The organism is Desulfovibrio inopinatus DSM 10711, from assembly GCF_000429305.1.
Lineage (GTDB): Bacteria > Desulfobacterota > Desulfovibrionia > Desulfovibrionales > Desulfovibrionaceae > Alteridesulfovibrio > Alteridesulfovibrio inopinatus.
On sequence record NZ_AUBP01000038.1, the window covers coordinates 1 to 42,042 of the forward strand.

The 42,042-nt window shown below is 50.1% G+C and carries 31 protein-coding genes, 1 rRNA gene and 2 pseudogenes; 14 read left to right on the plus strand and 20 right to left on the minus strand.

The annotated features are described in order from the left end of the window. Together G451_RS0118940 and G451_RS34255 are read right to left on the minus strand one after the other, a co-directional pair. On the minus strand, window positions 1-285 hold a 285-nt coding region (locus G451_RS0118940; RefSeq protein ID WP_027185489.1), incomplete at its 3' end, for an IS5 family transposase. A 115-nt stretch (window positions 286-400) separates the two neighbouring features. After that, window positions 401-589: a hypothetical protein gene (locus G451_RS34255; RefSeq protein WP_156921721.1), complete on the minus strand. Its 189-nt coding sequence runs from the start codon at window positions 587-589 to the stop codon at window positions 401-403. 54 nt (window positions 590-643) lie between these two features. Between G451_RS34255 and G451_RS30400 the strand changes: the two genes are divergently transcribed. Continuing rightward, window positions 644-931, plus strand: coding sequence for a hypothetical protein (locus G451_RS30400; protein ID WP_156921722.1), 288 nt, complete (start codon window positions 644-646; stop codon window positions 929-931). 59 nt (window positions 932-990) lie between these two features. Here G451_RS30400 and G451_RS0118950 read toward each other — a convergent pair whose 3' ends face one another. The 3 genes from G451_RS0118950 to G451_RS0118960 are packed head-to-tail and all read right to left on the minus strand — an operon-like array spanning window position 991 to window position 3,642. Continuing rightward, complete coding sequence (locus G451_RS0118950) at window positions 991-1,776, minus strand: DUF1090 family protein (protein ID WP_027185490.1); 786 nt, start codon at window positions 1,774-1,776, stop codon at window positions 991-993. Next, complete coding sequence (locus tag G451_RS30405) at window positions 1,769-3,184, minus strand: MFS transporter (protein ID WP_051261688.1); 1,416 nt, start codon at window positions 3,182-3,184, stop codon at window positions 1,769-1,771. The genes G451_RS0118950 and G451_RS30405 overlap by 8 nt, the downstream gene beginning before the upstream one ends. After that, window positions 3,181-3,642 (minus strand): MarR family winged helix-turn-helix transcriptional regulator, encoded by a 462-nt coding sequence (locus tag G451_RS0118960; RefSeq protein WP_027185491.1) that lies wholly within the window; start codon window positions 3,640-3,642, stop codon window positions 3,181-3,183. Before G451_RS0118960 ends, G451_RS30405 begins: the two co-directional genes overlap by 4 nt. A gap of 382 nt (window positions 3,643-4,024) precedes the next feature. On the opposite strand from G451_RS0118960, the gene G451_RS0118970 reads away from it, so the two are divergent. Continuing rightward, the gene (locus G451_RS0118970; protein WP_027185493.1) at window positions 4,025-4,603 is read left to right on the plus strand and encodes a hypothetical protein; all 579 of its coding nucleotides are present in this window, start codon (window positions 4,025-4,027) and stop codon (window positions 4,601-4,603) included. Between the two features lie 389 nt (window positions 4,604-4,992). On the opposite strand, the gene G451_RS0118975 is transcribed toward G451_RS0118970, so the two are convergent. From G451_RS0118975 to G451_RS0118980, 3 genes are read right to left on the minus strand one after another with little or no spacing between them, the layout of a single operon-like run. Further along, entirely contained in the window at window positions 4,993-6,789 is a 1,797-nt protein-coding gene (locus G451_RS0118975; RefSeq protein WP_027185494.1) for an SLC13 family permease, read from the minus strand. A 13-nt stretch (window positions 6,790-6,802) separates the two neighbouring features. Next, window positions 6,803-7,030, minus strand: coding sequence for a hypothetical protein (locus G451_RS34260; protein WP_156921723.1), 228 nt, complete (start codon window positions 7,028-7,030; stop codon window positions 6,803-6,805). A 7-nt stretch (window positions 7,031-7,037) separates the two neighbouring features. Then, the gene (locus tag G451_RS0118980; RefSeq protein ID WP_156921724.1) at window positions 7,038-7,520 is read right to left on the minus strand and encodes a hypothetical protein; all 483 of its coding nucleotides are present in this window, start codon (window positions 7,518-7,520) and stop codon (window positions 7,038-7,040) included. A 327-nt stretch (window positions 7,521-7,847) separates the two neighbouring features. Between G451_RS0118980 and G451_RS30410 the strand changes: the two genes are divergently transcribed. Continuing rightward, window positions 7,848-9,944 carry a S16 family serine protease gene (locus G451_RS30410; protein WP_051261689.1) on the plus strand — a complete coding sequence of 699 codons (2,097 nt, stop codon included), beginning with the start codon at window positions 7,848-7,850 and terminating at the stop codon, window positions 9,942-9,944. Here the strand turns inward: G451_RS30410 and G451_RS0118990 are convergent. The 9 genes from G451_RS0118990 to G451_RS0119035 form a co-directional block, all read right to left on the minus strand. Then, window positions 9,926-11,284: a sigma-54-dependent transcriptional regulator gene (locus G451_RS0118990; protein ID WP_027185496.1), complete on the minus strand. Its 1,359-nt coding sequence runs from the start codon at window positions 11,282-11,284 to the stop codon at window positions 9,926-9,928. The two genes, G451_RS30410 and G451_RS0118990, sit on opposite strands and share 19 nt — an antisense overlap. Continuing rightward, window positions 11,281-12,708: a sensor histidine kinase gene (locus G451_RS0118995; RefSeq protein ID WP_027185497.1), complete on the minus strand. Its 1,428-nt coding sequence runs from the start codon at window positions 12,706-12,708 to the stop codon at window positions 11,281-11,283. The genes G451_RS0118990 and G451_RS0118995 overlap by 4 nt, the downstream gene beginning before the upstream one ends. 403 nt (window positions 12,709-13,111) lie before the next feature. Continuing rightward, a complete protein-coding gene (locus G451_RS0119000) occupies window positions 13,112-13,558 on the minus strand; it encodes a hypothetical protein (RefSeq protein ID WP_027185498.1) in 447 nt (148 codons plus the stop codon). Window positions 13,559-13,991: 433 nt separating this feature from the next. After that, window positions 13,992-15,368, minus strand: coding sequence for a sigma-54-dependent transcriptional regulator (locus G451_RS0119005; protein WP_027185499.1), 1,377 nt, complete (start codon window positions 15,366-15,368; stop codon window positions 13,992-13,994). Window positions 15,369-15,825: 457 nt separating this feature from the next. Beyond that, window positions 15,826-18,069 carry a vitamin B12-dependent ribonucleotide reductase gene (locus G451_RS0119010; RefSeq protein ID WP_027185500.1) on the minus strand — a complete coding sequence of 748 codons (2,244 nt, stop codon included), beginning with the start codon at window positions 18,067-18,069 and terminating at the stop codon, window positions 15,826-15,828. A gap of 418 nt (window positions 18,070-18,487) precedes the next feature. Continuing rightward, on the minus strand, window positions 18,488-20,464 hold the full coding sequence (locus G451_RS0119015) for a chitinase N-terminal domain-containing protein (protein WP_027185501.1): 1,977 nt from the start codon (window positions 20,462-20,464) through the stop codon (window positions 18,488-18,490). Between the two features lie 182 nt (window positions 20,465-20,646). Next, a complete protein-coding gene (locus G451_RS0119025; protein ID WP_027185503.1) occupies window positions 20,647-22,878 on the minus strand; it encodes a hypothetical protein in 2,232 nt (743 codons plus the stop codon). A gap of 437 nt (window positions 22,879-23,315) precedes the next feature. Then, window positions 23,316-23,822, minus strand: coding sequence for a hypothetical protein (locus tag G451_RS0119030; RefSeq protein ID WP_027185504.1), 507 nt, complete (start codon window positions 23,820-23,822; stop codon window positions 23,316-23,318). Window positions 23,823-23,882: 60 nt separating this feature from the next. Beyond that, window positions 23,883-25,088, minus strand: coding sequence for a glycosyltransferase family 2 protein (locus tag G451_RS0119035; RefSeq protein WP_027185505.1), 1,206 nt, complete (start codon window positions 25,086-25,088; stop codon window positions 23,883-23,885). 269 nt (window positions 25,089-25,357) lie between these two features. On the opposite strand from G451_RS0119035, the gene G451_RS0119040 reads away from it, so the two are divergent. Next, window positions 25,358-26,734: a sigma-54-dependent transcriptional regulator gene (locus G451_RS0119040; protein WP_027185506.1), complete on the plus strand. Its 1,377-nt coding sequence runs from the start codon at window positions 25,358-25,360 to the stop codon at window positions 26,732-26,734. A gap of 91 nt (window positions 26,735-26,825) precedes the next feature. On the opposite strand, the gene G451_RS30415 is transcribed toward G451_RS0119040, so the two are convergent. Then, on the minus strand, window positions 26,826-27,014 hold the full coding sequence (locus tag G451_RS30415) for a DUF4236 domain-containing protein (RefSeq protein WP_034642916.1): 189 nt from the start codon (window positions 27,012-27,014) through the stop codon (window positions 26,826-26,828). A gap of 240 nt (window positions 27,015-27,254) precedes the next feature. On the opposite strand from G451_RS30415, the gene G451_RS30420 reads away from it, so the two are divergent. Further along, a complete protein-coding gene (locus tag G451_RS30420; RefSeq protein WP_051261690.1) occupies window positions 27,255-27,683 on the plus strand; it encodes a NifB/NifX family molybdenum-iron cluster-binding protein in 429 nt (142 codons plus the stop codon). 294 nt (window positions 27,684-27,977) lie between these two features. Here the strand turns inward: G451_RS30420 and hemL are convergent, their stop codons facing one another. Further along, entirely contained in the window at window positions 27,978-29,246 is a 1,269-nt protein-coding gene (gene hemL / locus G451_RS0119055; protein WP_027185507.1) for a glutamate-1-semialdehyde 2,1-aminomutase, read from the minus strand. Window positions 29,247-29,263: 17 nt separating this feature from the next. Further along, window positions 29,264-29,752 (minus strand): siroheme decarboxylase subunit beta, encoded by a 489-nt coding sequence (ahbB, locus tag G451_RS0119060; protein WP_027185508.1) that lies wholly within the window; start codon window positions 29,750-29,752, stop codon window positions 29,264-29,266. A 113-nt stretch (window positions 29,753-29,865) separates the two neighbouring features. On the opposite strand from ahbB, the gene G451_RS0119065 reads away from it, so the two are divergent. The 9 genes and pseudogenes from G451_RS0119065 to G451_RS0119110 all read left to right on the plus strand — a co-directional run. Further along, complete coding sequence (locus tag G451_RS0119065; protein WP_027185509.1) at window positions 29,866-30,858, plus strand: NAD(P)H-dependent glycerol-3-phosphate dehydrogenase; 993 nt, start codon at window positions 29,866-29,868, stop codon at window positions 30,856-30,858. A gap of 348 nt (window positions 30,859-31,206) precedes the next feature. After that, window positions 31,207-31,887: a VPLPA-CTERM sorting domain-containing protein gene (locus G451_RS0119070; protein WP_027185510.1), complete on the plus strand. Its 681-nt coding sequence runs from the start codon at window positions 31,207-31,209 to the stop codon at window positions 31,885-31,887. A 450-nt stretch (window positions 31,888-32,337) separates the two neighbouring features. Further along, window positions 32,338-32,976, plus strand: a complete 639-nt coding sequence (locus tag G451_RS0119080) for a hypothetical protein (RefSeq protein ID WP_156921725.1) — start codon at window positions 32,338-32,340, stop codon at window positions 32,974-32,976. A gap of 215 nt (window positions 32,977-33,191) precedes the next feature. Continuing rightward, entirely contained in the window at window positions 33,192-33,764 is a 573-nt protein-coding gene (locus tag G451_RS33105; protein WP_027185512.1) for a rhodanese-like domain-containing protein, read from the plus strand. Beyond that, window positions 33,748-34,599, plus strand: a complete 852-nt coding sequence (locus G451_RS34830; RefSeq protein ID WP_211236367.1) for a YeeE/YedE thiosulfate transporter family protein — start codon at window positions 33,748-33,750, stop codon at window positions 34,597-34,599. The genes G451_RS33105 and G451_RS34830 overlap by 17 nt, the downstream gene beginning before the upstream one ends. Beyond that, a complete protein-coding gene (locus G451_RS0119095) occupies window positions 34,592-36,664 on the plus strand; it encodes a rhodanese-like domain-containing protein (protein ID WP_051261691.1) in 2,073 nt (690 codons plus the stop codon). The genes G451_RS34830 and G451_RS0119095 overlap by 8 nt, the downstream gene beginning before the upstream one ends. Window positions 36,665-39,100: 2,436 nt before the next feature. Continuing rightward, window positions 39,101-39,256, plus strand: a pseudogene (locus G451_RS35245) (HAMP domain-containing protein); the annotation flags it as partial. A gap of 822 nt (window positions 39,257-40,078) precedes the next feature. Continuing rightward, window positions 40,079-41,092 (plus strand): annotated as a pseudogene (locus tag G451_RS35060) (methyl-accepting chemotaxis protein); the annotation flags it as partial. 656 nt (window positions 41,093-41,748) lie between these two features. Then, a 16S ribosomal RNA gene (locus G451_RS0119110) occupies window positions 41,749-42,042 on the plus strand; the annotation flags it as partial.

Here is a 42,042-nt window from a genome sequence, read left to right on the forward strand (position 1 = left end):
CCACTCAAAATCAGCGTCATCTATTAACTTCTCAAGTAGAGATTCCCAGATTCCCTTGTCACGCCAACGACAAAATCGACGATGTGTATTTTTCCAATCGCCGTAATCGGGTGGAAGATCTCTCCATGGAGCCCCAGTTCGGAGTATCCAGAAAACGGCATTAATGAAAAGCCGATTGTCATGGGCGACACCTCCCCACGTTCCTTTTCTTCCTGGTAAATGAGGTTCGAGCAACTCCCATACCCGGTCAGAAATATCATGTCGTCTATGTGCTGCACTCTTCATTCTGTCTTCTTTTTCCTTTTAGTATCCGATGCCAGGAAAAGAAGAATAAAGCAATCTTGTGACGACACTACCTAGGATTAGGTCAGCAAAGGCGGCAAGAATGGTCTTGAATTTTTCAGTATCCATGGCAGCCTCTTCGTAAAGAGGTAATGCCTTTTTTACCAATTTCAACACTGAGTGAGAACAGAGCCTTTGAAAAATACGAAATAGAAGGGGAACGTTGGAGGCAATAAGGATTTTTCTTTATGGAAAGAGCTAATATTTCAAACTGATATTTATGCTCTGCAAGTTCAGCCCAAGCCACAAGATAGTTCTCCGCAAATATTTCCAGATGCCAAAAGGGGGGGCCATCGCTATTATGGGGGCGTCGCTAACATGGTTGGTGCGAGATTCCGTCAATGTGCAGGGGGCATTATCGGGAGCATCGGATGTAGCTTTACAACGCGCGGCGCAACGCCTCGCAACCGGGGATTTGGTCGGTGCACATCGTCTTCTCCCCAAACTTTCTCTTTTGGATCTGACGAGTATTTATGCCAATGCCTTCCAATCGTTGGTTTTTATTCTTTTCATTATGACCTTGATCTCTTCCGCGGCGATATTTTTGCTTTTCAGCCAGGCGAAACGAATGGAGGATGAGAAGGGCTGAAGGTGATTTTCTCTTGAGCTGAGGCGTATGAATGCTTCGAAAATGAACTTTCGGAGCATTCATGACGTATTCAGAGGTGGAGCTTCGCGTGTGAGTTCTTGACTGAGAGCTTGTATTGCTTTCAACGTTGCAGCTTGGACATACAATTCAAGCTTAATGTCTTCCATGCCTATCTGGAATACTTCCACGTAGTGAGAGAGCCCGTGTACTTTGCAGGCTAACTTGATAACCTTTGTTATAGCGCGCAGAAATATTCTTTGCGTGGATTGTAATGCATCTTGAGTTTGAATGATCTGTTGCTCTAGTTTTTTCGCAGCGGAGATCGTATTTTCAGCCGGTGTCACGACGAGAATGATCGCGTCGTTGAGTTTGCCTATTTCTCCTTCAAGGTCCTGTTGCTCCCCATGTAAGTCGTCGAGTGTGTTGTGGAGAGCCTCGTCAATATCATCCATGGCCTCTTCATATGCAGCCAATGATTCCAGATTTCGTGATTCTTTGGCAATTTTCTTTTCGAATTCTCGTGCAATATGATGGATGTCGTCAGAAAACTTCTCAACTTTTTCTTTTGTATCAAGAAGCTCGTGAGCGACGGATTGAGGCCCCTGACTTTTTTCACAGGTTGCCAGAACATAGCGTAATGCTTCCTCCTGCTTCGTCACTTTGGGCTGGTTGTCATGGGCTTTGGCCGATGCAATCTCATGTCCAATTTCACATATTTTTCTTGCACAGCCGGTCATGAGCAAGCAATCTAGACTAGCGTATGCCATGTTTATTGTTGCCTGAAGTCCCATCATACAGAGTAAGCAAATATGAATGAAGAAAGGAAAATGAATGAGATTATGCATTGTGTTCTCCTGCTATCAATTCATGCCGAGTGCGATGCTTATTCCACGCAGGCACGATGAGAGAGATAGCCATGCCGAGTGCACCAAGAGCGCAACTGCCTTGTAAAACCAGTTGCATGGCTTGGTTGAAGTCGGGAAACGTATCGGGGCTCAAAACTTTATCACCAACAACAATGGATATGACCATGGAAATGGCCACCATGCTGACGGTCATGCCGACAATGCGCGTTTGTCCCGTTACGGCCGTGGCGACTCCGTAGTCTTTGTGATCGACAGAGCGCATGATCATTTTCATGTTCGGTGAGACGAAAAATGCAATGCCCAGGCCCACGAGACCGAGCATGCAATATATGGAAGACAAGGCGGTTGTGTCGTCGAACGTGGAGGCCCATCCCAGGCCGCATATGCACATGAGCATGCCGACAGTGACCATGATTCCTGGAGCATACCTATCCGCAAGGCGTCCGCAGACAGGGGAAAGAATGCTTTGGGTGAGAGGCTGTATGACCAAAATGGTTCCGGCCTGCATGGGAGACATCCCGTGCCCCAGTTGTAAATAGAGGCTCATAAGGAATGTAAGGCCAAACGTTGCTGCATAGTTGAGGAACTGCAGCAGATTGCCGGAACTGAAGTCGATACTGCCGGTGAACAAACGCAGGTTCAGTAACGGATTGGGAGAGCGCGATTCCAAGTGAAGGAAGATCAGAAAGGACACCAGGAATCCGCCCAAAGCGAGCAACCCCCAATATGTGTCTACATTCGCTCCACCATACAAGAACAGACCGATGCACGTCATGCTGGCCAGAGCCCCAGGAATGTCAAAGGGGGTTTGGGAGGGGCGAAAATCCCACGGCAAGGTTTTGAGTATAAAGAGCAGTGCCACGAGACAGGGAATAATCCCGACGAAAAATACTCCTCGCCAGCCAAGAGCCCCGGCGATATAGCCACCTAGGAACGGCCCTGCGGAAAGGCCGAGATAGACGCATGCCAAAGCGATACCCAACGCCTTACCTCGCTCTTCTTGGGGGAATACACTGAGAAGAATGGCCAAGCCGGTGGAGACAATCATAGCACCACCGAGAGCCTGCACTGCTCGGATAGCGATGAGTGCATAAATAGAAGGTGAAAATCCAAGCGAGGCTGTTGCCAGGATAAAAACGCTCAGTCCCGTGGTGAATATCCAGTTTCTTCCCATAAGATCGGAGGCCCGACCAAAGCAAAGGAGGGACATTGCATTAACGCCCAGAAATACGGCTTCGACCAAGCTCAATAAAACACCGTTGGCATGGAAGTCTTCGCCAATGCTCGGCAGAACGACGCCGACGGCGGATATCATGAACGGCACGGCAAACTGGGTTACTGCGACGGCGAAAAGAACTGATTGTTCTTTGGTTGTTTGTGATGTCATGCTTCCTCTTTCATTGCACTGCGGAGATTGCAGATTAGCTTGTCCATTATCCCCAATACGTGTTTTTGTTCGTTAGGAGTGAGTCCACGGAAGAGTGCTTCGTTGAACTTGTCCAGCACACCAAGTAGCTCGGGCTTGAGCGTCTGGCATTTCTCTGTCGAATATATTCGCTTCTTCCGACGGTCGTCAGCATCAGGCTCCCTTTTCATCAAACCTTTTCGTTCAAGATCGTAAAGAGCCCTGGTCGTTGCTGCTCTGTCGATAAAGAGAAGCTCGCTCAACTCTTCCTGAAAAATACCTTCGTTTTGCAACACACTGATAATAAAACCTATTTCTCCACGGGTTATGCCCAATTGTTTGAGTGGCCCAGCCATGTAGGCCATGCTTAAACGGCCGAGAATGGAGAGGCGTCTCCCTGGTGATTTCAGCGCAAAATCGTGGATATTGTCTGAGGACATACGAAAAACATCTCCTTGATTTGTCAATGATTGACTTGTCAATAATGATCGGAGCAACAGGTGTCAAGGCCGATGCGTGGTGTATTCTTCACGGCTCGCGACCGTTTGACAGCGCTCTTTATGGGGGGGGCGTTTCTTCCCTATTGGGAAGGGAGTTCCAAAATCACAACCCCTTGTCTTTTTTCCAAAGAGAACGTTCTCGGTGCGCTCTTTTGCAACATGTGTTGCATGGATGCATGTTGCCTTTTGCAGAATGCAATGCCCATTGCGGATTGCAAAGGTTTTTTATCAAGGGGTGAAAATAAATCCTGTAATTTCAATGTATTTATGGTGGCATGGAACTTGATACTAAGGGAGAAAACGGTGAATAAAGGAGCGCACGATGACGAAACTGGGTAAAGTGTTGGAAGACACATACGCTGACGTGGCTTTTGCCGAAGAGAACATGGACCTCCAACTTCATGCTAAGGCATGCTGCGAAAAAACCGCTAAAGGCAAGTCCGTGGGACAATGGCTTGAAGACACCAGCGCAGCCGCGGCTTTTGCCAGCGCGAGCGATCATGACACCGCACGAAGCATTGTCGCTGAAGAAGATAAGATCGACAACGAATCTCCGTTGATTGTCGTTGTTGGTGGAGCGACGTCGTTTTCCTATGAACTGGTCACCTATGCTATCGACATGGCGAGCCGCCTGAAGAGCTCTATCTTGGCGTTGAATCTTGGCTCTCAGAAGAGCGATGCCTTTGCGGCGGAATTCCGCAAGGCTGCTCAGGCAAAAGATATTCCGTTCAGCCACCTCGTGTGCTCTGGACAACGTGACCAAGTCGTTGAAGCGCTCTCAAGAAAATATTCCAATCTGCAATACGTGATGTCCGAACCCCGGCCGACGGCTCGTGCGATTCCTGTTTATTGCCCCGCCCCGTCTGCCCGGACTCGTCCTCGTCCTCGTGCCAGAGTCTAATTGATATACGAACACTGCCTGCAAAGGCGATGAAGACGGAGTGGAATGTTTCTGCTCCGTCTTTTTTTATGTGTCACGGGAAGGAAAGCATCCGGCGGCAAAAGGAGTTGAAGAGTTAGGGATATGATCGGTCGTTCTGGGCTGTTGGTCTGTCATACTGTGTACAATACAATTGTTTCAGCATGTATTGACTGGAGTACTCTTTAGATTCGGAGATTGCTTGAATAGGGTAGGGATATATCTTCTGGAGAGCTATCAGTAAGCAAGAAAGGGAATCATGTTCAGTGCGGAGACAGGGCGGGAAATATGGTATCTGAAAGAAAAATCCGCCGAGAAGATGGAATCTCCTCGGCGGAAACGGAATATCAGATCGTAATGCGTGAGGTTGATTAGTAAAACATCATCAACGCAGCAATCATAACGACAAGGTATAGGATGGTCATACCGGCTCCCGCGCGAACGTAGTCAACCGTTCGGTAGCCACCGGGCCGCATGATCAGTGCGTTAACCTGGTGTGTCGGCAAGACAAATGTATTCGAGGCGGCAACAGCCACGACCATGGCCGCAATGCGCGGATCGGCACCGGCTTGTGCTGCCATGTTCATAGAGAGTGGTATGAGCAAGACGGCGCAACCAACATTGGATATGACCAAAGTAAAAAAGGATGAAAGAATTCCGATGACGGTAAGGAGTACAATGGGTTGTACGTTTCCTAATGCCGAAACAATGGTGTCGGCAATGAATTTGGCCGTTCCTGTATTTTCAAAGGCCATGCCGAGCGGAATAAGGCCACCAAGTAAAAAGACGGTCATCCAGTCAACCGAGTTGTAGGCCTCGTCGATTGTCAGAACTCTGCTCAGAATCATGCCAAGCGCTCCGGTCAGCAGCGCGATGGACAACTGTACTTTGAAGATCAGGATCATGCTCAGGGCGACCAGCAGCCAGCCGACAGCGAATTTCGCTTTGTCGGTGCGCAGAATTTCACCCTGCACTTCTTCGGTGAAGGTCAGATGGGGTTTATCTTTGAGCATGTGGAAGCTTTCCCAGCGACCTTGCAACAAAAGCGCGTCGCCCGGCTCCAGGCGGATATCGCGAATGCCACTGACGAAAATTTTGTCACCACGATACAATGCCAGCGGGTTAACGCGGTAGTTGCGGCGCAAGTGGACTTCATGCGGGGTTCTGCGGGAAAATTCCGAACGCGGGGTGATGATACCTTCCATGATCCCGGCGTTGTTGGGAGACAAATCTTCGGCAAAGGCCTCAAGTTCGCTTTTGAGTTCCCAGCCATAGGTTTCTGCCAATTGGGTGACCATGGCAAGCGGACCGACAACCGCAATGTCGGCGCCCGGACGGACGACATTCTCTCCGTCGGGAGTAAAGACGGTTTCATCATGACCGTGGTTGATGAGGGCAACCACAGTGGTGAAAAACATGGGACGGATGTCGAGTTCCTGCAGCGATTTGGCCTGCGCGGTTTCGGGAACATGCAACTCATAGAGTTCTCCGACATTGCCGTAGGTGTTGGCGAGTCCCGGAGTCATCAAGCCGGTGGCTTCCTCACCTTTGGCGGCGGGCAGGATGTAACGACCGAAGATAATAAAATACGCAATACCGGCGACAACAAGGGCCACGCCGACAGGAGTGACACTGAACAATCCCCATGGTTCGACATCTTCATTAACGACTTTCATGAGGTCGTTGAGCAAGATGAGCGGGCTGGAGCCAACGAGCGTAATACAACCACCGATAATGGCGCAAAATCCCATGGGCATCAGGATGCGGGAAACCGGAACGCCTGTCTGGCGGCCGATACGTTTGGCCGCGGGCATGAACAGGGCCGCCGCACCGATGTTCTGCATGAAGCCGGAAATAAACGCGACAGTCCCAGCAATTAATGCCGTGATGCGGCTTTCGCTTTTGCCGGAAAAGCGAAGAATAACGCGAGCCAGTGTATTCATGACGCCTGTTTTATCCAGCGCCGCCCCAATGATGATAACGGCGATGATGGAAACGACCGCGTTACTCGACAGACCGCTGATGGCCTGTTTGGGGGTGACCAACCCCAGAAGCGGAAGGATGACCATCATGATGATGCCAACGACGTCGACCCGGACCCATTCGAAGATGAACATGAGGATGGCCAGGACCAAAACGCCCATGACCAGGTACATTTCCAGTGTCATTCCAATTCACTCCTTAGTGGTTGTGGACATCATCCGCAGGTAACGCGCATATCGACAATGTCGATGTCGTCATGACCCACGGCCGCGTACCTGCCCGAAAACGGAGCAGGCACGCGGCCGTGGAGTCGTGACTGGTCGTGTCGAAGTCGTCCAGCCCGGGATGATATCGTCTTTGAACGTCGAAGCCAGTGCCCGGATACGCCGGATAGAGGCTTGCAACGTGCTCCTCGTTTATGCACATAACATTCTCAAGCATGGACAAGAAAAACCGGAATAGGCAATTCACAATGCGGAATTTCGTTCTCTTGGGCTTGTATGACAGCAAAGCGAACATCTCTCACCACTCGACAATACTCCTGAATTGCTTGGCACAGCCCGTCATGAACTATTTGATGCAGGCAGATAGCCTCTTTCCATTGAATCATGCGTTGTAAAGCGGCTACAGGTTCTGTCGTTCCGGCTTCATTGACAGCTTTTGATATATTGCCAGGGGGAATTTCAACGCTCAGCGTCAGCACATCGCAGTGCATACGTTCGACAAGACCGGCTGCATAGTGGAGTGCTGAATCGGAAAAATAGAGCCCGTTGGAAGCCAGAATGATTTTGGGATGCGTGCTTTTGCGAATGGGAGAAAGCAAATCGACCAAGCGCAATGCTTCATCACGGCAACCCATTTCAGCGTAGGCAACAGCAGACGCCAAATTCTCCATGGCGGTGCTAATTTTTGTCATGCCCTGTTTTATCCTCTTTTTCATTCGGCGTTACTCCCTCCTTCGTCGAATTCGGCACGGTGTTTTCAAGAGCGAAGAGAACAAATCTTGTGCCAAACTGGGATAAATCGAATAATGCGTTGATATAAAAAGGAAAAAGTGTTTTTTATGTCGATGTTAGGGGTGACGTGGGTGTTGCAGTCTGCAAAGGTTATGGCACGATGTTTCATGAGAGCTTGCAGGAATGACCGCCCGGATTACAACGATCGTCCCGGTTGCCGGGACTATTGCAAAACGCAAAGGTCGTTGCGCATACCGTTGCAAACCAGTGTATTGAGGTGAAAACGCATGGCTTTTTTTCGGAAAAAAGAAAAGGAAGAGGTGCAGGAGCAGCTTGAGCAGGCGCCCCAGATGCCTCAAGAGGTGACGCCGCCCGCGCCACCTTCACGATTGGATGAACTCCGGGCCGAATTGGAACAAATGCATTTGCCCGAGTATGCTCGAACCGTTGCCTTTAAGGAACTGGAGCGGTTGGGACATACAGAGCCGTCGAGCGCAGAGTATAGCATTGGCCTGAATTACCTTGAATTCATTGCCAGCCTGCCATGGTTTGTGGCGACGGAAGATAACCTCGACATGGAACGGGCAGAGCAGATACTGAGTCAGGATCATGCCGGCATGGTGCAGGTGAAAGAGCGTGTTTTGGAACACCTTGCCGTCAGCATCCGTGTGGGATCGCAACCGTTGCGTGTTCTCGTCGTCGATGATGAACCCATTGCCTTGGAGAATATGGCGATCATTTTATCACGTGAAGGCTATGAGACGCATACGGCATCTGGAGGACCGCAGGCTTTGGCCATGTTGGCTGAAGAAGAATTTGATCTTGTTGTGTCGGATCTTAAGATGGATCGATTGGACGGGATGCAGCTTCTTGAGAAAGCAAAACATATTTCACCCAACACCCGATTCATTATCATAACAGGCTATGCCACCGTGGCGACGGCCGTCGACGCTATGCGTAAGGGAGCCGTTCATTTTCTCGCTAAGCCCATCGATCTCAACGTATTGCGTCAAGTGGCGGCAGATGCGTTGTCCGGCGTGCGTCGGCGTCGTTTGGCACCGGGAACGGTTTTGTGTTTTTCCGGCCCTCCGGGAACAGGGAAAACATCGGTCGGACAATCGATCGCGCATGCCTTGGGGCGTTCGTTTGCACGTCTCTCCATGGCCGGCATGCGTGACGAGTCGGAGATGCGCGGGCATCGACGTACATATGTCGGCGCTATGCCTGGCCGTATTCTCTCTGAGTTGCGCCGTGCCGGAGTCAACAATCCTGTATTCATGCTCGATGAACTGGACAAGATCGGCCAGGATTTTCGTGGAGACCCGGCATCCATTCTGCTTGAGGTCTTGGATCCGGCACAAAACACGGGCTTCTTGGATTATTATCTGGATATGCCGTTTGATTTGAGTGGGGTGTTGTTTCTTGCAACAGCCAATATGGTCGAGCGATTGTCCAAGCCGCTTTTGGATCGACTGGAGATTATCGAGTTTTCCGCCTACACCCCGTCAGAAAAGCGTATTATTGTCCAAAATCACCTTTTACCGCGTCAACTTGAACGACATGGGTTGCTCGCGGATGAAATGACGCTGACGCCCGATGCTATTGATCTGCTTGTTTCGGGGTATACACGAGAAGCCGGCGTACGAAATTTGGATCGTGAAATCGGGGGATTATGTCGAAAGGTGAATAGACAACTCATCAGTTGCGAACAGGAATCGTGCGTGGTTGATACAGATATGGTTGAAGAACTCCTCGGACCTATTCGCATTACCAGAGAAGCCGCCCGTGGCGCCGATGTTGTCGGGATGGCAACGGCGATGGTTTGGACGGAATATGGAGGCGAGATTCTGTTTGTAGAAACAGCATGCATGCCCGGCCGAGGGAAACTTCTCATGACAGGGTCGCTGGGCGATGTGCTCAAAGAGTCGGCGCAGACCGCATTAAGTTATGTTCGTAGCCAGTCGGACCGATTAGGCATTGAGGGTGATTTCTTTGCGACCAAGGATATTCATGTTCATATCCCGGCCGGTTCCGTCCCGAAAGATGGACCATCAGCCGGTATCACCATTGCCACGGCGCTGATTTCCCTGCTCACGGACAGGCCGGCCCGACGGAATGTCGCCATGACCGGAGAGCTGAGCTTAAGCGGACGAGTGCTGCCCGTGAGCGGTCTTCGGATGAAGATTCTGGCGGCAGCACAGGCCGGCGTCGTGAAGGTCGTCCTGCCGGAGCGGAATCGGCCTGATGTGGAGGCACTTGAGCCCGAAGTGCAAAATGCGCTTGAGATCGTGTTTGCCAGCAGGGCCGATGACGTGTTGGAACACGTATTGTTGCCGGAAGAAGCTGCTCCGGCGCCAGTGCCGACTCAACCGTCCATACCGTAGGCTTTGAGCTTGCGCCAAATGGTTGCCCGGTCGATATCGAGCACTTGGGCAGCGCAGGTTCTATTACCGCCGCACTGCTCAAGTACCCAGGCGATATGGCGTTTTTCGTTTTCCTTGAGGCTAATCATTTCTCGGGGTGCACTCTGATGTTGGACATGACCATCGGTAACCACGATGTCCGGCGGAAGGTGTTGCGCCCCGATAACCTCTCCTTCGCATAAGACCACGGCTCGCTCCACGATATTTTCCAATTCGCGGACATTGCCTGGAAACTCATAGTGCATGAGCAATTCCATGCAGTCATCGCCGAGGCGCTTTTCTCCCTTTCCGAGCAAACGAGTATATTTGTCAAGGAAGAACGTGGACAGCAAGCCGATGTCTTCACGTCGTTCACGAAGCGGAGGGGAATGGAGCGTGATGACATTGAGACGGTAGAACAAGTCACGCCGAAAAGTTCCTTGCGACACTTCAACGGCAAGATTTTTATTCGTTGCAGCCAACACGCGAATATCAATGGGAACTTCATTCGTTCCCCCCACCCGAATCAGGCTGCGTTCTTCCAGAACCCGCAACAGCTTGACCTGCATCATGAGCTCCATATCGCCGATTTCATCGAGCAGAAAGGTTCCGCCCTGTGCTGCTTCCATTAAGCCTTTCGTTGGGGCGTTGCGTGCTCCGGTGTACGCTCCGGGTTCATGGCCGAAGAGTTCGTTCGCAAGGAGATCCTGGTTGAACGCACCGCAGTTGACGGCAAGAAATCGTTTGTCTCTTCTTGCGGACAAGGCGTGAATGGCTTTGGCGATGAGTTCCTTGCCTGTTCCGGTTTCCCCTGTGATGAGGACGGTAGAGTCCACCGCAGCCACTTTGGCGATATCTTGCTTGAGCACTTGCATGGCCGGACTTTGACCGATAATGAGCGGGCCCTGATGCCCTTCAAGCTGACCTCGCAAGGCGTCGATTTCTTGGCGGAGTTGGCATTTTTCTAAAGCCTTCGTGACAAGTGCAAGCAATTCTTTGATTTGCAACGGCTTGGAAAGATACGAATACGCACCGCGGTTCATGGCTTCGACAGCCGAATCAACGGTTCCATACCCGGTCACCACGAGCACTTCGACGCGCGGTTGCAGTTCTTTGGCGCGTTTAAGAACTTCCATGCCGTCCATCTGGGGCATGCAAAGATCCGTAACAACGATATCGAACGTTTCACGCTCCATAACGGCAATAGCATCGGCTCCCGTTGCTTCGGATTGAACCGTATACCCTTTGCGCGATAAGGCTAACTCCAGATTCTCTCGGGCGATCTGTTCGTCCTCGACTATAAGAATGCGGGCCGAACTCATGAGCTTCTCTCTTTCGTTTCTGCATGAATGGGGAGCGTGATGACGAACCTCGTTCCGATACCTTCTTTGCCTTCGACGCAAATTTCTCCATCATGTTTTCGAACAATACCGTACACGATATAAAGTCCGAGTCCGGTTCCGGTTCCGACATCTTTGGTTGTAAAAAAGGGATCGAATATTTGGCCTCGGACTTCATCGCTGAGACCGCAGCCATCATCTTCAATAACGAGGCTGACGCGATTGCGTGCCATGTCGGATTCGGCGGTGACACTGAGGCCGGTTCCGTTATCTCCGAGCGCTTGGATGCCGTTCATGAGTAAGTTGAGAAGAACTTCCTGCATTTGTTGCCGGTCCATTTCGACGGTAATCGCCTCGGGAATCCATGTCTCAATGGTAACGCCTGAAGGAACCTGACTCGAAATGAGCGCTAATGCGTTGTTGACCATACTATGCAGGTACTCTGTTCGCTTGGTGAATTCGCGTTTTCGCGAAAATTCAAGCAAACCACGAACGATGTCGCGGGCGCGCAAGGTTTCACGCTCAATATTGTTGAGCATTTTGGAGGAAAATTCTGGATCCGGTGTTTCTTCCTCCATAAGAAGCTGGCATGAGGTGGAAATGTTATTGAGCGGGTTGTTCAGCTGGTGCGCAATGCCTGAAGCAAGTTGGCCGATGGAGGAAAGTTTTTTGTTTTGGACGAGTTGCTCCTGGCGGCGCTCCAATTCCATGACCATTCGATTGATGGCTTTCATAATACGCAAAATTTCGTTGTCAGCGCGTCCCATAGGGACCGGTTCGAAATCGCCTTCGGCAATTCGAACCGTGGTTGCTTCCACTTCGCTCAGAGGGCGAATAATTCTGGTATTGAGAAAGTAGATAATCGTCAGGCCCCATAAAATGACCATTCCCATGGAGATAAAAAGATTCTTTCGTAACCGCTCGTTGATCTGCACAATGCGGGTACGTTCGAAACGAACAATTTTTCTGGTCATTTCCTCGAGAAGTTGTCCTGTCGATCGAAGTTTTTTGATCTCACCGGGAGTGGCATTCTCTTGCTCTGTATGAACTTTTTCTATGAGTTGGCCATAGAGAGAGAGCGTTTGACGCAGGCTTTCAACATTGTCGGTAATAAGCAAAGGGCCGTGCTCTTCCAGTTCTAAAAGCTTGTCGTATGCACGCCGGACATGTTCGACGTTTTCATCGTACCCTTGTCCGTAGAGAAAATAGTTTTTTTCGTACCGTCGCATTTCGAGAATGATATTGGACAAGTCATCGGCAATTTCCACGACCATGACTTTTCGTTCGATATTTTGCAGATTATAGTAGGAAACGGCACCGATGGAACTGAGCAGCGCAAACCAGAGAGCGAATCCAAGAAGAACTTGATGGCGTAAATTGAGACTTAACGTTGGAAATGGAATCATGTGTCTATCCTCTTCTGTATTTGGAACTTTGCTCAATTGGGTGAAATACCAGACGCCACCAATATACAAAACCGATAGACGACAGGCACAACGATGGTATTGCCATGTGAAACGATATGAGCGCCAAACCTTTGAAGAGACAACAGGCAGGCGTCTCGCCTGCGTCTAGGCCAATACACGAGCTCACGCCATATGAAAAGAGATGGAAATAACATCGATATCACCGTTGAAGCTGCCTGATTAACGCGTGGAAGAAGAGAAACAAGCGAAGAAAGAGGGATTATATCATATTGGATATCAGCCGGCTTCCCAAAGAAAGATCGCCTTTTAGGGGGACGTGTCCTTCTTATGAAGTATGGAGGAGGACAGAGGAAAGCATCCATAGCGGAGAAGACGTTTCGCATTATAAATTAAAGACAGGCATCAGAAGATTTTTCTTCAGGCATTGGTTTTCTTCCCCGACAAGTACGGCGAAATCGACACGATGAATGCGATGTGTGACGTACCACAAGGCCTGGTCCAGTTTTCCCATGGCCGGAACCCAAGTCAAATGCCGCCGCGTCCCCATCCACTCTCGAATCTGATCGATAATCGGGGGATGGGCTGCGTTCTCACCAGGGGCAATGCTCGAAGAGAGAAAGAGCATTTCGCTGGAAAGTCGCTTTGCCAGTACACATAAATGGTAGGCGGCATCTTCGGGGATGGACATATCGTCTGCCACCACCAGAATCTTTGGTTTTCGACTTTCTTCCATCTCGATTAGCATCCGCATCATTGCCGAAGTGGATTCGGGATCATCCTTTTCAGCCAAAGTCGCGACAGTGACGACATCCTCTTGGTTGCTACACATAAAGTACCTCCTTGTTCTTTTTTTAACAAGAGGCGTGCCAAGTGATGTTTTTCAATTATCATGCTGGAATATAACACGATCGTTTGCTGCGGAGATGTGATAAAAAATTATGAATCGCTGTAATATGCAACGTTTTGTTGAAGACGGCCGATTTGGGTGTGATAATATACAACGATCCTGGTTTGGGTGGTGTGATATTTCGCAACACCTGCACGCTGGATTCATATATCAGTTGAACGACCTTGAGAAATCATTGTCGGGCGACATGTACGCAATATATGGGGGGAGGACCGTGGCACAGCGGTGCGGAGATAAGGTGAACACCCTATCTCTCATCGGTGGATTACTTTATTGATATACTCTTTGGACTTGTCGGTCTTGCGGGAATGAACATGGGGAGGCTTCGTTTCGTCGCTCTACGGTCATAGGGACGTCATTGTGGTGCATCCGAAGGATTGTCCATTTCAAGGCGCTTTAATTTGCGCCAGAGTGAAGCGCGATCAATGCCTAATATTTGTGCCGCTTGGGTTTTATTGCCTTGGGTTTGTTCCAGTACCCATGCAATATATCGTTTCTCATTTTCTTGGAGTGTGATGGGTTCTTCTTCTCGACTCACGCGATTGAACCAATGAGTCTGTTGTTGCAAATCCAAAGGTAAATGTTTCGGTTGCAGCATTTCACCTGTGCACATCACCAAGGCGCTTTCAATGATATTTTCCAATTCACGCACGTTGCCGGGAAATTCGTACTGGCAGAGAATACGGACGACCTCCGGTGCCATATCCGTCGTGTTTTTCCCCATAGCGTGCGCGTGCTTATGCAGGAAGTGGCGGGCCAGCAGCTCAATGTCTTCGCGTCGATCTTCTAGGGGAGGAGTCTGAACGCTGACAACATTCAGCCGATAATATAAGTCGCGTCGAAATTCACCGTCTTCCACAGCTTGCAGGAGATCCTTGTTGGTCGCGGCCACAAATCGGACATCAACATTGATTTCCTCGGAACCACCGAGTCGGATCAGCGTTTTCGTTTCCAATGTGCGCAAGAACTTGGCCTGCATGGGCAAGGGCATGTCCCCTATCTCATCGAGAAAGAAGGTTCCGCCATGCGCTTGTTCCAGGAGTCCTTTTTTTGTGCTGCTGGCACCGGAAAAGGCCTCTTTTTCATGGCCGAACAATTCGTTTTCAAGAAGGTTCTCAGCAAATCCCGCGCAATTAATCGCTAAGAAGCGTTCATTGTTTCGTGGGCTCAAATGATGGATGGCCCGAGCGACGAGTTCTTTCCCCGTTCCTGTTTCGCCGAGAATCAGGACGTTGGAGTCAACAGGAGCGATTTGGGCAACCAGTTCACGTAGGGCCGTCACGGCTTTGGATTGGCCGACAATGAGCGGCATGCTCAATTCTGCGTTGTGTTGACGTAAAGCCTTGAGTTCTCGGGACATAGCGTTTTTTTCCAGGGCCTTACGAATGAGTGCGCGGAGTTCGTCGAGATTATAGGGTTTCGATAAATAGTAGTATGCCCCATGCTCCATAGCCTGGACGGCCATCTCCACGGTGGCATACCCCGTAAGGACAATCACTTCGGTGTCGGGTTGGAGGGCTTTTGCCGTATTGAGAACCTGAACGCCATCGACAAGCCGCATTCGCATGTCGGTCAAGACGACGTCGTATTCATTTTTTTTTAACAACTTGAGTGCCGATTCTCCATCGGGGGCGACATCGACATCATAGCCTTCTCGTTTGAGAACGAGTTGTAAATTTTCGCGAGTAACGGTCTCGTCTTCAACGACGAGGATGTGAATCGGTTGTGCCATACGTCATACGCTCCGGGGCATCCAAGGGAGACGGAGTGGAGGTCGTGGCAACCACCTCCAAAGTCCACATGATGTAAGTCGTCATTCAGTTTATGATATGTTTCTTAACTCCTTTTGTTCTCATACGAAAGCAGGAAATGGTTCATGTTGAAATGAGCTGGGTGAGCGAGCTTCTCGTTGTCTCCTATCCTCCTTCTTCTTGAACAAGGAGATGAAAATGAAACGATGGAGCGAGTGACGTCTTCTCGAAAAGACAGCCGGCCTCGCGGTTTTCCGCAAGGCCGGCTGTTGAATTGATGATGAATCATCATGACCCTGTATTCTCAGTCCTCATAGGGTTTGCAAACTCCAGGCGTTCGCTCTCCACGTCTCATGAGAAAGGGTTCAGAAAGCGGCATGGGAAGGAGAATCTTCTCCAGCCGTTGGAGACAGAACTATTTTTCTACCTCATGCGCTCTTAACCGCACTTCGTGTACCCACACGCTTTGCAAACATGACAGCCTTCTTCGAACACAAGATCACTGCCACAATCCGGGCAATGATGTCCGTTCAAGGATTTGGCTTCGTCGGCCGTATGAACGTTTTGGCCTTGCAGGTAGCGGTTTTCCAACACCCAGGATACGGCATCGGGCAGTGACAGGAGCAAACCTTTTTTCTGGAAGACAGGGTTTTCCCCGCCGATGCCTTTGAGCTGGGCCACGATAGCGGCAACATCGACGCCTGAACGCAAAGCAAGGGAGACCAGTCGGCCGATGGCTTCGGCTTTGGCGGTGACAGAACGGCCGGATTTCCCAATGGTGGCAAAGACCTCAAAGGGTTTGCCGTCGAGTTCGTTGACCGTCAAGTAGAGTTCACCAAGTCCTGTGCGCACTTTTTGGGTGAATCCGTACATAACATCGGGCCGTTGTTTGACCACAGTACCGCGCTTATCCGAGTTCTCTTCCTCGGAAGTGCCGTCACCCGTACAGAGTACTTGCGAGGATTTGCAGCCGTCGCGGTAAACAGTGACCCCTTTGCAGCCGAGTTCAAAAGCCATGAGGTAAATTTTTCGAATATCGTCCTGCGTAACCGAGTTGGGCAGGTTCACGGTTTTGGAGACCGCATTATCCGTATACTTTTGGAACGCAGCCTGCATTTTAAGGTGCCAGATCGGATCGAAATCCATGGCTGTAACAAAAACACGGCGCAATTCTTCTGGCAACTCACGGATATGGGCGATCGATCCCTTTCGTGCGACTTCCTGGGTAATGTATTCGTTGTGCAGCCCGTGTTCCATCAGTGCTTCTTCGAACCAGGGATTGAATTCGACCAGTTTGTCTCCGTCCATGACGTGCCGTGCAAACGAGAGAGCGAAAAGTGGCTCGATCCCTGAAGAGCATCCAGCGATGATGGAGAGTGTACCGGTGGGCGCGATCGTGGTTGTCGTGGCATTGCGGTATGGGCCAAGATTACGCTTGCCGAATGTGGATGTTTCGTACGCCGGAAAGGGGCCACGCTCTGTTGCAAGCGTTTTTGATGCGCTTTTGGACTCGGCCTGCACGAATTCCATGATTTTTTCGGCAAGATTGAGTGCTTCAACGCTGTCATACGAGATGCGGCAGCGGTAGAGTAAGTCGGCGAATCCCATGATGCCCAGACCGATTTTACGGTTCTTGTGGACGTTTTCCGTAATGAGATCAAGCGGGTAGCGTGATGCGTCGATGACGTTGTCCAGGAAGCGCACGCTCAAGTGAATGATGCGTTTGAGTTCGTCCCAGTCCACCATGTCTTTGGCTTCAGGATCGAAAACCGTGACAAGGTTGATGGAGCCGAGGTTACACGCTTCGTAAGGCAGCAATGGTTGTTCGCCACACGGGTTTGTGCTTTCAATTTCGCCTTGATCCGGCGTCGGGTTGTCGCGATTGATGCGATCAAGGAAAATAATACCTGGATCACCACTTTCCCATGCTTTTCGTACGAGAAGATCGAAAACTTCGGTCGCGGACATGGCAGCGCGGGTGTTGCCGCTATGCGGTGCGATAAGGTCGTAGGTATCACCGGCTTCGACTGCTTGCATAAAAGCTTCGGTCAGGCCCACGGAAATGTTGAAGTTATTCAACTCGCCTTCGTGCTCTTTGCAAGAAATAAAATCAAGAATGTCCGGGTGGTCGACGCGCAAAATTCCCATGTTGGCACCGCGTCGGGTTCCGCCTTGTTTGACCTGCTCCGTGGCGGTATTGAAAATACGCATAAAGGAAACCGGTCCCGAAGCGACACCACCTGTTGAACCAACGCGAGAGGATTTGGGACGGAGGCGGGAAAAGGAAAACCCCGTGCCGCCGCCGGATTTGTGGATGAGCGCGGCATTTTTCACGGCATCGAATATTTCGTTCATGGAGTCGCCGACTGGCAGCACAAAACATGCGGCCAGTTGGCCCAGGTTGGTGCCGGCATTCATGAGCGTGGGTGAATTGGGCAGAAACCGGAACGACGTCATGAGATCATAGAACTGGCGGGCAAGTTCATCGGTCGTATACGGAGATTCCGTGTATTTGGCTTCTTCGGCAGCAATAGCCGAGGCCACACGCCAGAAAAGATCGCGTACGGTTTCTGTGGGCTTACCGTCTGGACCTTTACGCAGATAACGCTTGGACAAGACGACGTTGGCATTGGGACTGACGGTTGCCGGCGGAATGTCCGCGGGAATGTCTGGGGATAGCATGGCATCTCCTTCGATAAATAACGTTCCGGGAAAAATTATGTTGTAAAGACATGTGACGGCACGCTCCACACAGGGGAACGTCAAGCCCTCAGCTTTATGCAAACCGATTCCGCCACTGGAAAACGGAATGGGAAGCAGGCTGACCAAAAGAGTTGGGATTTTTCCCCTTCAATTCCTCACAATGATGGTCACATCGAGCGTGACGCAGGGAAGAGAAGAGCACACAATCGCATGAATCATGTTCGTGCGAGGTCATGCCGTCGGACGAAGTTCCGAGCTGTTAGAGGAAAATGGGCTGGGGATCAACTCCCGAAACTCTCGAGGTTGCCATGCCAGTACACGGAATCGTTAAGAAAATCCAATTTGATTTAGTTAACGATTCCGTGTTGTTATATTGGGTAGTGCCTGGGGAGCCGCGCTATTGCCCGATTAGCAGTAAGTGAAAAATTGGAAGAAGTTTTGCGGCATCGAATGATGGTGTCGGCGAAGGTGTTGTTCCATAGGCGGCTTGAATCTTATCGATGAAATAATACGAATCCGTTGGAGGAGACCCCACTCCATCGGTGCTGTCTCCAACGCCCGCACCCAAAAGTACGGCCATAACGCCGGCTTCGGATGTTTCGTCCAGATGATTCTTCCACGTGACGATATCACCGGATTGCGTGATTTTGGGGTCGTTCATGGCGTTGGTGGAAAACCAATTGCGTCGGATCGCTGTCTCGGGATTGAAACTGTCTCCTAAAAAGAACGTGGCTGCACTGTCTTCGTAATGCTGACTGGTATTGTTCAAATCAGGATAGTGTTCACCCGTCTGGGAATTCGTGGCGGTCGAACTGTTGATATGGCCGACAGGAATTTGCCAGAGCACCACGGGCACGTTGGCCGTTTCTCCCAGAGTGTGGGCATATTGGAGGTATGCATTCCAGTGATCGGCATTCCAAAACCATGTGGATTGCTCAGGATCGTCCGGCGACGAAATCCCGGCATCGAGACCGTATTTATCTATGGACAGAAAGTCGGCGCCATGACTGAGGACACCAGCTTCAATTGCATATTGGGCTGTATTGGCTGCAGCCGCCTTGACGGCCTCAAGTCCGGCTTGCAGACCGAGATCGGTCGGATCAATGCGCCGGATGACTCCTCGCGCACTAGCATATGTCGGATCGGCCCAGAGATTGAGCTGCCAACCGAAAAGCAAATTGTCTCCGCTATCGGCGATTGTTTTATTGATGCGGGTAACCGTGTCGACAATCGTGCCATCAGCCGTGGAAATTTGGCTCGGTGACAGCCCGCTGTTTTGTTGCAAATAGCCGAGAAAGTCCGGTTCAAGGACAATGCCGTAAAGCTCGCCTTGCATGACCGATGCGGCATCGGTCAGAAAATCGGCAAGGTTTTGATAATATGCGGTCATGTACTCGCTATCTTGAACGTGTTCCAGGTCGGTCCAATAGGATTCCCCGCCGTCCGGGATATTATAGAATACAAAAAATGGAACGATACCGAGCGCCATGCTTTCCTTGCAAAACGAAATGACTCGGTCCGGATCCCAAGACTGCCAACCGTTGATGGGGCCACCATTAATGTAGATATACCGTACGTCGATGCGCCGACCCTGGTCGAATTCCTGCCAAAACTGGAGATCGGCGGTAGAGTCTTCGGAAACTGAACCGAGCGCAAGCGGAGAGGGCAAGCCGGGTAATGTGCCGTCTGTGGCATCGACGCGCAAGCCCATGAATTGGCTCGCAATGGATTCATCGGTAAATTGGATTTTGAGTCCGGTGCGACCGGAAGCGCGTCCGGTGACCGTCAACGTCTCATTATCAATGGCCAGATCGACAATATTCGGGTTGGAGGCGAGGACTGACGCCAGTTGTGTATCAAACGTGAATGCAACGGTTTCGTTTTGTCGAACATGAATTTGCAATGGAAGTCCGGTGCTCACGGACAACGTGGTCGAATCTCGATCGACCGGTATGCGGGCATCGGGCGTAAAGACAGAACCGGTTGTTCCACCCCCGCTGACGTTCTTGGCCACATTGAGTGTCACGGCATCGCTTTTCGTACATCCCGCTGCATTGCACAGACTCACCTGGTATATATACGTTCCAATGGTCCTGTCGGGGAGAGTGACTGTTCCGGTCTGAGCTTGCGGTGAATTCGCTGTAATATTCGCTTGATGGACGGCTTCGCCGTTCTCTGTCAACGACCAGAATGTTCCATTTTCTCCCCACCACATGTTCCACGTTATTTCAATATCACCTTCGGCAACTTCCTCGGGTAACCAGGCAATGACCGGTACCCCTGGGACGCTTTGTGCCATGGCTGGCAATGTAAAACATAACAGGATGAGATTGCACAGGGCGATAGGGAGTAGTGTTGCTTGGCGTATGATCATGATGTTCCTCCTCTGGTACGCGGAAGAGGAAAAGCAGGAAGTGTGCCGCACGAGTGAGGGCGTCGTCTTATGCGCATTGTCCATCACGATCGATTTATATGAGCATCTTCTCCATGGATATTCGTTGAAAGAATACAATCATGGTCCTATCGCCCTGTTTCGTATCACAACTTGCTGTACAATTATTCGCTGAGCAAAAAGAGCCAAATGGGTGTCAACGCCAAGCTGTTTTTCCGTTTCAATTGGACAACCATGGGACCGGTCGTCATGTCCGTAGAAAAGAGCGCCGTATTGTCATTGGTGAGAACTTCGATGGTCTCTGGAGATTCCACCCCATTGAGTGAAACTACATAGGTGCCCGGGGAAAGATCGCAAACAAGATGATGGAGGCCTGCTTGAGGTGAGCCAATGGTATAGGTTGCCATATCGCGGAGCGTTTCTTCTGCTGAGAAGAGGAGGCACCAGTCACCAAGCTTCGCGCCCGTTTGACCGCTCGACGTGAGATGTTCCAACCCCTCGAATTGTGTTGTTCCGGTCGGCCCCATTTGCATGACCGACAACATATTCACACGGTCACTTTCCGGCGGTTGAATGGCATAATGCCAGAGGCGTTCCGACTCATTGATCTCATAGTCTTCAAACATACTTTGCCATGCCGTTTTTTCGTTGACGAGCGTGAAGGTGCAATTTTCCGGTTCCAAGGTTTGGTGCAACAACACGTGTTTTCCATTCGTGCTGGATTGGGTGATCGTGCGTCCGTTGAGTGTTGGTTGAGTTTGCGCATGAAGGCGATAGATGCTCCAGCCTGCATCGGTGGTGCGCAGTCGATCAAAGACGACAGCGACATCGCCGGACCAGAAGAAATGGCGTCGATATGTTGTAACCCTGTTGATGGCTTGCCATTGGTTTGGGTCTTCGTCCCACTGTTCGTCGCCTTGCATCATGGAGTAGACATATGGGGTGTTGAGTCCAGTCGATGCATCGGAGCTGCTACTGCGATATCGTGCAATGGAGGCCGCACTGGCTGAGCCGGTCATGAGAGGTGAACCATTGGGAAGGCTGTTTTCGATTGCGAAATTATTGAATGCCGGGCCATTGTCGACACCGCCGTAGAGACGACGATCTTTGGTGAGGTAATCGTCTTCTCTGAATAGGACGAAATTTCCGATATCGGATGTTTGGTGGTCTGCAGGGATGGTTCCTTGTCCCGAGAACAAGCCCCAGCGGGCCGTTGTTCCCCAATTATCTCGGAAGAACACAAAATCATCACCATCGCAGAATCGAATGAAGGGCAGGTTGGCTGTGTACGGGTTCAGGGCCTGTACATCGGGCTCCACATAGAAGAATTCCCGAAACTCGTCATTGTGCAGGCTGTCTATAATATTGGCAAAGCCCCGGCCGTAGGCATCCCATATCACCTCGCCTTCGATACCGGCTTCATAACTTGCCATACTGAGCAGTTTGTACACATAGGATAACTCCGCAAATCCCCATGGATCTTGCCAATCGCCGGTATGGTACAGCATGCTACGAGGTGGCGTGGTCACATCCAGCATGGTTCGTATGACATTAGGCCAAAATCCCTTGAGATTTGGTTCGTGTGTGGACGGATCATAGCCACAGGCCGTCCGCAGGCTGAGGTAGTAGTTGCCCAGGCCGGCGCTGTCTGTTCCCATGAAATACATAAAACCGGTATGCCAATGTCCTCCATGCGCTTTCTTGATCCAATCGCGGATAGGCTGCGCCAGGGTATACTGTTCTTGTCCTGAACTGGGGGCGGCACCTTGACCATGTTTCCAAAGCCACCATGCTCTGTCGAGCATGTCCCTGGCTTCGCTGGAGTCACCATACAGGGCGCAACCGAACATGAGATGATGCGCGCCAGAAACAAGAATGGCGTCGGTATCCTGGGCATTTCCACCGGTGCCCGAGTCATTATAGTTCGTCCAGATATCCCGGCTCAGTCGTTCCATCTTCGCGATATACGCGTTGCGTCTGGCCAGGGTCATGGACGGATGATTATACAGCCAGTCATAGCCGAGTGCGAGAAAACCATAATCGACATGCCCGACATCACCGCCTTGTGAAATATCGTCAGAAACACGATCCATAAACACAAAGGCGCGTGTGGCATATTGTTCGTTGAGGGTAAGAAGGTAGATCAGTGCCAACGGAGCAATGCCAGTTTCAACTCCTTGCCAGGGATCTTCCGTCAGTAAGGAGTTGCAATAGCTTTGAAAACGTGTCCATTCCGGGGAACCAGCCTGCATGGCCGTGTTGAGCGCGGCGAGACGGCTCGACGTGAGCCACAAACGAGGTCGGGAGCCATCAGGAATATACACGTCGGGAAACTCCGCCAAAGCAGGTGAAACCAAAGAGACAATCAACAGGATCATGCCGAGAAAAATTTTCATGACATTACCTCTGGTTTATCGGACGGTTAGTGGACTGTTTGTACTCATATTTCGCGCTGTGAATTCTGGAGGAAGGATCGAGTGGCCTCAGCGCATATGTTTGAAAACGGAAGCGCATTCTTTGAAGGCGAATGTATGATGGAATAAGCAGGAAGTGTGCCGTTGGGGAGATGTGGTTTGGAGGTTGGTTTGTTGATTTTGCAATGCGTATAATGCTGTTTATGTCACATTGAGAAAAAAAGGGCGATTAAGGGGAGGCTCAGGATTGTTTCATTAGGATGAAGTTGTTCGGTCGAAATGGTTTGAGAATTTTCAACAGAAAAAATGACACATTGTCTTGTCGACGAATAACAAAAAAGCGTTGACGGATTCAGCTTTCCGCCAACGCTTTTTTTCGATTTGTTGCTTTTCGCTTCTATTAAATTTTGTTGCTGCTTCTACGTCTTGGCAGTCTCTTGCGTCTCACCCCCAAATAAATCCTTCCTTACAACGTCACTTAACGCCTTTGTCCACACGATTTTGGCTTTCGGCAGGCGTTTCGCGAGGAGAATTTTGGGCAGATTGACATGCATGTGACAGCGATATTGATCGCTTTGCACGAGTGTGCCGACGTTGACCATGGGAGGGGCAATGCGCAGTTTGTGTTCCATGGTCTCTTTCATTGTTGTACGCAATTCGTCTTCCCATTGACTCATGGGCTGAAATTCTTGTTCGGCCTTGCGGGGGTCTTGCCACGCCGTGATGACACTCACCGGATGGTCTGGTCCCACTTCAACCAGCGTGACATAATTCACTTTACCTTTTTGCGAGGGGTGGATTCCCTGAATGCCTTCGGCCCAATGGGCAACAGCCTCTTCAGCCCATTCCCAGGAAAACACCGGGATGAGGCACGTATTTTTTCCCAGCCAAGGTTTAGCATCCTTGTGCAGTTTGATGGCGAGCATCAGTCGCGTCTCCTTAAATTCTATCGGCCTTACCCGGGGAAACGAGCGCGAGGTCGAGTCTTAACGTTCTTTGGGGAGAGGAATATCTTTCCATGTCAGGACATCAAGTCCGTGCTTGAGGGCCGATATCACATCAAAGGCTGCCAGGACAAATCCGGCAATGCCCATAGCCCACCAGCATGTCATGGGGACATGAAGGAGTTGTTCAACACGCAAGCGGAGGCAGTATTGCAGCCCGATACCGGCCGTAGCAAGACCAAGTTGCAATGTGCCGATGTCATACATACCGTTGATAAGTTCGGATATTCCGAAGATGACGCCGAGCCAGGGAAGGCAAAATGTCATGACGAGAATCACGGCAGAAACAAGGGCGAATGCCGTATTGTGACCGAATGCGCAAACAAAGTTGCGGGCGTAGCTTTCTCCCATCTCGGTGAATCCTGATGGCATGGAGTGTTTGGCCATCTCCGGTCCAAGGCCGATGACAACAGAAAATCCGGCCTTTTTCACTTTGCGAGCAAGTTCCATATCCTCTTGGGCAACGGTTCCTACACCGGCATATCCACCGGAGGTCCAATACGCATCTCGGGTGAAAAGCATGAACCCGCCACCGGCAAACGCCGCAGCACTTTTGGGATTATGTGTTGCCGCAAGCCATGGACTGGCGAGGTGAGCAATGGTAATCGCTGGCTCAACGATTTTCGCAGCAACGTTGGTCATGTCGTTTTCCGGAAAAAAGCTCAGGAGGCCGGCGTCTTGGTGAACTAATGCAACCAAGGCGCTTTCCAGGCTGCCTGGTTGGAGTTGCATGCCGGCGTCAAGAAAAAGGATGTAGTCACCGCGGGCTTGTCTGACAGCTTGGAAACAGGCCCAACTTTTGCCAATCCAGATTTCTCCGGATGGACATGGCTGTCCATACATGACGCGTAAACGCGGATCATGCTTGGCACGGGCAATTTCAGCGAGTTCGAGATATGTGCCGTCTGTCGATTCGTCGTCGATGACAATGCATTCGAAATATTCAGGATCAAGGAAGGTGGACTCAAGTACGGTCTCAATACAACGGGCAACGTTTCCTTCAACGTTATGAGCGCCGATAATGACAGATACTGTTTTACCCTGAAGAAGGCGAAAGAGAGGCTCGCGACCATAAATGGCTTCGTCGTAAGGAATAAGGTGAGGTAAAACCCGTACAGAGCGTTCCATACGGATAGCGTAGAACACGAGCAGCAAGATTGAAAAAACAAGCAGCCCCCCGAAAATCATCGCTCCCCCCTGTTGCCACAGTACCGTTCGAAGGAGGGGGGCACCCGCACCTCGCTCCTCAATTCTGTACCTTGGCTTTCGACCGTTATCGCGGCACAAAACATCATGTGCGTTGTGAGAGAGCTAGCACAAGTTCGCACGATTTTCCACGATTCATATCTCAAGCTTGCGCTTTGCCGTGAATTTGGCGAAACTTCCGCGTGGAGTTTTGCGGTTCCCAAAATCTGATTTTACATTTAAACCGCCCCCCAATGGAGTTATGGTGCGCCATGTCGACGCAAATTTTGCTTTTGGACGATGAAAAGAATTATCTCGTGCTTCTCGAAGCTATGCTTGAAGGAGACGAGTACAAGGTGACGGCATTGGATGACCCCGAGATGGGTATTGCCTATCTCGAAGAATCCGAGGTCGATGTTGTGTTGACGGATATGAAAATGCCTAAGATAACCGGGCAAGAAGTGCTTGAGCACGTCAAAAAGCACTTTCCTCATATTCCGGTAATCATCATGACTGCCTATGGCAGTATCGAAGCGGCCGTGGAAGCTATGAAAGTCGGGGCTTTCGACTTTGTGACCAAGCCGTTTTCCAATGACGAACTGTTGTTGACAGTCTCGAAAGCCGCGCAATTTTCCAAAGCGCAACGCGACAACCTCCTTTTGCGCCAGAGTTTGGCCGACAAGTTTGCCACACGGCATATTATCGGATCGAGCAAAGCGATTGAGCGCGTGATAGAACTGATTCACAAAGCCGCACCAAGCCGGAGTACGGTTTTGATCACAGGCGAGTCGGGAACCGGGAAGGAACTGGCAGCCAAGGCGATTCACTACGCGTCCAACCGCAAAGATGGACCGTTTATTTCGGTCAACTGCATGGCCTTTAACCCTGGCGTGTTGGAAAGCGAATTGTTCGGTCATGAAAAAGGATCGTTTACCGGTGCCGTGGCGCGTAAGCGCGGTAGATTCGAAATGGCCCATGAAGGGACGATTTTTCTCGATGAAATCGGCGAATTGTCAGCCGACCTGCAGGTCAAGTTGCTTCGTGTGCTGCAGGAACGGAAATTTGAACGCGTCGGTGGAACCGATCTGATTGATGTGGATATTCGCGTGGTGGCCGCCACGAACAAAAATTTGCAAACCCTTGTGACGGAAGGCACGTTCCGCGAAGACTTGTTTTATCGTCTCAATGTCGTTCAGCTCGAAATGCCACCTTTGCGTGAGCGGCGCGAAGACATCCCCATCTTAGCCGTGCATTTTTTGGAACGCTACGGCAAGGAGAACAGCAAAGTGTTCAAGGGGTTTTCACCCGAAGCCATGGATTACTTGACGGCGTATGAATGGCCGGGCAATGTGCGGCAACTCCAAAATATCGTGGAACGATGCGTTGTTCTGGCTGCATCGGATACGGTGGTTGTCGAAGATCTTCCCCCGGAAATTCGTGACGAGGAATCACAGTATAAAAGCGCGGTGGATCTCTTGCCGGTGCAGATCAACCTGAGTGAAACGCTGGAAAAGATCGAAGCCGCCCTTATTCGTCGATCCTTGGCAAAAGCGAACTTTGTTCAAGTGAAGGCGGCAGAAATGCTCGGTATCTCGAAAAGTCTGCTTCAATATAAACTCAAGAAATATAAGCTCACCGGACATGGTTGATCGGTGACGAGAGTGTGATGATACAAAAACGGGCGGAAAGGGCAGCACCTTCCCGCCCGTTATGCATTCTGCGGCGGAGGACAAGATTTGTTTATTTCTTGAATCGCCATGTATAAGACAACCCCGTTCCGGGAATACCGAGCGTAAACTGTCGTCTCTTTTTTCCTTCCGTATATTTCGCCCCCCGCGGTCCGGCAGACACGGAAACTCCTGACTTACTCATATTGAGCCATACGCCGGGAAGAATCTTGATACGTTTCCAAAAACGAAAGAATCCCATGAATCTACTCCATTCTCTACAGGGTGCAATAATGCTTTTCAGGTCGCTCATAAGCGGCACGCACGGCGTGTTATGGAAAGATAATATACCGCTGGCATGACGTCGAAGCAAGTGTTGTGCGTGCGGGAGAGTACCCCTGATATGCTCCCCATTCTACTCTGGAACTTGCGTTATGCCAGATTTGGCAGCATAATTTACCGGTTTTACAGTCTGTGATGTGTACGAAAAGGGGAGATACCGATGAATATTGCCGTCTTTGTTGATGGAGAAACGCTGAGCAGCCCTGTTTCCGAGCAGCTCGAACGATGCAAAAATCTACTCGTTGTCAATGTTGACACGATGGACGTGAAGATCATTCCGAATAAGGACACCAAGCCGGAGCCGGCCGGAATCAATTTGGCGAAAGCTGTGCTGAAGCATAATTGCGAAGCGATCATTACCGGAAAGATCAGAACCAGAACTTTTGATATCATCGCCAATGCATGCGTGACCCGTTACAATGGGTTTGGACATGACGCACGAACCGCGCTGGAACTTATGGATAACAGAGGCCTCGACCTCATCCGCGACCCCAACGGCGGCGGATGTTCCGGTTCGCACCATGATCATGATCACGACGGCGAATGCTCCGGCTCGCACCACGACCATGGACAGCAGTATTTGCAGTAAAATGGCAGCGTTTTTTCCCAACAAATCTGTTGCCAACAGATTTGTTGGGAATGATGAACGTGATGTGAAATGAGACAAGAGAAATAAATATCGTGAACGTGTCGTCTGTTGACAGGGTGACATAGAAAAAAAACAGGAAAAAGAAGTATCTTTAATCAGCAGTATTTATGTAATTTTCAAGCTGTTCGATGAATTATAATAATTCCGTAGCCGATAAAAAGTTTGGGAAGGGGAGAGCGCGAGAGGGGAGAACCCTTTTCAAAGGGTTTCCCCTCTCGCATTTTCGTTAACTCCCTAAAACTGCACCTTCCGCACCGCTTCAAGCGTCTTTTCAAAATCTTCGTCAGTGTGGGCGAAGGAGGTGAAGGCGCATTCGTAGCCGGACGGGGCCAGGTTGACGCCGAATTCGCGCATTTGGCCGTAGAACTTCGTGAACAGGTTCGTGTCCGTGGTTTTGGCAGTTTCGAAATTCGTCACCGGAGTCTTCGTGAAGAAGTGGGTGAAAAGCGAACCGATGTTGCTCAAATAAACAGGCACACCTTTTTCTTCCAAGATCGCTGTGATCTCGTAGGCAAGTTTGATGGTGCGTGCTTCGAGGCCGGCATAGTCTGCTTGTTTGAGCAGCTTGAGTGTCGCTAAACCGGCGGCCATGGCGACCGGGTTTCCGGACAACGTACCGGCCTGGTAGACATCACCGGACGGCGCAATGCGCTCCATGATGTCCTTGCGACCGCCGTAAGCACCGACCGGGAAGCCGCCACCGATGATTTTGCCGAGCGTGGTCAGGTCGGGCTTGATGCCGAAGCGTTCCTGGGCACCGCCGAAGGAAGCGCGGAAGCCGGTGATGACTTCGTCGAAAATAAGTAATGCGCCGTATTGGGTGCAGATGTCGCGCAGTCCTTGCAGGAAACCGTCGGCCGGCAGGACGAGACCCATGTTGCCGGCAACTGGCTCAACGAAGAGGCAAGCGATGTCATCGCCATGCTTTTCGAACAGAGCTTTTACGGCATCGAGGTCGTTGTATGGGGCGAGCAGAGTTTGTTTGACGGTATCTTCAGGCACGCCGGGAGTTCCGGGAATGGACAATGTCGCCAACCCTGAACCGGCTGCGGCCAGGAAGCTGTCACCGTGACCGTGGTAGCAGCCTTCGAATTTGACCATATATTTACGGCCCGTAAATCCCCGCGCGAGGCGCAATGCACTCATGGTCGCTTCAGTGCCGGAGTTGACCATGCGTACCATGTCGATTCCGGGTACGGCGTCCACTATGGCTTCGGCCAGACGGACTTCATCTTCGCAGGGCGCGCCGAAACTGGCTCCACGAGCGATGGCCGCACAGGCGGCCTCGTTGACTTCAGCCGGAGCATGGCCGAGCAGCATCGGACCCCACGACATGACATAGTCAATGAGTTCGATCCCGTCGACTGTGGTGAGTTTCGAACCGGCGGCTTTGGCAATGAAAAGAGGATCGCAAGCCACGCTTTTGCAGGCCCGTACCGGGCTATTGACCCCACCGGGAATGAGGGTTTGGGCCTTGGTGAAGAGATCTGTGGATTTGCTCATGGGGGCTCCCTTGCGTCTTATGCCTGAAAATAGGACATGGATGTTTTCTTGAGTTCTTTGACGCTGTATAACACGTCGTATTCGGTCAGGCCGGTTTCCTGTTTCAATTCTTCGACGACTTGAAGACACTCTTCGGGACTTTTCCCGTGGATCATGGTATAAATGTTATATGGCCAATCCAGGCAATTGCGTCGATGATAGCAATGGCTGATCTGTTTTTTGGACGCCATGTGTTCGCCGATTTTGTCGATATCCTTATCTTCGTCAACGTACCACGCGACCATGGCGTTGGCCCCGTAGCCGGCTTTCTGATGACGCAGAGTGGCACCAAAACGACGAATGCGGCCGTCGTCTTTGAGCTTTTGCAACAGTGTGAGCACGTCTTCTTCGTTCACACCGACTTCGTTGGCGATATCTTGGAACGGGGTTGCCGAATCCGGCAGATTGCCCTGTACCAAACTGAGGATACGGGCTTCGGTCTCGGTAAATACATCATTGGCCGCCATGGGGGTTCCTCCGGAATGTAGAGACAAATTGGGCTTTGTCCTTATCTTCTTCATGTGCTAGATGCAACCCGCACCCGATAGGGTATTGTTTATCACTTAACGAGGCAGAGTTCATGAACATAGCTGTTATCGGAGCCGGATCTTGGGGAACAACACTGGCCGATCTGTTGGCCAGAAAAGGGTATCGTGTTCAACTTTGGGTACGCAAGCAGGAGTTATTGGCCGAAATTCGGGGCAAACTGGAGAATACATGGTATTTGCCCGGAAAGAAACTGGCCAGCAACCTGCTCGTGAATCATGATATCGCTGCGGTCACCGAAGGAACGTCCTCCTTTGTATTTGCCGTACCCAGCCAGCACCTACGAGGAATATACGAACAATTTCTTCCGCACCTTCCGAAAAAACCGGTCGTGGTGTGTGCAAGCAAAGGCATTGAGTTAGGAACACTCATGACCATGTCTGCGGTGTGCAACGATGTACTCGGAACCATTAAACCGCGATTTGCGATGTTGTCCGGGCCGTCATTTGCCTATGAAGTGTTGCGTGGCGCTCCGACCGCGGTCAGTCTGGGATGCACTGAGAAGAAAGTTGGTCAAGACCTTCAGGAAACATTTTCGACGAATGCCTTTCGCGTCTACTATAATAAAGATGTGAAAGGTGTGGAGCTCGGCGGAGCACTCAAGAATATCATCGCCATTGCCGCAGGGGTTGCCGATGGTCTTGGCTTTGGCTCAAATGCTCGGGCAGCGCTCATCACGCGAGGACTCGTAGAAATGGCCCGACTTGGGAAAGCTTTAGGGGCTGATCCGCGGACCTTTCATGGATTGTCCGGCGTAGGCGATCTCGTTTTGACGTGCACCGGCGATATGTCCCGGAATCGTCAGGTTGGCCTGCGGCTGGGGAAAGGCCAGAAACTGCTTGATATTCTGGCAAGCATGACGATGGTGGCCGAAGGGGTGAAGACGAGCGAGGCGGTATACAATCTTGGCCAGAAGACAGGTCAAGAGCTTCCCATCACCAATGAGGTCTATAATATTTTGTATAACGAAAAAGATCCGGCTCAGGCGGTGACAGATCTTATGACCCGGGCTTTGAAAGAAGAATAACAGTTTGGTGATTTTCAGGAGTACGGATCGTACTTGCTGACAATTCTTGCGTTTTATTTCGGGGCAAAAGGGTTACTTTTTGCCCCGAAATATTTTTTAGACCGCTGACGTTGAGTATTCCCATCAGATTCTCAATAACGTGTTTTTCCTTTTACACGCCCCCTCAAGTTATGACGTTCTTCTTTTGTAAGAACAATCCGAAAATAATGATCGATTTATTTGTTTTTTCTGGACAAAGAAAATCAATTGATAACAATTGAAAATGTAATATGTCAAAATAGATAATTATTCGTTTTGTGGCACTCTTTTTTCATGTCCTCTTTGACCTGTATCGTGTGGGAATAAATCATGTTTGAAAAAGAGGAGCTTATAGTGAAAAAAGTATGTTTGTATATTATGTTGATTCTTTTTGCGTTCCCCCTGTCTGCAAAAGCCAGCATAGCAAACGGCGATTTTGAAACAGGAGATCTTTCGAGCTGGGAGAGAAACCTCGTTGAATCTCTTTTGGGAAATGCAGATGTCATTGACTCGTATACATTTGAGGATGGAACAACGATTAATCCCTACGCTGGAAATTATATGGCCATGCTGGGCTCTGATACTTCTCTTATAAATATGAAGCGTTTAAATAAAATTAAACAAACGACCAAGGCCACGACCTCTCTGGAATTCATGTATAATTTTTGGTCATACCGCCACCGTTTATATCCTCCTTCGAGCTTTGAGGTACGGGTAAACGATGATAGTGTGTTTAGCTTTTCTGAAAGTGAAATCGACCAATCAAATGAATTGAATTCAACAGGATGGACGTACGTTAGTCTTGATTTGTCAGACTACATTGGTGAAGATTCAATAACGATTAGTTTTCTCGCTGGCGATGAGTATGGCGTATGCTCTCCGACAGGCGTTTTTCTCGACAATATAAATGTACATGCAACTCCCATTCCTGGTGCAATTTGGCTATTTGGTACTGGAATGCTGGGCCTTTGGGGGATGCGTCGTAAGAAGATCGGCTGTGCCCGTACGTAGCTGCAGTTCTTCGGTACAAGAAGGCATTCGAACAGACCAGAAGCGACTGCGCTTCCGGTCTGTTTTATGTGTGCCAGATATAATGTGAATTTTGGAAACAACAGTTCTTTTCAGGCTGTAATACTTGGAGCATAGAGCTAAAAGCATCTACGTCGTCGTGAGGCGGCATGTTGAGTACTTGTCTTCGCGTCTCCTTCTGCATCATGTTCCCCGCGTACTCTCCTCAACGGACAGTCGTCTTTGCAAGCAAGAAAAAATCTGTATAAAATGGATATTTTTTCTGTTGAGAGCGGAAAATGTTGACTTTGTATGCTCCATTTTCGGCAGAACATTCTAGAAAGATATGTTTTTTTATCTTTGGCATCATTTTCCTATTAAGGGAGCGTAAAGGTGCTGAGGATTATGGTTTGTATATTAAACTTCTTTATATAATAGGAAAAAGGGATTGCAATGAAATCATCAATCGTAATGTGTTTTATTTTACTGCTCATGCCGTTCTCTGCCCAAGCTAGTATAACCAATGGAGATTTTGAAACCGGTGATACGGATGGATGGACCACAATACCGGGAGGAAATGTTGAGGTTCTTGAATCGTATACCTTCTCCGATGGAACCACCGTCACTGCGTATGATGGGAACTACATGGCCATGATCGGCTCCGAAACGAGTGCAACAAATTATAATGTTTTCAACCAAATGATTCAGTCGACTGGATCGAGTAAACGACTGAGTTTTGCGTACAACTTCTGGTCGTATGATTACTACCCTTGGGATGAAAATGCATTCCAGGTGCTGGTCAACGGAGAAAGTGTCTTGAGCTTGGGAGCTGGGGATGTGGACTCTGGTTCATCCTCTATTTCTCTTGACACCACGGGATGGACGTACGTCACATTGGATTTGTCTGATTATGTCGGACTTGGTAATGTCACGATTGATTTTATGGCTGGGGATGTTGGCGATTCAATAAACCGATCCGGTGTTTTTCTGGACAATGTCAGCATACACGCCACGCCTCTTCCCGGTGCAGTGTGGTTGTTTGGCTCGGCGATGCTCGGCCTTGTGGGATTGCGTCAAAAGAGAGCCGCATAAATCGAAAATATCAACGTTTCTTTCTCGATATCACGCAAAACCAACGTCCGGAAGGCATACGTCTTCCGGGCGTTGCTTTTGCGTGGTTTGGAAAGAGGTGCCAGTTCTGTTTCCTTTTGCCATTTTCTTTCGGATTCCTATACTGGAGTTGCGCCTAGTCCCATGATACGGGAGTACAACATTTCGATACAAATTCGGGCATTGGAGGAGGAACTATGCGTGTATGGGGATTTCTGACCGGATTGATGCTTTTGGCTGTCATCCCGGCGTGGGCGCAGTCTGGTCACGATAGCGGAAAGGAACCGTGGCTTCCCGGTACAGTGACGGTGTCAGAACTTGGAAAGGATATCAGCTCTGTACGGGTGATCGATCTCAGACCCGAAGAAGCGTTTGCCGAATACCATATACCGGGTTCCATAAACATTCCGGCAGAGACCGTCATGTCGAAAAACTGGCTCGATGCGGATACAACTCCCCTCGTGCTTGTCGATGGTGACGGGTACCGTGCCATGGCGGTCGCCACGTTAGTTAAGCAAACGAGTATGCGGCCAGTCTCTATTCTGGCTGGTGGAGTTGGAAAATATTGGACGAAGGCGGCATTCAAAAAAGCGGGAGGACCGCGAGACAGCGTGAAAACGTCTATGCCCCCATCGCCCCTGCCGCAAGGAAACGAAGGGATGAAGATACCTGACGTCAGTGCGCCAATAGCGCCGATGTCTCCTGGGACTTCTTCACCAACATCTCCCGAACCGCCTAAACCGCCGAAAACCTATGACATGGGGTGTTGATATGGTGGATCCGCATAAATTCGACGATGAAACCACACAGGAAACTGATACGGATACGACGGAAGAGCGAGACCTTTCGGTCGAGTCAAGTACACAACATAACACAATGTCGACTTCGTCGGAAGAAGCATCCTCAAGTCTACAAGATGAAGAGCCGTCGACCTCATCGCAAAATGCTTTTTTTTCTGCAGCGAACGAAGACCCCGGGATGGCTGGGCCACGTGAAGCTTCTGCCTCGATTCCTTCTGATCAATCGGGGGGGACGGGGTCACAATATGGGACGTATAATAACGAGGCTGACACCCCCGATACGCATCCGGAGCTTTTTCCGAATACACGGCGTCTCATGAATCCGTATATGGCTGGGGTCTTGCTGGGGCTGGTTCTGTTACTGTCATACCTGACACTTGGTGCTGGACTTGGGGCATCGGGGGGCATTGCACGCATTGCTGCAACCCTCGAAGAGGTGATGATGCCCGGCCATGTCGGCACAACGTCATATTTTGGAGCCTGGGGTGAGAATCCCTGGATGTATTATCTCGTCTTTATGTTTGCCGGGACATTTATTGGCGGCTTGTTGTCCGCAGTTGCCGGGCGGCGTGTGCGATTGACCATTGAGCGAGGGCGGCGTTGTTCTGCGTCGACTCGACTGATTTTCGCGCTTTTTGGCGGTATTTTGGCGGGCTATGCTTCGCGTGTGGCCCATGGGTGTACGTCGGGACAAGCTTTGTCCGGTGGGGCGTTGCTTTTGACCGGCTCCGTGGTCTTTATGGGGAGCCTCTTTCTCACGGGGTATATTTTCGCCTGGTTTGTAAGGAGGCAGTGGAATGATTGAGACGTTTTTCAGCGCAGGAACAATCGGTACGGTTTCGGCTCTTCTTGCGAGCTTTGTTATTGGCGCGTTGTTTGGTGTGGTTTTGGAAAACGCCGGTTTTGGTAGTTCGAAACGTTTGGCCGGCGTGTTTTATTTTCGCGATATGGCTGTCATCAAGGTGATGTTCACCGCCTTGCTGGTATGCCTCATCGGTATGACATACGCGACGCGGCTTGGACTTGTCGGAGCTGGTGATATCTATCTTTTACCAACGCTTTATGGTGCACAGATTGTCGGCGGGATACTGTTCGGGGTGGCCTTTGTCATGTCGGGTTGGTGTCCGGGGACGGCCGCAGTTGGCTTTGCTTCGGGGCGCATCGATGCCATTGTGTTTTTAGTGGGCGGACTAATCGGATCTATTGTTTATAATGAAACATATCCGTTAGTGTCCGGACTCGATGCCATCGGTAAAGTCGGAGTGTCGTTCTTCTATGACGTGTTAAAGCTCCCGCAAAGTGTCTTCATTCTCGGGTTCACGGCCGTGGCTGTCGTGCTGTTCATGCTCTGCGAGCTTATTGAGCGGCGTCGTGGATCGCAAACGGCAACCCCGGCATCCTTTGGTTTTGTCTTTTTCTTTGCTGTGGTGCTGCTTGGTGCCGCAGCAGGGTTAGAATTTGTTCCTGAAGGCCTGCTGAACCAAACCGCTTTAGCGACCATCGGCAGCCAGCAGGAACAGGCGGCTTTGTCGTCCACAAACGAGCAGATTCCCGCCGGAGGGGTCGCCGTTTCGCCACAACAACTGTTGGTTGATATCGAAGCCGCTCGGGATCATATCGCTCCCGAAGACTTAGCTCAGCGACTGATGACAGGCCAGGCCGGCCTGGTCGTTGTCGATGTGCGACCGGCATCGGAATATCAACGCTTTCATATTCGTGGCGCGCTCAATATTCAACTGGCCGATTTACCTGCCAAGCTTGCTCTTTATAAAGGAAAGGCTTTTATCGTTTTATATTCCAACGGCGTCGTGCATCCGGCACAGGCTCGTGATGCTCTGATTCAGCTCGGTTTTTCCCACGTTTACGTGTTGACGGGGGGCTTGCATGCCTTTGTTGAGGATTTGCTCAAACCCGTATCGTTGCGTGAAGAAAGCGTCTCTTCCGAGCGAGCCGGACAGATTCGGTTATACCAGAGTTATTTTGGATCGCCTGTCGATGTGGGAAATGCCGGAAGTCTGCATCCTGCCTTGGGATTGGCTCCATCTGATTTACCAGGATTGGTCGATGCGGATTGGCTGAAACAGCATCTTGACGAAGTTCGTGTTATCGATGTTCGCGGGCAGCCAGCATATAATAGAGGGCATATCCCTGGCGCCTTGATGCTCGACCCCGAACAGGTGCGCGGCGTTGTCGGTGACATGTCGTCCATGTTGTTGCCTGCCTATGTGCTGGCTGACAATTTCGGCCGCATGGGTATTACACCGAACGACGTTGTTGTTCTCGTCACGACAGACCGATATCGCGATGCGACATTGGTCGGCTTGGCGTTGTCCCGAATCGGGCATACGCGCTACGCTCTCCTGTCTGGAGGGATTGATGCCTGGACACGCGCTGGCGGAGCGATGACCACATTGCTTCCTCCCGTTTCGGCGACGGTGTATGCCTTGCAGCATGGTGCCGATGACTTCACGGTCAATGCCGAATACGTCAAAAAGGCGATGGAGAAGAAAAGCGCTGTCATCCTCGATGTTCGCCCGCATGACTATTATATTGGAGAAAAATCAGATGAAGCACGTGCGGGGCATATTCCTGGCGCGGTGAATCGGCCATTCTCCGAAGACCTGATGAAGACACCGGAAGGGTTGATGTTCAAGCCGACTGACGAGTTGGCAAAAGCATATGCCGCTCTTATTCCGAACAAGCAGACCGAGGTCATTATTCACTGTCGTACGGGACACCAAGCAAGCCAAACGGTGTTCGTTTTGAAGTATCTTCTCGGCTACGAAAACGTGAAGTGGTACGATGGAAGTTGGTCAGAGTGGGCAAGTCGCCCGGAATTGCCTGTGGAAATAGGCGAAGGGAGCAATTGATATTCTCTCAGTCTGAAGTCTGGGAATTTCGAAGAAAGCTGGTAAACGATTTTTTCGAAAGTTCCTGTTCCACTGCCGAGGCGGTCAGATCTGCCTTTCCAACGGCTGGAATACTTATCTAAGCCGTCTCATAGTAACAAAGCGCCCATACGGCCAGCATGGCTGTGTGGGCGCTTATCTGATACGGCAAACGTTCGTTCTTCCATTTCTCCTTACCTATATATCTGTATTCCTGTTACGCCTGTAATATGTTCTGAAGGGGATGACCAACGCGTCAGGTGTATTCGTACTCCTGCATGAACCGGTAATCATACCTCATCGATCAATAATAATCTTGTTTCAGCTAAATTGGGACGGGGCGTTTCTCCTTGGCCTCTCTTTGATTTCTTAAAGTCGATGTATATGGAATTTCATTCGGCATGTGACTTTGAATAAGCATTAGGTTTAATCTTCTATCGAAAGCAAAGAATATGACATCCGTTATCATTCCACAAAAGATAAAAAGAATACTTGGATATACTGTGACAGCAGTCGGTCTCAAAATTCTTTTATAGATTACATTTAAATAGCTTGATAGAATGATTTCTTGATGTATATATTGAGTACAAATAACTTTTCTTCGGCTCTTTACTTGATAACAGAGGGATCAACATGCTCAAATTTAATGATATGAAGATGAAGCCTAAACTTATGATCTCTTTTCTTCTCGTGGGGCTGATCCCGCTTACCATTGCCGGGATTTGGGCAAGCAAATTGGCCACCGAAGCACTTATGCAAAAGGCTTACGATCAGCTTCAATCTGTTGAAACGATTAAGCTTGAGCAAATAAAACGTTTTTTTGCTGAACGTGAAGGTGATATGGGAGTTCTTGTCGAAATGACCGGTGTGCTCAAGACAGAAGCGATAAACAAGCTTACCGCCGTTCAGAATATCAAGACCCAGCAAGTTGAGGCGTATTTCAAAGCACGTTTAAACGACGCGTCGGTTCTTTCAAAAAGTCTAGATGTCATAGTAGCTTACGATAGATTGTCTCAATATCAAGACGGCCGGTTGGTGGCAAACGATGAGCCATACGACGTCTCCACCGACGCGTATAAAACCATGTGGGAAGACATCTCCGCTTATTTTAAATGGTATCAAGAGGAATATAGTTACTACGATATATTTATCATCTCCGCCAAGCATGGTCATGTCATGTTTTCTGTTGAGAAAGAGCCCGATCTAGGTGCGAATCTTTCTGTTGCTCCCCTCAAAGGGAGCGGTTTGGCTACGTTGTGGAAAAAAGTGATCGAAACAGGAAAGCCCGCTTTGGTAGATTTCGCACCATACGCTCCAAGTAATGGCGAGCCGGCAAGCTTTGTCGGCGCACCTGTTGTAAAGAATGGACAAATCGTCGCAGTGGTGGCCATGCAAATTTCCGACAAGGCTATCACTACGATCATGCACGAGAGGGAAGGGCTGGGAAAAACGGGGGAAACCTACCTCGTAGGCCCGGATAAATTAATGCGTTCGGATTCCATTCTTGACCCCGAGTACCATTCCCTGCGCGCTTCCTTCAAGGGGACCGTGGAGAGAAACGGAGTTGATACTGAGGCTGCTAGGGAAGCCTTGGCTGGCAACAAAGGTGATGCGATTATTATCGATTATAACGGAAATCCCGTGCTTTCAAGCTACGGTCCTGTCAATGTTGGCGGGTTGACATGGGCTCTCATGGCAGAAATTGATGTTGCTGAGGCATTCAATCCCATGGATCAGAATGGAGAGCCTTTCTATAATGAGTATACCAAGCAATATGGATACTATGACCTTTTTTTGATTAACCCCGACGGATATTGCTTTTTCTCCGTGGCAAAGGAGGCTGACTATCAAAGCAACCTTCTTGACGGAAAATTCTCTAATTCCAATCTCGGTAAACTCGTTCGCCAAGTGCTGGATACCAAACAATTTGGCTTGGCCGATTTCGAGCCCTACGCCCCAAGCAATGGCGAACCTGCCGCATTTGTTGCCCAACCCGTCATTCACAACGGCAAGGCAGAAATGGTGGTAGCTCTCCAGCTTTCTCTTGATGCCATTAATGCTATCATGCAGCAGCGTGACGGTATGGGGGAAACTGGCGAGACGTATTTAGTTGGTTCAGACAAGCTCATGCGCTCTGATTCATTTTTAGACAAGGAAAACCATTCTGTTTTGGCCTCGTTTAAAAATCCCGAAAAAGGCAAAGTCGATACCGAGGCTTCACGCGCAGCTCTCGCCGGGAAATCCGGCACGAATGTAATCATCGACTATAACGGTAATCCGGTGCTTTCGGCGTATTCACCGCTAACGATCGGCGGATTAAATTGGGCTCTTTTGGCCGAAATTGATGAGGCGGAGGTCAAGGCGCCGATTAATGATTTGCTTCAGTCTCTTCTCATTATGTCCGCTATTATCGCTGTTATGATTGCCGTTGTCGCGTTTTTCATTGCGGTAAATATCGCCAGACCTTTGGTTAAAGGGGTGTCTTTTGCCCAATCTCTGGCACGAGGCGATCTTTCCGCCACCTTGGACGTGCATCAGAAAGATGAAGTCGGGATGCTGGCTCAAGCCATGCATGAACTGGCCGGAGCCGAAAAGGACGCTGCGGAATTGACCGTAAAGTTGGCTGAAGGTGACCTGGACGTGGCCGTAGAAGAGCGTTCGGAACAAGACGTTCTTATGCAGGCTCTGAAAAAGTTGGTGAACGCTGAAACTGCTGTCTGTTCGGCGGCTCAGAAAATAGCCGAGGGCGACTTGGACGTGTCACTTTCTTCCCGTTCGGACAAAGATAGCCTTATCCAGTCCCTCCAAACCTTGATTGCCGCAGAGAAGCATATTGCTCATACAGTGCAGAGCCTCGCTAAGGGTGATCTCAATGTTGAAGTACGTGAACGTTCAAGTAAAGATAATTTGATGAATTCTCTGCAAGAGCTAGTCACGGCCGAACGCACTGTGGCCGATGCCGTTGAACGCATGGCCGAAGGTGATCTGGAGGTCGATGTGCAGGAACGTTCGGGACAGGATGTTCTGATACGAGCCTTGCAAAAACTCGTGACTGCCGAAACATCCGTTTGCGTGGCGGTCCAGAAAATATCAGAGGGCGACTTGGACGTGAGCATTTGTGAACGCTCCGAGAAGGACAGCCTTATGCAAGCCCTGGCGGCTCTGGTCGCAGCAGAGAAGAATATTACTGCAAGCGTGCGGAATCTGGCCATTGGTGATTTGGATGTCGAGGTTGTTGAACGTTCTGAGAAAGATTCACTCATGCATTCTTTGGGCACTCTTATCAAGGCGGAAAAGTCCATCGCGGAAATGGCTCTGAAATTGTCCCTTGGGAATCTCGACTTGGAAATCACTGAGCGATCGGACAAGGACGAACTTATCATGGCTATCCAAAAATTGATCGCAGCAGAGAAAAACGTGGCTTGGATCGCCGAGGAACTGGCGTCAGGCAATTTGAACCTGCAAGTGACAAGGCGATCTGATCAAGATGTCCTGATGACGGCTATCGGTGATATGATCGAGCGTTTAGGCACGATAGTGAGTGAGGTGCAAGACGGGGCGACCAATGTCGCTTCGGGGAGCGAAGAGATGAGCGCTTCTTCGGAAACTCTTTCGCAAGGAGCCAGTGAACAAGCTGCGGCTGTAGAGGAGAGTTCTTCATCAATGGAAGAGATGACCTCAAGCATCAACCAAAACGCCGATAACGCCAAGCAAACCGAAATGATAGCTACCAAAGCTGCTGAAGACGCCAAGGAGACGAGTGAGGCTGTGCTCCAGACCATAGAAGCCATGAAAAATATTGCCGACAAGATATCCATTATTGAAGAAATAGCCCGGCAGACAGATCTTCTTGCTTTGAATGCAGCCATTGAAGCGGCTAGAGCTGGAGAGCATGGCAAGGGATTTGCGGTTGTCGCTTCCGAGGTGCGTAAGCTCGCCGAGCGCAGCCAGACCGCTGCTGCGGAAATTAATAAACTTTCTTTTTCCAGTACCGCTGTGGCTGAAAAAGCGGGAATTCTTCTTAACAAACTGGTGCCGGATATTTTGAGAACGGCAGATCTTGTTCAAGAAATTGCGGCGTCCAGTGTTGAACAGAGTACGGGGGCGGGACATGTTAACTCTGCCTTGCAACAGCTTGATCAGGTTATTCAGCAAAACGCTGCCGCAGCCGAAGAGTTGGCGTCGACCGCGGAGGAGCTTTCTGCCCAAGCTGAATATCTCCAATCAACCATCTCGTATTTCAGACTTCGAGAAGTACACAGCAAGCCGAAGGTTATGTCTGGTCGTAAACCTCCTCGTCTGCGTGACGAGAAACAACACTCCGAAGAGATGGAGTCGCCAAAAGAAGTAAAGAAAATTGCCCTTGATATGAGAGCTGAGAGCGAGGATCAGGAGTTTGAACGATTCTAAGCTGTAAGAAAAATGATCCGTGCTGATGCTTTAAGGTTCGTTATTCACGACCCCAAGAAGGCCCGAATCGTGCGATACGGGCCTTCGGTTTATTATACACGATGCGCAGTAAAGAATATGTCTTAGTCATGAAACATCCCTCTGTGCATGAGTTGAGGAGAAGAAGGACGTGTCGTCGGGGAAAAGCGCTTCGAACATAATAAATAGAAATAACATATTAATTTTTCAAGCTAATTTGGATTGGTTGAAAAAAAGATCGTTTTTTCAAAAAAAAGTGATTGACGTTGGCGCGTCATTCCCATAGACATCCACCTCCCGACGCGAACGGGGGCCGGTTTTACCGGCTTCGCCAAGCGGCTGAAAAAAAGTTTTCAGAAAGTGCTTGACGAAGGGGAGACGAAGACGTAGACACTCCCTCCGCCGCGACGAACCGGCACAGCCGGATCGGTCAAAAACGTTTCGAAAATAAATCGAAAAAAGTTATTGACACCGCGGACGGGATTCACTAGCTTCTCCAACTCGGCGACGACAAATACGCCGGCACCGCAAAGGCGGTGGGAGAAGAAGACGAAGGTCTTTGACAATTAAATAGCGAGTCGAGTGATAAGAAAGTCAACCTCGTTTTAGACGAGAGTTTTGGCAAACTCAAAAGTTTTGAACTGGAGAGTTTGATCCTGGCTCAGATTGAACGCTGGCGACGTGCTTAACACATGCAAGTCGTGCGAGAAAGTTTCCTTCGGGAGATGAGTAGAGCGGCGCACGGGTGAGTAACGCGTGGATTATCTGCCCAGAAGTTCGGGATAACAGAGGGAAACTCCTGCTAATACCGGATGTGACCTACGGGTGAAAGGTGGCCTCTATTTATAAGCTACCGCTTTTGGATGAGTCCGCGTCTCATTAGCTTGATGGTGGGGTAACGGCCTACCATGGCGACGATGAGTAGCTGGTCT

Bases quoted from the DNA above. Each gene is read 5' to 3' on its own strand.
- G451_RS30400 (WP_156921722.1), top strand. From the start codon at position 644: ATGGGGGCGTCGCTAACATGGTTGGTGCGAGATTCCGTCAATGTGCAG.
- G451_RS0118950 (WP_027185490.1), bottom strand. From the start codon at position 1,776: ATGCATAATCTCATTCATTTTCCTTTCTTCATTCATATTTGCTTACTC.
- G451_RS30405 (WP_051261688.1), bottom strand. From the start codon at position 3,184: ATGACATCACAAACAACCAAAGAACAATCAGTTCTTTTCGCCGTCGCA.
- G451_RS0118960 (WP_027185491.1), bottom strand. From the start codon at position 3,642: ATGTCCTCAGACAATATCCACGATTTTGCGCTGAAATCACCAGGGAGA.
- G451_RS0118970 (WP_027185493.1), top strand. From the start codon at position 4,025: ATGACGAAACTGGGTAAAGTGTTGGAAGACACATACGCTGACGTGGCT.
- G451_RS0118975 (WP_027185494.1), bottom strand. From the start codon at position 6,789: ATGACACTGGAAATGTACCTGGTCATGGGCGTTTTGGTCCTGGCCATC.
- G451_RS34260 (WP_156921723.1), bottom strand. From the start codon at position 7,030: ATGTGCATAAACGAGGAGCACGTTGCAAGCCTCTATCCGGCGTATCCG.
- G451_RS0118980 (WP_156921724.1), bottom strand. From the start codon at position 7,520: ATGACAAAAATTAGCACCGCCATGGAGAATTTGGCGTCTGCTGTTGCC.
- G451_RS30410 (WP_051261689.1), top strand. From the start codon at position 7,848: ATGGCTTTTTTTCGGAAAAAAGAAAAGGAAGAGGTGCAGGAGCAGCTT.
- G451_RS0118990 (WP_027185496.1), bottom strand. From the start codon at position 11,284: ATGAGTTCGGCCCGCATTCTTATAGTCGAGGACGAACAGATCGCCCGA.
- G451_RS0118995 (WP_027185497.1), bottom strand. From the start codon at position 12,708: ATGATTCCATTTCCAACGTTAAGTCTCAATTTACGCCATCAAGTTCTT.
- G451_RS0119000 (WP_027185498.1), bottom strand. From the start codon at position 13,558: ATGTGTAGCAACCAAGAGGATGTCGTCACTGTCGCGACTTTGGCTGAA.
- G451_RS0119005 (WP_027185499.1), bottom strand. From the start codon at position 15,368: ATGGCACAACCGATTCACATCCTCGTCGTTGAAGACGAGACCGTTACT.
- G451_RS0119010 (WP_027185500.1), bottom strand. From the start codon at position 18,069: ATGCTATCCCCAGACATTCCCGCGGACATTCCGCCGGCAACCGTCAGT.
- G451_RS0119015 (WP_027185501.1), bottom strand. From the start codon at position 20,464: ATGATCATACGCCAAGCAACACTACTCCCTATCGCCCTGTGCAATCTC.
- G451_RS0119025 (WP_027185503.1), bottom strand. From the start codon at position 22,878: ATGAAAATTTTTCTCGGCATGATCCTGTTGATTGTCTCTTTGGTTTCA.
- G451_RS0119030 (WP_027185504.1), bottom strand. From the start codon at position 23,822: ATGCTCGCCATCAAACTGCACAAGGATGCTAAACCTTGGCTGGGAAAA.
- G451_RS0119035 (WP_027185505.1), bottom strand. From the start codon at position 25,088: ATGATTTTCGGGGGGCTGCTTGTTTTTTCAATCTTGCTGCTCGTGTTC.
- G451_RS0119040 (WP_027185506.1), top strand. From the start codon at position 25,358: ATGTCGACGCAAATTTTGCTTTTGGACGATGAAAAGAATTATCTCGTG.
- G451_RS30415 (WP_034642916.1), bottom strand. From the start codon at position 27,014: ATGGGATTCTTTCGTTTTTGGAAACGTATCAAGATTCTTCCCGGCGTA.
- G451_RS30420 (WP_051261690.1), top strand. From the start codon at position 27,255: ATGAATATTGCCGTCTTTGTTGATGGAGAAACGCTGAGCAGCCCTGTT.
- hemL (WP_027185507.1), bottom strand. From the start codon at position 29,246: ATGAGCAAATCCACAGATCTCTTCACCAAGGCCCAAACCCTCATTCCC.
- ahbB (WP_027185508.1), bottom strand. From the start codon at position 29,752: ATGGCGGCCAATGATGTATTTACCGAGACCGAAGCCCGTATCCTCAGT.
- G451_RS0119065 (WP_027185509.1), top strand. From the start codon at position 29,866: ATGAACATAGCTGTTATCGGAGCCGGATCTTGGGGAACAACACTGGCC.
- G451_RS0119070 (WP_027185510.1), top strand. From the start codon at position 31,207: ATGTTTGAAAAAGAGGAGCTTATAGTGAAAAAAGTATGTTTGTATATT.
- G451_RS0119080 (WP_156921725.1), top strand. From the start codon at position 32,338: ATGAAATCATCAATCGTAATGTGTTTTATTTTACTGCTCATGCCGTTC.
- G451_RS33105 (WP_027185512.1), top strand. From the start codon at position 33,192: ATGCGTGTATGGGGATTTCTGACCGGATTGATGCTTTTGGCTGTCATC.
- G451_RS34830 (WP_211236367.1), top strand. From the start codon at position 33,748: ATGACATGGGGTGTTGATATGGTGGATCCGCATAAATTCGACGATGAA.
- G451_RS0119095 (WP_051261691.1), top strand. From the start codon at position 34,592: ATGATTGAGACGTTTTTCAGCGCAGGAACAATCGGTACGGTTTCGGCT.